The organism is Streptomyces sp. NPDC057939, assembly GCF_042887545.1.
Taxonomy (GTDB): Bacteria; Actinomycetota; Actinomycetes; order Streptomycetales; family Streptomycetaceae; genus Streptomyces.
Genome location: NZ_JBHVPG010000058.1, coordinates 1 through 53,815, shown reverse-complemented (window position 1 = coordinate 53,815; position 53,815 = coordinate 1). Strand labels below are relative to the sequence as shown.

54 protein-coding genes are annotated in these 53,815 nt (G+C 72.4%); 21 read left to right on the top strand and 33 right to left on the bottom strand.

The window, feature by feature from the left end:
- Positions 1-863: 863 nt before the first annotated feature.
- Positions 864-1,790 (bottom strand): Ppx/GppA family phosphatase, encoded by a 927-nt coding sequence (locus tag ACFVS6_RS36920; RefSeq protein ID WP_389710919.1) that lies wholly within the window; start codon positions 1,788-1,790, stop codon positions 864-866.
- A 62-nt stretch (positions 1,791-1,852) separates the two neighbouring features.
- Here ACFVS6_RS36920 and ACFVS6_RS36915 point away from each other — a divergent pair, with 62 nt between their 5' ends.
- Entirely contained in the window at positions 1,853-2,653 is an 801-nt protein-coding gene (locus ACFVS6_RS36915; RefSeq protein WP_281209179.1) for a hypothetical protein, read from the top strand.
- Positions 2,654-2,746: 93 nt separating this feature from the next.
- On the opposite strand, the gene ACFVS6_RS36910 is transcribed toward ACFVS6_RS36915, so the two are convergent.
- Entirely contained in the window at positions 2,747-4,732 is a 1,986-nt protein-coding gene (locus ACFVS6_RS36910) for a hypothetical protein (protein WP_389710918.1), read from the bottom strand.
- Positions 4,733-4,892: 160 nt separating this feature from the next.
- Between ACFVS6_RS36910 and radA the strand changes: the two genes are divergently transcribed.
- Positions 4,893-6,308, top strand: coding sequence for a DNA repair protein RadA (gene radA, locus ACFVS6_RS36905; protein WP_389710917.1), 1,416 nt, complete (start codon positions 4,893-4,895; stop codon positions 6,306-6,308).
- Between the two features lie 251 nt (positions 6,309-6,559).
- Positions 6,560-7,684, top strand: coding sequence for a DNA integrity scanning diadenylate cyclase DisA (gene disA, locus ACFVS6_RS36900; protein ID WP_389710916.1), 1,125 nt, complete (start codon positions 6,560-6,562; stop codon positions 7,682-7,684).
- Positions 7,685-7,860: 176 nt separating this feature from the next.
- Here the strand turns inward: disA and ACFVS6_RS36895 are convergent, their stop codons facing one another.
- A complete protein-coding gene (locus ACFVS6_RS36895) occupies positions 7,861-8,622 on the bottom strand; it encodes a hypothetical protein (protein ID WP_389710915.1) in 762 nt (253 codons plus the stop codon).
- 223 nt (positions 8,623-8,845) lie between these two features.
- Here ACFVS6_RS36895 and ACFVS6_RS36890 point away from each other — a divergent pair, with 223 nt between their 5' ends.
- The 7 genes from ACFVS6_RS36890 (at position 8,846) to ACFVS6_RS36860 (ending at position 15,227) form a co-directional block, all read left to right on the top strand.
- Complete coding sequence (locus tag ACFVS6_RS36890; RefSeq protein WP_389710914.1) at positions 8,846-9,451, top strand: phosphatase PAP2 family protein; 606 nt, start codon at positions 8,846-8,848, stop codon at positions 9,449-9,451.
- A gap of 29 nt (positions 9,452-9,480) precedes the next feature.
- Complete coding sequence (locus tag ACFVS6_RS36885) at positions 9,481-10,386, top strand: A/G-specific adenine glycosylase (RefSeq protein WP_389710913.1); 906 nt, start codon at positions 9,481-9,483, stop codon at positions 10,384-10,386.
- 216 nt (positions 10,387-10,602) lie between these two features.
- Entirely contained in the window at positions 10,603-11,163 is a 561-nt protein-coding gene (locus tag ACFVS6_RS36880) for a SigE family RNA polymerase sigma factor (protein WP_281209186.1), read from the top strand.
- Positions 11,164-11,228: 65 nt separating this feature from the next.
- Positions 11,229-11,882 (top strand): hypothetical protein, encoded by a 654-nt coding sequence (locus ACFVS6_RS36875; RefSeq protein ID WP_389710912.1) that lies wholly within the window; start codon positions 11,229-11,231, stop codon positions 11,880-11,882.
- Between the two features lie 13 nt (positions 11,883-11,895).
- Positions 11,896-12,609 (top strand): two-component system response regulator CseB, encoded by a 714-nt coding sequence (gene cseB, locus ACFVS6_RS36870; RefSeq protein WP_389710911.1) that lies wholly within the window; start codon positions 11,896-11,898, stop codon positions 12,607-12,609.
- Positions 12,606-13,922 (top strand): two-component system sensor histidine kinase CseC, encoded by a 1,317-nt coding sequence (gene cseC, locus ACFVS6_RS36865; protein ID WP_389710910.1) that lies wholly within the window; start codon positions 12,606-12,608, stop codon positions 13,920-13,922. The genes cseB and cseC overlap by 4 nt, the downstream gene beginning before the upstream one ends.
- Before the next feature lie 108 nt (positions 13,923-14,030).
- Positions 14,031-15,227, top strand: a complete 1,197-nt coding sequence (locus ACFVS6_RS36860) for a LamG-like jellyroll fold domain-containing protein (RefSeq protein WP_389710909.1) — start codon at positions 14,031-14,033, stop codon at positions 15,225-15,227.
- A gap of 66 nt (positions 15,228-15,293) precedes the next feature.
- On the opposite strand, the gene ACFVS6_RS36855 is transcribed toward ACFVS6_RS36860, so the two are convergent.
- Both ACFVS6_RS36855 and ACFVS6_RS36850 read right to left on the bottom strand, forming a co-directional pair.
- Positions 15,294-15,917 (bottom strand): M23 family metallopeptidase, encoded by a 624-nt coding sequence (locus tag ACFVS6_RS36855; RefSeq protein ID WP_389710908.1) that lies wholly within the window; start codon positions 15,915-15,917, stop codon positions 15,294-15,296.
- A 747-nt stretch (positions 15,918-16,664) separates the two neighbouring features.
- A complete protein-coding gene (locus tag ACFVS6_RS36850) occupies positions 16,665-19,190 on the bottom strand; it encodes an ATP-dependent Clp protease ATP-binding subunit (protein ID WP_388904553.1) in 2,526 nt (841 codons plus the stop codon).
- A gap of 450 nt (positions 19,191-19,640) precedes the next feature.
- On the opposite strand from ACFVS6_RS36850, the gene ACFVS6_RS36845 reads away from it, so the two are divergent.
- Positions 19,641-20,228 carry an SCO3374 family protein gene (locus ACFVS6_RS36845; protein WP_389710907.1) on the top strand — a complete coding sequence of 196 codons (588 nt, stop codon included), beginning with the start codon at positions 19,641-19,643 and terminating at the stop codon, positions 20,226-20,228.
- On the opposite strand, the gene ACFVS6_RS36840 is transcribed toward ACFVS6_RS36845, so the two are convergent.
- The 12 genes from ACFVS6_RS36840 to ACFVS6_RS36785 form a co-directional block, all read right to left on the bottom strand.
- A complete protein-coding gene (locus tag ACFVS6_RS36840) occupies positions 20,210-20,545 on the bottom strand; it encodes an Lsr2 family protein (RefSeq protein ID WP_281211103.1) in 336 nt (111 codons plus the stop codon). The two genes, ACFVS6_RS36845 and ACFVS6_RS36840, sit on opposite strands and share 19 nt — an antisense overlap.
- Positions 20,546-20,710: 165 nt before the next feature.
- Positions 20,711-21,241: an amino-acid N-acetyltransferase gene (locus tag ACFVS6_RS36835; RefSeq protein WP_389710906.1), complete on the bottom strand. Its 531-nt coding sequence runs from the start codon at positions 21,239-21,241 to the stop codon at positions 20,711-20,713.
- 9 nt (positions 21,242-21,250) lie between these two features.
- Positions 21,251-21,703 (bottom strand): BlaI/MecI/CopY family transcriptional regulator, encoded by a 453-nt coding sequence (locus ACFVS6_RS36830; protein ID WP_389710905.1) that lies wholly within the window; start codon positions 21,701-21,703, stop codon positions 21,251-21,253.
- Between the two features lie 124 nt (positions 21,704-21,827).
- Complete coding sequence (locus tag ACFVS6_RS36825) at positions 21,828-21,995, bottom strand: hypothetical protein (RefSeq protein WP_362882126.1); 168 nt, start codon at positions 21,993-21,995, stop codon at positions 21,828-21,830.
- A 142-nt stretch (positions 21,996-22,137) separates the two neighbouring features.
- Positions 22,138-22,773 (bottom strand): hypothetical protein, encoded by a 636-nt coding sequence (locus ACFVS6_RS36820; protein ID WP_389710904.1) that lies wholly within the window; start codon positions 22,771-22,773, stop codon positions 22,138-22,140.
- 197 nt (positions 22,774-22,970) lie between these two features.
- Positions 22,971-23,165, bottom strand: coding sequence for a DUF397 domain-containing protein (locus tag ACFVS6_RS36815; protein ID WP_281211138.1), 195 nt, complete (start codon positions 23,163-23,165; stop codon positions 22,971-22,973).
- A 172-nt stretch (positions 23,166-23,337) separates the two neighbouring features.
- Positions 23,338-24,090 (bottom strand): GntR family transcriptional regulator, encoded by a 753-nt coding sequence (locus ACFVS6_RS36810; protein ID WP_389710903.1) that lies wholly within the window; start codon positions 24,088-24,090, stop codon positions 23,338-23,340.
- 187 nt (positions 24,091-24,277) lie between these two features.
- The gene (locus tag ACFVS6_RS36805) at positions 24,278-25,087 is read right to left on the bottom strand and encodes a type III pantothenate kinase (protein ID WP_389710902.1); all 810 of its coding nucleotides are present in this window, start codon (positions 25,085-25,087) and stop codon (positions 24,278-24,280) included.
- 3 nt (positions 25,088-25,090) lie between these two features.
- On the bottom strand, positions 25,091-26,059 hold the full coding sequence (gene nadC / locus ACFVS6_RS36800; RefSeq protein ID WP_388904562.1) for a carboxylating nicotinate-nucleotide diphosphorylase: 969 nt from the start codon (positions 26,057-26,059) through the stop codon (positions 25,091-25,093).
- 1 nt (position 26,060) lies between these two features.
- Positions 26,061-27,812 carry an L-aspartate oxidase gene (locus tag ACFVS6_RS36795; RefSeq protein ID WP_389710901.1) on the bottom strand — a complete coding sequence of 584 codons (1,752 nt, stop codon included), beginning with the start codon at positions 27,810-27,812 and terminating at the stop codon, positions 26,061-26,063.
- Positions 27,809-28,804, bottom strand: a complete 996-nt coding sequence (gene panC, locus ACFVS6_RS36790; RefSeq protein WP_389710900.1) for a pantoate--beta-alanine ligase — start codon at positions 28,802-28,804, stop codon at positions 27,809-27,811. Before panC ends, ACFVS6_RS36795 begins: the two co-directional genes overlap by 4 nt.
- A complete protein-coding gene (locus tag ACFVS6_RS36785; protein WP_389710899.1) occupies positions 28,801-29,751 on the bottom strand; it encodes a Rossmann-like and DUF2520 domain-containing protein in 951 nt (316 codons plus the stop codon). The genes panC and ACFVS6_RS36785 overlap by 4 nt, the downstream gene beginning before the upstream one ends.
- Positions 29,752-29,859: 108 nt before the next feature.
- Between ACFVS6_RS36785 and ACFVS6_RS36780 the strand changes: the two genes are divergently transcribed.
- The gene (locus ACFVS6_RS36780; RefSeq protein ID WP_389710898.1) at positions 29,860-30,987 is read left to right on the top strand and encodes a threonine aldolase family protein; all 1,128 of its coding nucleotides are present in this window, start codon (positions 29,860-29,862) and stop codon (positions 30,985-30,987) included.
- 34 nt (positions 30,988-31,021) lie between these two features.
- Here ACFVS6_RS36780 and ACFVS6_RS36775 read toward each other — a convergent pair whose 3' ends face one another.
- On the bottom strand, positions 31,022-31,234 hold the full coding sequence (locus tag ACFVS6_RS36775) for a hypothetical protein (RefSeq protein WP_389710897.1): 213 nt from the start codon (positions 31,232-31,234) through the stop codon (positions 31,022-31,024).
- A 166-nt stretch (positions 31,235-31,400) separates the two neighbouring features.
- On the opposite strand from ACFVS6_RS36775, the gene ACFVS6_RS36770 reads away from it, so the two are divergent.
- Entirely contained in the window at positions 31,401-32,522 is a 1,122-nt protein-coding gene (locus tag ACFVS6_RS36770) for a DUF5937 family protein (RefSeq protein ID WP_389710896.1), read from the top strand.
- A 168-nt stretch (positions 32,523-32,690) separates the two neighbouring features.
- Complete coding sequence (locus ACFVS6_RS36765; protein ID WP_389710895.1) at positions 32,691-34,247, top strand: M28 family metallopeptidase; 1,557 nt, start codon at positions 32,691-32,693, stop codon at positions 34,245-34,247.
- A gap of 38 nt (positions 34,248-34,285) precedes the next feature.
- Here ACFVS6_RS36765 and ACFVS6_RS36760 read toward each other — a convergent pair whose 3' ends face one another.
- Entirely contained in the window at positions 34,286-35,395 is a 1,110-nt protein-coding gene (locus ACFVS6_RS36760; RefSeq protein WP_389710894.1) for an SAM-dependent methyltransferase, read from the bottom strand.
- 107 nt (positions 35,396-35,502) lie between these two features.
- Here ACFVS6_RS36760 and ACFVS6_RS36755 point away from each other — a divergent pair, with 107 nt between their 5' ends.
- Positions 35,503-36,705 carry a sensor histidine kinase gene (locus ACFVS6_RS36755; protein WP_389710893.1) on the top strand — a complete coding sequence of 401 codons (1,203 nt, stop codon included), beginning with the start codon at positions 35,503-35,505 and terminating at the stop codon, positions 36,703-36,705.
- Between the two features lie 12 nt (positions 36,706-36,717).
- A complete protein-coding gene (locus ACFVS6_RS36750; protein ID WP_319196060.1) occupies positions 36,718-37,386 on the top strand; it encodes a response regulator transcription factor in 669 nt (222 codons plus the stop codon).
- Positions 37,387-37,403: 17 nt separating this feature from the next.
- Here ACFVS6_RS36750 and ACFVS6_RS36745 read toward each other — a convergent pair whose 3' ends face one another.
- The 10 genes from ACFVS6_RS36745 to ACFVS6_RS36700 all read right to left on the bottom strand — a co-directional run bounded on the left by ACFVS6_RS36745 (position 37,404) and on the right by ACFVS6_RS36700 (position 44,806).
- Positions 37,404-37,541 (bottom strand): DUF6177 family protein, encoded by a 138-nt coding sequence (locus ACFVS6_RS36745; protein ID WP_389710920.1) that lies wholly within the window; start codon positions 37,539-37,541, stop codon positions 37,404-37,406.
- A gap of 26 nt (positions 37,542-37,567) precedes the next feature.
- A complete protein-coding gene (locus tag ACFVS6_RS36740) occupies positions 37,568-38,332 on the bottom strand; it encodes a hypothetical protein (protein WP_389710892.1) in 765 nt (254 codons plus the stop codon).
- Positions 38,333-38,534: 202 nt separating this feature from the next.
- Positions 38,535-39,614 (bottom strand): hypothetical protein, encoded by a 1,080-nt coding sequence (locus ACFVS6_RS36735; protein ID WP_389710891.1) that lies wholly within the window; start codon positions 39,612-39,614, stop codon positions 38,535-38,537.
- On the bottom strand, positions 39,572-40,102 hold the full coding sequence (locus ACFVS6_RS36730; protein WP_389710890.1) for a pentapeptide repeat-containing protein: 531 nt from the start codon (positions 40,100-40,102) through the stop codon (positions 39,572-39,574). The genes ACFVS6_RS36735 and ACFVS6_RS36730 overlap by 43 nt, the downstream gene beginning before the upstream one ends.
- A gap of 82 nt (positions 40,103-40,184) precedes the next feature.
- Positions 40,185-41,756 (bottom strand): hypothetical protein, encoded by a 1,572-nt coding sequence (locus tag ACFVS6_RS36725; RefSeq protein ID WP_389710889.1) that lies wholly within the window; start codon positions 41,754-41,756, stop codon positions 40,185-40,187.
- Positions 41,753-42,133, bottom strand: coding sequence for a DUF6507 family protein (locus ACFVS6_RS36720; RefSeq protein ID WP_389710888.1), 381 nt, complete (start codon positions 42,131-42,133; stop codon positions 41,753-41,755). Before ACFVS6_RS36720 ends, ACFVS6_RS36725 begins: the two co-directional genes overlap by 4 nt.
- Positions 42,134-42,190: 57 nt before the next feature.
- Complete coding sequence (locus ACFVS6_RS36715) at positions 42,191-42,502, bottom strand: pore-forming ESAT-6 family protein (protein ID WP_389710887.1); 312 nt, start codon at positions 42,500-42,502, stop codon at positions 42,191-42,193.
- A gap of 19 nt (positions 42,503-42,521) precedes the next feature.
- Positions 42,522-42,830: a hypothetical protein gene (locus tag ACFVS6_RS36710; protein ID WP_389710886.1), complete on the bottom strand. Its 309-nt coding sequence runs from the start codon at positions 42,828-42,830 to the stop codon at positions 42,522-42,524.
- 144 nt (positions 42,831-42,974) lie between these two features.
- Positions 42,975-44,318 carry a PH domain-containing protein gene (locus tag ACFVS6_RS36705; protein ID WP_389710885.1) on the bottom strand — a complete coding sequence of 448 codons (1,344 nt, stop codon included), beginning with the start codon at positions 44,316-44,318 and terminating at the stop codon, positions 42,975-42,977.
- Positions 44,315-44,806: a PH domain-containing protein gene (locus tag ACFVS6_RS36700; RefSeq protein ID WP_389710884.1), complete on the bottom strand. Its 492-nt coding sequence runs from the start codon at positions 44,804-44,806 to the stop codon at positions 44,315-44,317. The genes ACFVS6_RS36705 and ACFVS6_RS36700 overlap by 4 nt, the downstream gene beginning before the upstream one ends.
- A gap of 31 nt (positions 44,807-44,837) precedes the next feature.
- On the opposite strand from ACFVS6_RS36700, the gene ACFVS6_RS36695 reads away from it, so the two are divergent.
- The 4 genes from ACFVS6_RS36695 to ACFVS6_RS36680 all read left to right on the top strand — a co-directional run bounded on the left by ACFVS6_RS36695 (position 44,838) and on the right by ACFVS6_RS36680 (position 48,925).
- Positions 44,838-45,980 (top strand): NADH-quinone oxidoreductase subunit D, encoded by a 1,143-nt coding sequence (locus ACFVS6_RS36695; protein ID WP_389710883.1) that lies wholly within the window; start codon positions 44,838-44,840, stop codon positions 45,978-45,980.
- 83 nt (positions 45,981-46,063) lie between these two features.
- Positions 46,064-46,915, top strand: a complete 852-nt coding sequence (locus tag ACFVS6_RS36690) for an arylamine N-acetyltransferase (RefSeq protein WP_389710882.1) — start codon at positions 46,064-46,066, stop codon at positions 46,913-46,915.
- Between the two features lie 228 nt (positions 46,916-47,143).
- On the top strand, positions 47,144-47,359 hold the full coding sequence (locus tag ACFVS6_RS36685; RefSeq protein ID WP_281210269.1) for a hypothetical protein: 216 nt from the start codon (positions 47,144-47,146) through the stop codon (positions 47,357-47,359).
- A 297-nt stretch (positions 47,360-47,656) separates the two neighbouring features.
- Positions 47,657-48,925: an alpha/beta hydrolase family protein gene (locus ACFVS6_RS36680; protein ID WP_389710881.1), complete on the top strand. Its 1,269-nt coding sequence runs from the start codon at positions 47,657-47,659 to the stop codon at positions 48,923-48,925.
- A 34-nt stretch (positions 48,926-48,959) separates the two neighbouring features.
- Here the strand turns inward: ACFVS6_RS36680 and ACFVS6_RS36675 are convergent, their stop codons facing one another.
- The 4 genes from ACFVS6_RS36675 to ACFVS6_RS36660 all read right to left on the bottom strand — a co-directional run bounded on the left by ACFVS6_RS36675 (position 48,960) and on the right by ACFVS6_RS36660 (position 52,597).
- On the bottom strand, positions 48,960-50,024 hold the full coding sequence (locus ACFVS6_RS36675; protein WP_389710880.1) for a hypothetical protein: 1,065 nt from the start codon (positions 50,022-50,024) through the stop codon (positions 48,960-48,962).
- Between the two features lie 98 nt (positions 50,025-50,122).
- The gene (locus ACFVS6_RS36670) at positions 50,123-51,112 is read right to left on the bottom strand and encodes an ABC transporter substrate-binding protein (protein WP_389710879.1); all 990 of its coding nucleotides are present in this window, start codon (positions 51,110-51,112) and stop codon (positions 50,123-50,125) included.
- Between the two features lie 71 nt (positions 51,113-51,183).
- Positions 51,184-51,855 (bottom strand): ABC transporter permease, encoded by a 672-nt coding sequence (locus ACFVS6_RS36665; protein WP_389710878.1) that lies wholly within the window; start codon positions 51,853-51,855, stop codon positions 51,184-51,186.
- A 4-nt stretch (positions 51,856-51,859) separates the two neighbouring features.
- Positions 51,860-52,597, bottom strand: coding sequence for an ABC transporter permease (locus tag ACFVS6_RS36660; RefSeq protein ID WP_389710877.1), 738 nt, complete (start codon positions 52,595-52,597; stop codon positions 51,860-51,862).
- Between the two features lie 167 nt (positions 52,598-52,764).
- On the opposite strand from ACFVS6_RS36660, the gene ACFVS6_RS36655 reads away from it, so the two are divergent.
- Positions 52,765-53,730, top strand: coding sequence for an ABC transporter ATP-binding protein (locus tag ACFVS6_RS36655; RefSeq protein WP_389710876.1), 966 nt, complete (start codon positions 52,765-52,767; stop codon positions 53,728-53,730).
- Positions 53,731-53,815 lie beyond the last annotated feature (85 nt).

Here is a 53,815-nt window from a genome sequence, read left to right as displayed (position 1 = left end):
CGAAGGAACGGCATGGGGGACGAAGAGGCAGGAGCGGGTCTCTCGGTGACGAGGCGAGGGGCCGGGGATCGGCCCACCGGGCATACGGGGAGGTCAGAGGGTCTGCGGCCGGGCCACGGGCCCGGTCACGGGCCGCTACCCGCCCGTCAGGACGACGAAGTCGGCCCGAGGCGCAGGGAGAGCGGTGAGGACACGCAGGATCGCCATGTTCCGTCACTCGGTTCGGCGACCGCAGCCCGCCCGGGGCTGGACATGAGCACGGCCGGTCGTCGGTCGCCGAGACGACCCCGGCCACGAACCGGGGCCGGTGCGTGGCTTAAGTCCGGCCACGGGCGGCTCGCAGACGCCCAACCGAGCGAACACCCCACGGACCCGGCGCGTACGGGCCGTCTGACATGCCCTGAGGTCGATTCCCTCGTCCTGACGGGCGGGTAGAGGCCCTCGGGCCGTCCGTCAGGTGCGGAGGAGGTGCTGTGACGTGCCCGCATGCCCAACCTGGCAGCGCCCGGCCCCTCGCCTCGTCACTGAGAGACCCGCCCCTCCTCGTCTCTGACCCGTGACCGTTCTTTTGGGGGGTTCCCGTCGGTCTTCGGCTTTCCGTGGCGGGTCGGTCGGTCAAGGGTGGCCGTAGGCCATCGCGAAGCGACGCGACCGCAGGGAGCGCCCTTGAGGGACCGGCCCGACACGGGGAGACGATGAGACCGGCGGGAAACCACCAAACCAGCTCCGATCCGGATCAAGGACACCCCGCCCACCCCCCGACCCCGCCCAACCTCACGCACCCGAAGAACAAAGCCCGCCCCACCAGCCCCCGCCCCACCTCACCCCACCGCCCGCCCTCACCCCCCTCACCCCCCACCCCCCTACGGCAGGTGGTCCAGCCTGCGGAGGATGACGCCCTCGCGGAGGGCCCAGGGGCAGATTTCCAGTTCCTCCACGCCGAAGAGGTCCATGGTGGCTTCCGCCACGAGGGCGCCGGCCAGGAGCTGGGAGGCGCGGCCCTCGGAGACGCCGGGGAGGGCCGAGCGTTCGAGGGTGGTCATCGCCGCGAGCCTCGGGACCCATTCCACCAGCGACTTCCGGGTCAGGTCGCGCTGGATGTAGAGGCCGTCGGCCTCACGGGCCGCGCCCGCGATCCGGGCCAGTTGCTTGAAGGTCTTCGACGTGGCCACGACGTGGTCCGGCAGGCCGGAGCGGCTGAACTCCCCGACCGTGCGGGCGATCTGGGCCCGGACGTGTCTGCGCAGGGCCTTGACGTCCGCCGGGTCCGGCGGGTCGCCGGGGAGCCAGGCTGAGGTGAGGCGGCCGGCGCCGAGGGGGAGGGAGACGGCCTTGTCGGGGTCCTCGTCGATGCCGAAGGCGATCTCCAACGAGCCGCCGCCGATGTCGAGCACCAGGAGCTTGCCGGCGGACCAGCCGAACCACCGCCGGACCGCCAGGAACGTCAGGCGGGCCTCGTCCTCGCCGCTGAGCACGGGCAGCTCGATGCCGGTCTCGGCCTTGACGCGGGCGAGGACCTCGTCGGCGTTGGTGGCCTCGCGCACCGCGCTGGTGGCGAAGGGCAGCAGGTCCTCGCAGCCCTTGTCCTCGGCGGCCTGCACGGCCTCGCCGATCACCGCGACGAGCCGGTCGATGCCCTCGGGGCCGACCGCACCGTGCTCGTCGAGGAGTTCCGCCAGCCGCAGTTGCACCTTGTGCGAGTGCGCGGGCAGGGGGCGCGCGCCGGGGTGTGCGTCCACCACCAGCAGATGAATCGTGTTCGAACCCACGTCAAGGACACCGAGTCTCATACGAGAAACGCTACTGGGCGGAACGCGTGGGGGTGGAGTAAGGGGCGCTTAGGCTTGGGTTTGTGCCAAATACGAAGAAGGCCAACAAGACCCGGTCCAAGAAGGACAAGGGCAAGGAGCCCGACGAGAAGGGCCTGGACTTCCCCCGGGCCTGGGTGGAATTCCCCGATCCGGCGGACGACGAACAGGTCTTCCGCTGTGATCTCACCTGGCTGACCTCCCGCTGGACGTGCATCTTCGGCAGCGGCTGTCAGGGCATCCAGCCGGGCCGCGCCTCCGACGGCTGCTGCACGCTCGGAGCGCACTTCTCGGACGAGGACGACGAGAAGCGCGTCGCGGAGCACGTCGCGCGGCTCACGCCCGAGGTGTGGCAGTTCCACGACGTCGGCAGCGAGAGCGGGTGGACGCAGTTCGACGACGACGGTGAGAAGCAGACGCGCCGCTGGGACGGGGCCTGCATCTTCCTGAACCGGCCCGGTTTCCCGGCGGGCGCGGGCTGCTCCCTGCACATCCTGGCGCTCAAGGGCGGCCAGGAGCCGCTGGAGACGAAGCCGGACGTGTGCTGGCAGCTGCCCATCCGGCGCACGTACGACTGGATCGACCGGCCCGACGACACCCGGATCCTCCAGGTGTCGATCGGCGAGTACGACCGGCGCGGCTGGGGTCCGGGCGGCCACGACCTGCACTGGTGGTGCACGTCGGCGACGTCGGCGCACGGCGCGGGCGACCCGGTGTACGTGTCGTACCGGCCGGAGCTGACGGAGCTGATGGGCAAGGAGGGGTACGACGCCCTCGTCGCCCTCTGCGAGGCGCGGCTGGCGTCCCTGCTGCCGATGGCCCCGCACCCGGCGGACCCGGCCTGACCCGACCTGGACCGCGCCGACCCGGCTTGGCCCCCGCACCGAACCGGCACGGCCCCCGCTCCGCCCCGCACCGACCCGGTACGCCCCCCGCCCCTACCCCCCGGCCGGTGCCGGGGCCGGGGGGTAGGGGGAAACCGTTCCTCCTGAGGAGGGTTCCGGCGTCGGGGTCGGGGTGCCGGGGTCCGGCGGGGTCGGGGTCGGCGTGGGGGTCGGCGTGGGCGTGGGCGTGGGGGTCGGCTCCGGGGTGGGTGTCGGGGTCGGCGTGGGCGTCGGCGGGGTTTCCGGGACGGGGGCGGGGCGGCCCCGGCCCTGGATGGAGACGACCGCCCCCGCCGGGTCCACTCCGACCCGGGCGCTCCAGGCGCCGACGGGCTGGGCGGCGGCGTCCACCGTGATCCGTAGGGTGACCGATTCTCCGGGCCGCATCGTGCCGGCGGTCTGGCTCGCCCGGAGCCACGGGGCGTCGGACCAGAGCCGCCAGTCGACGGGGCTGCCGCCCGAGGCGGTGAGGGTGAGCAGGGTGACGGATCCCCGGGTCGTGGCGGCTGCGGTGAGTCGGCCGGGGCTGCCCGGACCGGCCGCTTCCGGGGTCGGGGGCTGGCCGACGCTGATCACCTCGACGGAGACGTCGGGGCCCGCGGCACCCGGGGCGAAACCGGGCTCGCCGGTGGTGTGGGCGGTGTTGCCGGTGTTCTCGTAGGCGGTGAGCGCGCGGCCGTCGGCGTACGGCAAGGGGATGTCGGACTCGCTGGCGGAGATCCGGGTGCCCTCTCCCCCGACGGGCTCGCCGGTGCTGGGAGCTCCCCGGTAGGCGGCCCACAGCGCGATGACCGGCGCGGCGACGACGGTCGCGACGACGGTGGTGGTCACGGCCCGGGCCCGCAGCCGGTCGCGGCGGGCGGCGCGGTCCTTGGGGTCCATGGGGAAGCCGGTCCGGTCGAAGCGCGGGCCGGGACGGCCGCCGCGGCGGCGCCCGGAGCGCAGCATGGCCGCGTGGACGGCGGTGCGGGGGGCCGGGACGAGGGGGAGCGCGGCGTTGACGCCGCCGGTGCCGGGCCAGGGCGCGCCCGCGCCGACGCGTTCGGCGGCGCGCCGGCAGCGGGGGCAGTCGTCGACGTGGCGGACGAGTTCGGCGCGCAGGGAGCTGGACAGCAGGACGTTGCCGTCGCCCCCGTCGCCGTCGTCGCCGGTGAGTCGGGAGACGACCGGGCAGTTCCCGGTCTCGACGACGGCGAGGGCGGCTCGGGTGCGTTCCACCTCGCAGGCGGCCCCGGACAGCAGCTCCCGCGCGGCCGCGGGTCCGGTGCCGAGGACGGAGGCCAGTTCGGGGACGCCGAGGCGGTGGCGGACGGCGAGTTCGAGGGCCTCGCGCTGCTCGGGGGTGGTGCCGGCGGCTTCGGGCCAGGCGAGTCGGGCCAGCTCCGTACGGCGGTAGGCGCTGACGTCGAGTGGGCGGTGGGCCCCCGGCGCGTTGTCGGGGTCGCCGTGCTCCGGCGCACGCCGGGCGGAGTGCGCGCCCTGGCGGGCCCGGCGTCGCTCCGCCAGCCGGCGCAGGCAGGCCCAGCGTGCGAGGGCGTACAGCCAGGCGCGGCGTTCCCCTTCGTCGGGGCAACGGCCGGGGTGTCGTTCGGCGACGGCGAGGACGTCCCCGAGCACGTCGGTGGCGGCGTCGTGGTCGCACAGGACCGACAGGCAGTACGTGAACAGGCCGTCCAGGTAGGGCTCGTGCCGGAAGGGCGGCGGAGGGGGCGGCGCGGTCGGCCGCTCGTCGGGGGTGTCCGACCCACCGGCCGGGCGGTCGGTGGCCGCGTCAACCGGCGTGTCGGCCGGGACTCCGGATCCCCGCGTGCTCCGCCCCCCATGCGCCTCATGCGCCCCTCGTGCTCCGGGTGCCCCGTACTCCTCGTACGCCCCGTCCGTCACGTCGGCCGCACCCTTCCTCTCGGGCCACTCGGGCCCCTCGGCAGCCCCGTCGGCAGGGGCGGACGTGCCCCCCGTCGGACCCGCGGCGGGCATGCGCCCGTGCGCCCGGTGTGCGCCGGTGCGCGCTGCGGGGTGTCGTTGGTTGCTGCTGTTCACCTGGCGACCGTAGGCGGCGCGCCGGTGACGGCCCGGAAGCCTTCAGCAGTTTTAGTCCTTACGGGTGAACAGATCGCCACCGCGCTGACAGTCCTCCTGACGACCCCCCTGACGACCGCTCCGCCCGGAGTTGTCGGTGGGGGCCGCTACCGTGGGGCGCATGGCTGCCCGCACCGCTCGTTCATCCGCCAAGGACCGGCCGTCCTACCGCTGCACCGAGTGCGGCTACACGACCGCGAAGTGGCTCGGGCGCTGCCCGGAGTGCCAGGCCTGGGGGACGGTCGAGGAGATGGGCGGCGCCCCCGCCGTGCGGACCACCGCGGCCGGGCGCGTGTCGTCGCCCGCGCTGCCGATCGGCCAGGTCGACGGCCGGACGGCGACGGCCCGCAGCACCGGGGTGGACGAGCTGGACCGCGTCCTGGGCGGTGGGTTGGTCCCGGGGGCCGTCGTCCTGCTGGCCGGGGAGCCGGGCGTCGGCAAGTCGACGCTGCTGCTCGACGTCGCGGCGAAGGCGGCCAACGGCGACCACCGCACCCTGTACGTCACCGGTGAGGAGTCGGCGAGCCAGGTGCGGCTGCGGGCCGACCGGATCAACGCCCTCAGCGACCACCTCTACCTCGCCGCCGAAACCGACCTGTCCGCGGTATTGGGCCACCTCGACGCCGTGAAGCCCTCGCTGCTGGTCCTGGACTCCGTACAGACCATCGCCTCCCCCGAGATCGACGGCGCGCCCGGCGGCATGGCGCAGGTGCGCGAGGTGGCCGGGGCGCTGATCAGGGCCTCCAAGGAGCGGGGCATGTCCACGCTCCTCGTCGGCCACGTCACCAAGGACGGGGCCATCGCGGGCCCCCGTCTGCTGGAGCACCTGGTGGACGTGGTGTTGAGCTTCGAGGGCGACCGGCACGCGCGGCTGCGCCTGGTGCGCGGCGTGAAGAACCGGTACGGGGCCACCGACGAGGTCGGTTGCTTCGAACTTCACGACGAGGGCATCACCGGGCTCGCCGACCCGAGCGGCCTCTTCCTCACCCGGCGTGCCGAGGCGGTGCCCGGGACCTGTCTGACGGTGACCCTGGAGGGCAAGCGTCCGCTGGTCGCCGAGGTGCAGGCGCTGACCGTCGACTCGCAGATCCCCTCGCCCCGCCGGACGACGTCCGGGCTGGAGACCTCGCGCGTGTCGATGATGCTGGCGGTCCTGGAGCAGCGCGGCCGGATCACCGCCCTGGGCAAGCGGGACATCTACAGCGCGACCGTGGGCGGGGTGAAGCTGACGGAGCCGGCCGCGGACCTGGCGATCGCGTTGGCACTGGCCTCGGCCGCCAGTGACGTGCCGCTGCCGAAGAACCTGGTGGCGATCGGGGAGGTGGGCCTCGCCGGTGAGGTGCGGCGGGTGACGGGCGTGCAGCGCCGGCTCGCGGAGGCGCACCGGCTGGGCTTCACGCACGCGCTGGTCCCGGCGGATCCGGGCAAGATCCCGGCGGGGATGAAGGTGACCGAGGTCGCGGACATGGGCGAGGCGCTGCGGGCGCTGCCGCGCGGCCGGTCCCGTACGCCGGCCAAGGAGCGCGGGGAGCAGTAGGCGCGGCGGGATCGGCGGTCACCGCACGGAGCGGCGGCTCCGGAACACCGGCCAGGAGCGGAATCAGAGGGTCCGCCAACCGGTCGGGCAGCAGGTCAGGGGCCTGCCGTCGACATCCGCAGGACGGGTACGGGCCAAGGCTCGGCGGGCGCACAGCCCGCGCCGGTAGACTTTGTGCTGGTCCGCCCGGCCGTACGCACGCCCTCGTGCCCGTGGCGCGGGGCGGTACGACCCGCGACCGGAGGAGTGCAGTGGCAGCCAAGGACGGGGCAGCAGCATCCGGCAAGTCGGGCGCCGGCTCCAGGCAGGACGCCATGATGCGCGCCTCGCTGAGCGCGGTCGCCCCTGGTCAGCCCCTACGTGACGGCCTGGAGCGAATCGTCCGCGGCAACACGGGCGGGCTCATCGTCCTCGGCATGGACAAGTCCGTCGAGGCGATGTGCACAGGCGGTTTCGTGCTGGACGTGGAGTTCACCGCGACGCGGCTGCGCGAGCTCTGCAAGCTCGACGGCGCGCTCATCCTCGACAAGGACATCACCAAGATCCTGCGGGCCGGCGTGCAGCTGGTGCCGGACGCGTCGATCCACACGGAGGAGACGGGCACCCGGCACCGCACCGCGGACCGCGTGTCCAAGCAGTGCGGCTTCCCCGTGGTGTCGGTGTCGCAGTCCATGCGCCTGATCGCGCTCTACGTGGACGGCGAGCGGCGCGTACTGGAGGAGTCCGGGGCGATCCTGTCGCGGGCCAACCAGGCCCTGGCCACGCTGGAACGGTACAAGCTGCGCCTCGACGAGGTCGCGGGGACGCTCTCCGCGCTGGAGATCGAGGACCTGGTGACGGTCCGCGACGTGACCGCGGTCGCCCAGCGGCTGGAAATGGTCCGCCGGATCGCGACCGAGATCGCCGAGTACGTGGTCGAACTGGGCACGGACGGGCGACTGCTGTCGCTCCAGCTGGACGAACTGACGGTCGGCATCGAGCAGGAGCGGGAGCTGGTGATCCGCGACTACGTCCCGGAGCCCACGGCGAAGCGTTCCCGCACGGTGGAGGAGGCGCTCCCGGCACTGGACGCGCTGACGCACCCGGAGTTGCTGGAGCTGGCGATCGTGGCGCGGGCCCTCGGCTACACGGGCTCCCCCGAGACCCTGGACTCGGCGGTCTCGCCGCGCGGGTACCGGCTGCTGGCGAAGGTGCCGCGGCTGCCCGGGGCGATCATCGAGCGGCTGGTGGAGCACTTCGGCGGGCTGCAGAAGCTGCTCGCGGCGAGCGTCGACGACCTGCAGACCGTGGACGGCGTCGGCGAGGCCCGCGCCCGGAGCGTCCGCGAGGGCCTGTCGCGCCTCGCGGAGTCCTCGATCCTCGAACGCTACGTCTGACGTTCCGCGGACTCCCGGCGGGACACCTGCCGCGGACTCCGCGCCGGACGCCCGTCGCGGACCGCTTCCTCGGACTCCGTGCCGGCCGCTGCCGCGGGCGCCTTCCCCGGGCGCCGTTTCCGGCGCCCGAGGGGCTTTCCTGCACCCGAGGGGCCGTTCCGGTGCCCGAGGGCCCGTCAGTCCTGCTTCAGGACGAACGACGCCTGCGCCACCGACATGCCCGGGGCCTTGACCTCGACCATGTAGGTGCCGGGGGTCGCGGTGCCCGCCGGCGGCGTCTGGCACTGGTCCGCCGCACTGAACTTGCGGTCCCATTCCAGGGACTGCTTCGTCTCGCCCTGCGCCGACACCCGGAAGAACGCGTCGGCGGCGCCCGCCGGGCAGTCGCCGGAGGACCAGACGGCCTTGGCGCCGTTCGACTGGATGATCGTCAGGACCGCCTGCTTCGGGCCGAGTCCGACCTTGCAGGTGCTGCCGGAGGTGTTGCGGACGACCAGTTCGAGACGGGGCTTCTCGTTCGTCTCGTACTCGTTCTTGACGCTCTTGACCTCCCACCGCAGCGAACCCGCCGGGCAGGTGGGCAGCGGGGAGTCCGCCGGCACCTGCGCCCCGCCGCCACCGGCACCGCCCGAGCCCGCCGACCCCCCGGCGCCGGCCGAACCGGCCCCGCCGCCCGCGGCGTTGCCGCCGCCGGGCTCGCCGTTCTTGCCCGAACCGCCGGCGCCGCCGCCGGAGCCGGAGCCCGCGCCGGAGCCCGACTCGGTCCGCCCGCCCGGGGCCTGACTGATCGCCGAGCCGGACGGGGACGGTCCCGCCGTGATCGTGTCCCGCGGACCGGAGCCGTCGCCGCCCTTGCCGTTCGTACTCGACTTGCCCGCGCCGGAACTGACGGTCCATACGGCGAGGAGGGCGAGGAGCGCCACAACGGACGCCAACACGGCCCTCCGTCGCCAGTAGATGGAAGAGGGGAGCGGCCCGACCGGATTGCGCATAGATCCCACGCACCGAACCTTACGAGAACTCGCGCCGCGATCAGTGCCCCCCATGCCGCACAACCGGCAGGTTTTGCCGATCATCAGCCTGCGGGAGCAGAGCGGAACGCAAAGTTCCGGCCAAGGGTCCGATGCGGCGACGATCCGGCCTTGAGTACGGTCTGTGACCATGGACAGTTCCGACCTCTATCGCGACATCACCGACTTCGCCCGTGACACGCCCTCCTGGGTGCAGTCGGCGTTCGAGGCCGAGACCAAATACGGGCTCCTGCTCTTCGGTGTGCTCTTCATAGCCGTCTGGTGGCGTTCCCGCGGGAACGACGACCGGGCCGTGGCGCTCGCCGTCCTGGCACCGCTGGTCACCGCCCTCACGTACGTCGCCTCCGAGACGGTGAAGTCGACCGTCGACGAGGAACGGCCCTGCCGCGCCGTCGCCGGCGCGGCGGCCTCACTGATCGCCTGCCCCGAGTACGGGGACTGGTCGTTCCCGAGCAACCACTCCGCCATCGCGGGCGGCGCGGCCGTCGGCCTCGCCATGGCCGCGCGCCGGCTGGCCGTGTGGACCCTGCCGCTGGCCGTGCTGATGGCCTTCTCCCGGGTCTTCGTCGGGGTGCACTACCCGCACGACGTGGCGATGGGTCTGCTGCTCGGCTTCTCGCTCGCCGCGCTCCTGATGGTCGCGCTGGCCGGTGTGATGAGTCGGATCGTGGCCGCCGTACGGGCGAGCGGAGCGCCCGTGGCCGTCTGGTTCACCGGTCCGGGCCCGGCGCGCTGAGCCCGAAACGTGCCAGGATGCCGTCTGCCATGACTGCATCCACCACTCCTTCCCCCGACGTCTCCCACGCGCTGCACTCCCCCGTCATCGCGTGGTTCGACGAGCATGCCCGCGACCTCCCCTGGCGCCGCCCCGAAGCCGGCCCCTGGGGGGTCATGGTCAGCGAGTTCATGCTCCAGCAGACCCCCGTCAGCCGGGTCCTGCCGGTGTACGAGCAGTGGCTCGCCCGGTGGCCCCGGCCGGCCGCCCTGGCCGCCGAGGCCCCTGGCGAGGCCGTCCGCGCCTGGGGGCGGCTCGGCTACCCCCGCCGGGCCCTGCGCCTGCACGGGGCGGCCGTCGCGATAACGGAACGGCACGGCGGCGACGTACCGCGCGAGCACGCGCAACTGCTGGCGCTGCCCGGGATCGGCGAGTACACGGCCGCCGCCGTGGCCTCCTTCGCGTACGGCCAGCGGCACGCGGTGCTGGACACCAACGTGCGCCGGGTGTTCGCGCGCACCACGACCGGGGTCGAGTACCCGCCGAACGCCACCACCGCCGCGGAACGCCGCCTGGCCCGCGCCCTGCTGCCCGAGGACGAGGGGACGGCGGCCCGCTGGGCGGCCGCCTCCATGGAGCTGGGCGCCCTGGTGTGCACCGCCAAGAGCCCGGACTGCGTCCGCTGCCCGGTGGCGGGACTGTGCGCCTGGCGGCTCGCCGGGAAGCCCGCGCACGACGGTCCGCCGCGACGCGGGCAGACGTACGCCGGGACGGACCGACAGGTGCGCGGCAAACTGCTGGCGGTGCTGCGCGAGGCCGTCGGCGCGGTTCCGCAGGCGGTCCTCGACACCGTGTGGGACGAACCGGTGCAGCGGGCCCGGGCGCTGGACGGTCTGGTCTCCGACGGTCTGGTGGAGCCGCTCGCGCAGGGCATGTACCGGTTGCCGCAGAGCTGAATCCGCAGCGGTCGCGAACTCCTCGAACCCGGCTCGTAGCTGACTCAACTATTCCGCTTCGGGCCGGGAAACCGCAGCTCAACGGCACTGTTACACAACCTACGGCTGTCCGTGCGTCCACCGAAGGCTCACCCGCACAGTGCCGTGACAACCCGTCCGTACCTTCGGATCCGTAAGACGGCGGAGACGGTTGGACGGCAGCGGAGGCGGTCAGAGATGGCACACGGCGAGGTGCTCGGATTCGAGGAGTACGTACGGACCCGGCAGGACGCGCTGCTGCGAAGTGCCCGCCGCCTGGTCCCGGACCCCACGGACGCCCAGGACCTCCTCCAGACGGCCCTCGTGCGCACCTACGGCCGCTGGGACGGCATCGCCGACAAGTCCCTGGCCGACGCCTACCTCCGCCGCGTCATGATCAACACCCGGACCGAGTGGTGGCGGGCCCGCAAGCTCGACGAGGTCCCCACCGAGCAGCTCCCCGACGCGTCCGTCGAGGACGGCTCCGACCAGCGCGCCGACCGCGCCCTGCTGATGGACATCCTCAAGGTGCTCGCGCCCAAGCAGCGCAGTGTCGTCGTCCTGCGACACTGGGAGCAGATGAGCACCGAGGAGACGGCCGCGGCGCTCGGTATGTCGACGGGAACCGTGAAGAGCACCCTGCACCGCGCACTGGCCCGGCTCCGGCAGGAGCTGGAGAGCCGGGACCTCGACATGCGCGCGCTCGAACGCGGCGACCACACCAGCCGGTACGAGGGGCGGGAGCGGTGCGCGGCCTGAACGGCCAAGACCTGAGTGACAGAGGCTCCCCCCCGGCCCGTGCCGGGAGGGGGCCGCTCGTACTGGTGTCGGCGGGGACGATCGTCCTCGTCGGCACCGTGCTGTTCGCGGTCGGTTGCTCCACGGGCGGCAGCGGGCTGCGCGACGGCGGCCCCGCCCACACCGACCAGGTGGCCAGGACGGCCAAGCCGTCGCAGGACGCGGACACCGCGCCCGTGCCGCCCGGCAACGCGCCCGCGTCGGCCTCCGGCAGCCCCATCAAGAAGGTCGACGCGGTGGCCCTGCTGAAGGCGGACCCCAAGGTCAGCCCGGCCGTCAAACGGGACCTCAAGCCCTGCACGGGCAAGGAGTACCCGATCGACGTGAGCTACGGGAAGGTCACCGGCGGTGGCTCCGTGGACGTCGTCGTCAACGTCCTGTCGTGCGCGGACGCGCTCGGGCTCGGCTCGTACGTGTACCGGGCCGACGGCGGGAAGTACGAGAATGTGTTCACGGACGAACAGTCCCCGGTCTACGCGGAGATCGACCGGGGCGACCTGATGCTCATCAAGCAGGTCTACGGCAAGGGCGACGCCCTTGCCTATCCCTCCGGCGAGGACGTGATCACGTACCGCTGGAGCGGGGAGAAGTTCACCGAGCAGGACCGTGTGCACACGGAGTACAGCAACGTGGTCGACGGCGGGGGTCAGCCCGCCCCGGCCCTGACGCAGAAGAACTGAAGTGAGGCTGGGCATGGCCGAGACCCATGTGCTGTTCGTGGAGGACGACGACGTCATCCGCGAGGCCACGACCCTGGCGCTGGAGCGCGACGGGTTCGTGGTCACCGCCATGCCCGACGGGCTGTCCGGACTGGAGTCCTTCCGGGCCGACCGGCCCGACATCGCCCTGCTGGACGTGATGGTCCCCGGGATGGACGGCGTCAGCCTGTGCCGCCGCATCCGTGACGAGTCCACCGTCCCCGTGATCATGCTGTCGGCGCGCGCCGACTCCATCGACGTGGTCCTCGGCCTGGAGGCGGGCGCCGACGACTACGTCACCAAGCCCTTCGACGGCTCCGTCCTCGTCGCCCGCATCCGCGCCGTGCTGCGCCGCTTCGGCCACGCCGGCGGACCGCAGAACGGCGGCCAGGGCGGCGCCGGCGAGGGACCGGACGGGGAACGCGGCGTGCTGTCCTTCGGCGACCTGGAGGTCGACACCGAGGGCATGGAGGTCCGCCGGGCGGGCTCCCCCGTCGCCCTGACGCCGACCGAGATGCGGCTGCTGCTGGAGTTCTCGTCCGCGCCCGGCACCGTGCTCTCCCGCGACCGGCTGCTGGAGCGCGTCTGGGACTACGACTGGGGCGGCGACACCCGCGTCGTGGACGTCCACGTCCAACGACTGCGCACCAAGATCGGTCAGGACCGGATCGAGACGGTCCGGGGCTTCGGATACAAGCTGAAGGCATGAGGCGCTTCACCCTCCGCACGGGGATCCGCTGGAAGATCACACTCGCCATCGCCGCCGTGGGCGCCCTCACCGCGGTCGCGCTGAGCCTGGTCGTGCACAGTGCTGCCCGCGTGTCGATGATGGAGAGCGCCCGCGACGCAGAACTGGAGCGCGTCCAGTACATCGCCACGCGCAACGCCGACATGGGCCGCAAGCCCATCTGGGGGGCCAAGCTCAACGACCCCGACCTTCCGCCGCAGTTGCGGGAGAAGGCCCGGTCGGGCCGGCGCGGCACCTACGTGCAGGAGCACCCGCACAAGGCGCCGGAGGTGTGGGCCGCCGTCCCCCTCGGGAACGGTCAGGTGCTCTCCCTGCACCACCCCTTCCGGGAGAGCGCCAACATGGTGCGCGACCTGGACCAGGCCCTGCTGGTCGGCTCCCTCTCCGTCGTCATCGGCGGCTCGGCGCTCGGCGTGCTCATCGGCGGCCAGATCTCGCGCCGCCTGCGCAAGGCGGCGGCCGCCGCGCAGCGCGTGGCGCACGGGGACCCCGAGGTCCGGGTGCGGGACGCCGTCGGAGGCGTCGTACGGGACGAGACGGACGACCTCGCGCGGGCCGTGGACGCCATGGCGGACGCCCTCCAGCAGCGGCTGGAGGCCGAACGGCGGGTCACCGCCGACATCGCGCACGAGCTGCGGACCCCGGTGACGGGCCTGCTCACGGCGGCGGAGCTGCTGCCCCCGGGACGGCCGACGGAACTCGTGCGGGACCGCGCGCAGGCCCTTCGGGCGCTGGTGGAGGACGTGTTGGAGGTGGCCCGGCTGGACAGCGCGTCCGAGCGGGCCGAGCTCCAGGACGTGGCACTGGGCGAGTTCGTCAGCCGGCGGGTGACGTCGCTGATGCCGGAGGCGGGCGTACGGATCGTCGCGGACGAGATCGTCAGCACGGACCCCCGCCGACTGGAGCGGATCCTCGGCAACCTGCTGGCCAACGCCGCGCGGTACGGGCAGCCCCCGATCCAGGTCGACATCGAGGGCCGCGTCGTGCGCGTCCGGGACCACGGGCCGGGCTTCCCCGAGGCGTTGCTCAGGGAGGGCCCCAGCCGTTTCAGGACCGGGTCGACGGACCGGGCGGGCGTCGGACACGGTCTGGGCCTGACCATCGCCGAGGGCCAGGCCCGGGTGTTGGGCGCCCGGCTGACGTTCCGCAACGTCGCGGCGCCGGGCGGCGCCGAGGGCGAGGGCGCCTCGGCGGGCGCGGTGGCGGTGCTGTGGCTGCCGGAACACGCGCCGACGGCGACGGGGAGCTTCCCGATCATCCAGCTTCCGGGGTGAGTCGGGGCACCGGGGCGTGCGCGGGGCGGGGCGGGCCCGGGCGGATCGCGACCGTATCGGAACCATCGGCCGTTCGTTCGGTCACGGCGATGTTTTAGCATCCGTGCCATGACTGACGGTACGGATCGCCCGCACAACCCCCAGCCCGACCCCGCCGCCGGGAGCGGCGGCGGTTACGGATTCCCGCAGGGGATACCCGGCGGGTACGGCGGCCGGCCGGACTCGGGGCAGCCGGGTTCCGGCCTGCCGGGGCCCGCGCAGCCCAATCCGTACCAACAGGAGCCCCCGCAGGGGCAGCCGCAGCCCGGCCGGCCGCTGGGGGTGTTCCCGCCGGCGGAACCGTTCGCGCAGGCCGAGCCGTTCGCACCCGCACCGGCTCCGGAGACCTTCGCCTCGTCCTCGCAGCCGGACTGGCAGGCGATGGCCGACCGCAGCGAGGCGCAGCAGCGCAAGCGCCGCCTGTTGACCATCGGGATCGGGGCCCTGGCCGTCGTGCTGGTGGCCTCGGGGACGGCGTTCTTCCTGCTCAAGGGGGACGGGGAACCCGTGGACAAGCCGACGACGGCGGCCTCCGGCTCGCCGAGCCCCTCGGAGCAGCCGTCGGAGGCCCCCGAGTCGAAGGCGCCGGAGGACGACTCCCCCACCGTGGCCGGTGAGCCGAACCTGCTGCGCGACCGCAACGGTCGGATGGGCATCGCCCTGGGCCCCGGTGCCTCGCTGGGTGAACTCTCCAAGCGGACCGAGGTCAGGTTCAAGGGCACGGACGACTCGTACGCCCAGGGCGCCGAGGCGGCCGTGGACGTCACGAAGAGCTTCACCGTCTCGACGCGCGCCTACAACGTGGCCGAGACGGGCTCCCGGATGGCGGTGAGCCAGGGCGACGGGGTCTCGTACTCGTTCGAGTTGGGCTTCGAGGTCGTGAACGGCAAGAAGGCCTGGGTGTTCCGGGTTCAGACCGGGGACAAGGGCCAGGCGGCCACGGCGCAGCAGGTCGTGGCGGACAACGTCGAGACCGTGCGGACCTGGGCCCTGTTGACGGGTACGTACGACGCGGAGAAGAAGACGATCGCGCTCTGGGTGGACGACAGGATGGTCGGCCAGGCGCAGGTCTCCGGCATCTGGGCGGGTCCCGGGCCGCTGCAGTTGGGCCGGGCGCGCCACCACGGGATCTGGAGTGCGGCGTGGGACGGGCCGCTGGACCACATCCGGGTCTTCGGCCAGGCCTTGGGCCAGGAACAGATCACGGGGCTGAAGAACAACAAGCTCGACAAGAAGACCAGGCCGACGCATTCGTGGCTGATCTGATCCCCTGCCGGGATACGCCCCCCGGGGCTCCTACGGCCCCTGGGGTGGGCGCGGCGTCGGCGTTCGTCAGAGGGTGACGCCGGCGTTGCGCAGGAAGGCGACCGGGTTGATGGCCGAGCCGTAGTTCGGGGTGGTGCGGATCTCGAAGTGCAGGTGCGGGCCGCTGGAGTTGCCGGTGTTGCCGGACAGCGCGATCCGCTGGTCGGCGGCGACCTTCTGGCCGATCCGGACCTGGATCTTCGACAGGTGGGCGTACTGGGAGTACTTGTTGTTCGCGTGCTTGATCACGACGGCGTTGCCGTAGGCGGGGCCGTCGCCGCCACCGTTCGGGCCGGCCTTGACGACGGTGCCGGCGGCAGCGGCGGCCACCGGGGTGCCGACGGGAACGGCGAAGTCCTGGCCGGAGTGCTTGTGCGACCACATGCTGCCGCCCTTGCCGTAGGTCGCGGAGAGCGTGTAGCGCTTGACCGGCTTCTTCCAGGTGGTGTTCTTGCCACCGGCGGCCTTGGCGGCGGCCTTGGCCTGCGCCTGCGCCTGGACGGCGACCAGTTCGGCGGTACCGGATACGGCGGCCGGCGCCGCGTCGGCGAGGGCCACGTTCGCTCCGGCACCGAGAGCCAGTGCCGCACCGAGTCCGGTGGCGACGACGGCGATACGGGTACGACGGGTGCTGACGCGGTTCGCGGACATGTGCAGACCTCCGGGGCCGGGGACGAGGAAGTGGATCGGGCAAGAAAGGACCCGGCTCTGCGGCGGTGAAGCCGTCGGTGCCGGGCTTGCTCAACCTTGGTAACCCGGGCCCCCGGACTTCCCCAAACCTCCCCGTTACTACCCGGACTCGTAGCTAACCGGAGGGCGATCTTCCTGTTGACGCCCCCCAGGCTGGGCCTGTAGGTGGACAAAAGGGACGTCAAAATCTACGAGAGGTCCTAGTAGGTCCGATTTGTTCTGTGCGGCTTGTCACCGGGCCCCGACCCCCATTGAGACCCCGGTCACCACGACCAACACCCCACGCCCCACGGCGTATCCACACCCCCGCCCTCACCTGCCCACCCCCACCCCGAACACTCCCCCGGGCCGGGAGCCGACCCCGGGCCCCTGAAGACACGGCCACGGACCGAGCCCGGCGGGCCGGGAGCACTGCCCCTTCTCCCACCCGAGCGGCGCTGAACGGCCCGGGCAAGGCTCGGCACGGCTGGCACGGCTCGGCACGGCTCGGCACGGCAACCCGTACCCCACCCGCCCCGGGGGCCGGTCCCGGGAACAGGGAAGCGGACAGGGACCGCCGCCACCGGAACCCGAGGGGGCGGCCCCCCGGGCATGGAGGCGGGCCCCGGGCCCGGGCGTCGGCTCCCCGCCCCCGGGCAGCGGAAAGGGGCGGCCCCGGGACTCGAAGTCCCGGGGCCGCCCCTTCGTCCTGCTACCAGCGGCTAGCGCCTACGCACCCTTGGAGAGGTCCGGGCCCGAGCCCGTGGCCTCGATCGGGGGGAGGTCGGGCAGCGCCGACTTCTCCTCGCCGCGGAAGGTGAACTTGGCTTCCTCGCCCTCACCCTCCACGCCGACGACCACGATGTGACCGGGACGCAGCTCGCCGAAGAGGATCTTCTCCGACAGCAGGTCCTCGATCTCGCGCTGGATGGTCCGACGCAGCGGGCGCGCACCCATGATCGGGTCGTAGCCGCGCTTGGCCAGGAGCATCTTCGCGTCACCGCTGAGCTCGATGCCCATGTCGCGGTCCTTGAGGCGCTCGTCCACCTTGGCGATCATCAGGTCGACGATCTGGATGATGTCTTCCTGCGTGAGCTGGTGGAAGACGACCGTGTCGTCGACGCGGTTGAGGAACTCGGGCCGGAAGTGCTGCTTGAGCTCTTCGTTGACCTTCGCCTTCATCCGGTCGTAACCGGTCTTGACGTCGCCCTGGGCGGCGAAGCCCAGGTTGAAGCCCTTGGAGATGTCCCGCGTACCCAGGTTGGTCGTCATGATGATGACCGTGTTCTTGAAGTCCACGACCCGGCCCTGGGAGTCGGTCAGGCGACCGTCCTCCAGGATCTGGAGAAGGGAATTGAAGATATCCGGGTGCGCCTTCTCGACCTCGTCGAAGAGGACGACGGAGAACGGCTTCCGGCGGACCTTCTCGGTCAGCTGGCCGCCCTCCTCGTAGCCCACGTAGCCGGGGGGCGAACCGAAGAGACGCGAAACCGTGTGCTTCTCGCTGAACTCCGACATGTCGAGGGAGATCAGCGCGTCCTCGTCACCGAAGAGGAATTCGGCGAGCGTCTTGGAGAGCTCGGTCTTACCGACACCGGACGGGCCGGCGAAGATGAACGAGCCACCGGGACGCTTCGGGTCCTTCAGACCCGCACGGGTGCGGCGGATGGCCTGGGAGAGCGCCTTGATGGCGTCCTTCTGGCCGATGACGCGACGGTGGAGCTCGTCCTCCATGCGCAGGAGGCGGGAAGACTCCTCCTCCGTGAGCTTGAAGACGGGAATGCCGGTCGCGGTCGCGAGGACTTCGGCGATGAGCTCGCCGTCGACCTCGGCGACGACGTCCATGTCGCCGGCCTTCCATTCCTTCTCGCGCTTGGCCTTCGCGGCGAGCAGCTGCTTCTCCGAATCACGGAGCGAAGCCGCCTTCTCGAAGTCCTGGGAGTCGATGGCCGACTCCTTGTCGCGGCGCACGCCCGCGATCTTCTCGTCGAACTCGCGGAGGTCCGGCGGCGCGGTCATCCGACGGATGCGCATCCGGGAGCCGGCCTCGTCGATCAGGTCGATCGCCTTGTCCGGCAGGAAGCGGTCCGAGATGTACCGGTCCGCCAGCGTCGCCGCCTGGACGAGGGCCTCGTCCGTGATGGAGACGCGGTGGTGGGCCTCGTAGCGGTCGCGCAGACCCTTGAGGATCTCGATCGTGTGGGGGAGGGAAGGCTCCGCCACCTGGATCGGCTGGAAGCGGCGCTCGAGGGCCGCGTCCTTCTCAAGGTGCTTGCGGTACTCGTCCAGCGTGGTGGCGCCGATGGTCTGGAGCTCACCACGGGCCAGCATGGGCTTCAGGATGCTCGCGGCGTCGATCGCGCCCTCGGCGGCACCCGCACCCACGAGGGTGTGGAGCTCGTCGATGAACAGGATGATGTCGCCGCGGGTGCGGATCTCCTTGAGGACCTTCTTCAGGCGCTCCTCGAAGTCACCGCGGTAGCGGGAACCCGCCACCAGCGCACCCAGGTCCAGGGTGTAGAGGTGCTTGTCCTTGAGGGTCTCGGGCACCTCGCCCTTGACGATCGCCTGGGCCAGGCCCTCGACGACGGCGGTCTTGCCGACGCCGGGCTCGCCGATGAGGACCGGGTTGTTCTTGGTCCGGCGGGACAGCACCTGCATGACCCGCTCGATCTCCTTCTCGCGCCCGATGACCGGGTCGAGCTTGGATTCGCGAGCGGCCTGCGTGAGGTTGCGGCCGAACTGGTCGAGGACGAGCGAGGTCGAGGGGGTTCCCTCGGCCGGGCCGCCTGCCGTGGCCGACTCCTTGCCGCCTCCGGTGTAGCCGGAAAGCAGCTGGATGACCTGCTGCCGGACCCTGTTGAGATCGGCGCCCAGCTTCACGAGGACCTGGGCGGCGACGCCCTCGCCCTCGCGGATCAGGCCGAGCAGGATGTGCTCGGTGCCGATGTAGTTGTGGCCGAGCTGGAGGGCCTCGCGGAGCGAAAGCTCCAGGACCTTCTTCGCCCGCGGGGTGAAGGGGATGTGGCCGGACGGGGCCTGCTGCCCCTGACCGATGATCTCCTCAACCTGCTGGCGAACAGCCTCGAGCGAAATCCCGAGGCTCTCCAGGGCCTTAGCGGCGACACCCTCACCCTCGTGGATCAAGCCCAGGAGGATGTGCTCGGTGCCGATGTAGTTGTGGTTGAGCATCCGGGCTTCTTCCTGAGCCAGGACGACAACCCGCCGCGCGCGGTCGGTGAACCTCTCGAACATCGTTTATCGCTCCTCAGAGCGGTCGGGCAGTTCGGGGTCGGTCCCCGCCCTGTCCTACCGCATGCTAGTCCCGTGAGGCGGGACAGCTCATTCCAACTGCCGACATCCGTCCACGGCTCACCCCCACATCGGTGAGGAAAACCGGCTGTAAGAGCCGACTACTGCTCCAACCCGATCCTGCGAGACGATGTTCCCGCAGGCCAGGCAGATACCCGTCACACGTGTACGCCGATGGCGAACGGAAGCCGCCCAAATCAGCGTGTCGCCCCGATCCACTAGGAATGTCTTACCCGTAAGGACTGACACTCCATGCCGATGGGCGCGGTTCCCTCCGCTACGGGCGAACACGCTTGTGTCCCGAATGTGGGACTCCACTCTGCGGACGTTTACGTTCCGCATTGTTTCCGGCGCGCTGCGTAACCCCGGAGCGTTCCGCGGAGTTGCTCGGGCATGGCCGTCAGCCCGATCAGCTCCGTCGTCGTGCCGCCACCCCGCGTCCCGACCGAGCGGGACGTGTGCGCCCCGTGGTCCCACTGGTACGAGCGCGTCCTCGGCTGGAAGCTCGCCGCCGGGTCTCCCGCACAGCTCGTCACCGGTCTCCGGTTCGACGTGCTGGAGCTACCGGCGGACGCCGGGGCCGAGGTGCTGCGCAGGCCCGTGCCCACCGGTCCGGTGGCGCTGATGGGGCGCAGGATGCGCTTCCTGGTCGCTCCGGGCTCCGCCGAGGAGCTGGAGGGGCTGCTCGACTGGCTGGAGTGGGGCGGGGTGCCCCTCGACCTCACCGCCGTCGGTTCCGGGGGCAGGATCACCGCTCCCGTACCGCCCGGGTGGGCGCAAAGCCCTCGGGGGGCCGCCGTCTGGCTGCGGCCCCCCGAGCTGGGGTGCGAGGCATCGCTGCCGTCCCTGCCCGCTCCCGGGCAGGGCGCCGGTTCCGGACGGAGCGCCGGTCCCGGCCTCGTACTACTGGTGGCCGCGGCGGCGACGGAATGCCACCGCGCCCGCCTGTGGCGGCGTACGCCTCAGCCCCTGGCTTCGTAGGCCTCTCGGATCTCGGCCGGTACGCGGCCGCGATCGTTCACGCTGAGACCCTGGGCCTTGGCCCACGCGCGGATCTCGGCGGTGTCCGGGCTGCCGGAGGAAGCCGCGGCGCGGCCCTTCGTGCGGCCGGCGGACGCGCGCCCGCCGGTGCGGCGGCCGCTCTTGGCGTACGGGTCGAGCAGCCCGCGGAGCTTTTCAGCGTTGGCGGTGGTGAGGTCGATCTCGTAGGTCTTGCCATCCAGAGCGAACGTCACGGTCTCGTCCGCCTCGCCACCGTCGAGGTCGTCGACAAGAAGGACCTGAACCTTCTGTGCCACCGGATTTCCTTTCATCGAAAATGCAGTACGCGGAAAGGAAACCGCTTTTGCCTGGAAAACACAAACCCCCGGTGAGAGGTTCAGGACCTCAACAAGGCGGGAAACGTGCGCGATTCGGACATAGGCCACAGGGCGTCCGGGCCCGGAAAATGCCGCTGTGATCGTTCACAGGTGCAGAAGCATCCGACTGTTGCCCAAGGTGTTCGGCTTCACTCGTTCGAGACCGAGGAACTCGGCGACACCCTCGTCATAGGAACGCAGGAGCTCCATGTAGACATCGGTCTCGACCGGGGTCTCGCCGATCTCGACGAAGCCGTGCTTCGCGAAGAAGTCCACTTCGAAGGTCAGGCAGAATACCCGGCTCACCCCGAGCAGACGGGCCGTCTCCAACAACTTGGCGAGCACCAGATGCCCGACGCCGCCGCCCTTCAACTCGCGGTCGACGGCGAGTGTGCGTACTTCCGCGAGGTCTTCCCACATGACGTGGAGAGCCCCGCACCCCACGACCTGCCCGTCACCGTCGCGTTCCGCGACCCAGAACTCCTGGATGTCCTCGTAAAGGACCACGGGGGCTTTGTCGAGGAGGATCCGCTGCTGCACGTACTGGTCGAGCAGGCGGCGCAGCGCCGGAACATCACGGGTGCGCGCTCGGCGGATGGTCACTGTTTTCACGTCTGCGGCGGAAAGCTCTCCCATACCCGGACGCTATCGCCCCGGCTCGGGTTCCTGTGCGTCGGACTCCCCTTCCGGTTCGGCGGGGGCGGGTGCCGGCTCGGGATCCGCGGGAGTCCCGGCATCGTCGTGCTGAACCACGCGCATGGCATCGCGTAGGGCTTCGCGCTGTTCCTGCGACATCATGCCGAAGAAGGCGACAAGAGCGGCGGCCGGGCTGTCACTGGTGGACCAGGCTTCGTTCATCAGTGCGGCCGAGTAGGCGGCGCGGGTGGAGACCGCCGTATATCTATAGGCGCGGCCTTCGGCTTCCCGGCGGACCCAGCCCTTCTGATGGAGATTGTCCATAACCGTCATGACCGTGGTGTACGCGATGGACCGTTCCTGCTGGAGGTCTTCCAGGACTTCCCGAACGGTGACCGGGCGGTTCCACTGCCACACCCGCGTCATGACTGCGTCTTCGAGTTCTCCCAAGGGGCGAGGCACAACAGCACGATAGTGCGGAATCGACCGAATTGCCCGACCATTCGTCGGGCAACGCGCGGCCAAACCCGTCGGGCGGCCCTCGCCGGGGCGCCCGACGCGGTCGGTCGGGCCGCGGGCGGCCCCGTTACTTCTGCGGCTGCTGGGCGGCCTCGGCGCGGGCGATCACGGCGTCGACGGCGGCGTCTTCCTTGTTCTTGTTGGCACCGCCCTGGCTCTTCACGATCGTCACGACGAGAGCGATGAAGAACGCGGCCATCACGACGGGGGGCACGAGAGCGGATACGTAGTCCATGCCCCCAGCGTAGCCAGTGCCGGGTGCGCAAGGACCTGCCGGGTCGCGGTGTCCGGCACGGCATCCGGCACGGGCGTCGCGGGGCGGATCCGTGACGCCCGTGCCGGACACCGCGAGGCGGACGGCACCTCGACGACAGGCCCTACCCGACGGCGCGGCCGGCAGCCGGGGGCGGGGTGGGCTTGCGGCGCGGCGGGAAGACCTCGCCGGGCGTCGGGACGGGTCGTGCGGGCTGCGCGGGGCGCGGCTCCTCGGGCTTGCGGTCCGGGGTCGGCTTCGGGCCGGGCTGCCCGGGGGGCGGCGAGCCGGCGGAGCGGGGCTCCTCGCGGCCGCCGGCCAGGGCCAGCAGCCGGGTGCGGGGTGCGGGCGCGGCGGCCGACAGGCGGCGGCGCACGGAGCGCTCCGCGACGGTCCGGGCCCGTGCCAGGACCGCGGCGGCGACGGGGTTGCCGCGCAGGGCGCGCAGGGCCGCGAGGTCGTCCGGGACCGGCTCGTACCCGGCGGCCAGGGCGTCCTGGAGCAGCTCCAGGTAGCCGGGGAGGCTGCCGGGGAGGGCGTCCCGGTAGCGGGCCAGATCGGCCAGCAGGAAGGCTCTGAGCCGGCCCGCCTCCGCTACCGCGTCGTCCACCGACGCCGCGAGGCGCAGGCAGTCCTGGACCTCGGCGGCCGTCAGGGGGGCCGAGGAGGGCTGGAGGGCGTGGGCGAGGAGGCGCCTGAGCACGAGCAGCTCGGCGGCGCCGAACGCCATGCCGCCGCGGGATCCGTAGGGCGTGGGCATGCGCCGAAGATACGCGCTAATCGGACAAAATCCCCCCATGGTGGGGAATTTCGGCGCGGCGGGAACCGTGGCCGGACCCTGGCGGGGGCCGCGGCGAGGGCCGCGGCGAGGCTTCGTCGGCGCGCCGGGTTCCGGGCCCGGTCGGCCCTCGAACCGTCCGCCGCCCGCTCCCGGTGCGGGCGGTTTCCGGTCGGCCGTCAGCCGGTCGTCTTCACGGACCGCAGGAAATCGGCCCAGGCGGCGTGGGTGGTGGCCATCACGAGGTGCGCCGGGTCGGCCCGGTCCGCGACCCGTACGAGCCGTCCCGGGGCGGCCGCGACGTAGACGCAGGCGTCCCCGTCGCCGCAGTAGGACGACTTCTGCCAGGCAGGCCGGGCGGCGTTCTCGGTCATGGTGTCTCCTCCGCCGTGGACTAGGTTCGTGTGGTTCTCGACCGGCACGCTATCGCCGGTGGAGTCGCACTCCGGCCATTTCCGTCAAAATCACAGCGCAAAAATTACCAACGCCGTACGCGAGGTCCGCGCCCCGGGTATCCGGGCGGAATGCGGGGGTCGATCCGGGCCGTCATTCCACGGGGAAGGCGTACGCGATCTCGTAGCGGGAGTCCGGGACGACCAGGTCGGCGGTTTCGACGGGGCGGCCCTCGCTGTCGAAGTAGGTGCGCTCGATCTCGGTGATCAACGCGCCGAGGCTGACGCCGAGCAGGTTGGCCCGGTCCTGGTTCGCCCGGGACGGGCGCGGGACCTCCACCACGGAGGTGACGGTGATGCCGATGGACCGCATCCGCGCGACGACGCCCGCACCGCGCAGGTCGCCCACCTCGGGCAGTACGACGGGGGTTCCGGAGGTGATCGCCAACGGCTCCCAGGACTCGGAGAGTTCGGCGGGGCTGCCGTCGGCCATGAACTCGTAGCGGGTCATCACGCACGGGTCGCCCGGCGCGATGGCCAGCCGGGCCGCGATGCGTTCGGGGGCCGGTACCCGCGGGACGGTCCTGGAGTCCCAGGAGGCTGCGATGCCGTGCGCTGCCGCCTCGGTCCGGAAGGCGTTGCCGGCGCCGGGGACCCGTCGGCGGGTGCGGAGCATCCGCATCCGCCGGCGCGGGGTGCGGACGTACGTGCCGGAGCCTGCGCGGCCCTCCAGGAAGCCCTCGATGATCAGCTGTTCCATCGCCCGTTGGGTGACGTTCTGCCCGACGAGGTACTCGCGGGCGAACCGGGCGCGGGAGGGGAGCCGGTCGCCGACCTCCCACTCGCCCGCCTCGATCCGGGACCGGAGCGAGTCGACCACCTGCAAGTACGGTGATTCACGGGGCATTTGGTCACCTCGGGAGCCTGTGCGTCCGACGACGCCGCCCAAGCTAACCCATCAGGTCGAAGCTGACGGATCGACCTGACCGGGGGTGAGGTCGCCGCGGAGGGCCGGCGCGCACGACGGCCCCCGCCCGGGCTGCGGGCGGGGGCCGGTGGGCGGACGCACCACCGTCGGCGTCGAGCGTCGGGCGTCAGGCGAACTTGGGCGCGTTGCGCTCGTACACCAGCCGCAGGCCGATCAGCGTCAGCCACGGCTCGTGGTCGTCGATCGCCGAGGACTCGCCGAGGACGATCGGGGCGAGCCCGCCCGTCGCGATGACGCGCACGTCGTCCGGGTCGCCGCCCGGGCCCGCGAGCTCCTTCGCCATGCGGGCGACGATGCCGTCGACCTGGCCCGCGAACCCGTAGACCACGCCGGCCTGCATGGCCTCGACCGTGGACTTGCCGATGACGTTCCGCGGCCGGGCCAGCTCGATCTTGCGCAGTTGCGCCCCGCGCACGCCGAGCGCCTCCATCGAGATCTCGATGCCCGGGGAGATCACCCCGCCCACGTACTCGCCCTTCGCGGACACCGCGTCGAAGGTGGTGGCCGTACCGAAGTCGACGACGATCGCCGGGCCCCCGTACAGCTCGGCGGCGGCGACCGCGTTCACGATGCGGTCCGCGCCGACCTCCTTCGGGTTGTCCATCAGGATCGGCACGCCCGTCTTCGTGCCGGGCTCCACCAACACCGCCGGGACGTCACCGTAGTAGCGGCGGGTGACCTCGCGCAGCTCGTGCAGGACGGAGGGCACCGTCGCGCAGATCGCGATGCCGTGGATGCCGTCGCCCAGCTCCGTGCCGAGCATCGGGTGCATCCCCATCAGGCCCTGCATCAGGACGGCCAGCTCGTCGGCCGTCCGGCGCGGGTCGGTCGAGATGCGCCAGTGCTCGACGATCTCGTCACCGTCGAACAGGCCCAGGACCGTGTGGGTGTTGCCCACGTCGATGGTGAGGAGCACCGCTTACACCGCCTCGCGCAGGTCGAGCCCGATGTCCAGGATCGGCGAGGAGTGCGTCAGGCCGCCGACCGCCAGGTAGTCCACGCCGGTCTCCGCGTAGCCGCGGGCCGTCTCCAGGGTGAGCCGGCCCGAGGACTCCAGGGTGGCGCGGCCGGCGACGAAGGCGACGGCCTCCTTGGTCTGCTCGACGGTGAAGTTGTCCAGCAGGATCAGGTCGGCGCCCGCGTCCACGACCTCGCGGACCTGGTCCATCGTGTCGGCCTCGACCTCGACCGGCACCTCCGGGAAGGCCTCGCGGACGGCCTTGAAGGCCTGCGCGATGCCGCCCGCGGCGATCACGTGGTTGTCCTTGACGAGCGCCGCGTCCGACAGCGACATGCGGTGGTTGACGCCGCCGCCGCAGCGGACCGCGTACTTCTCCAGGGAGCGCAGGCCGGGCGTGGTCTTGCGGGTGTCGCGGACCTTGGCGTCGGTGCCCTCCAGGACGTCCGCCCAGCGGCGGGTGGCCGTCGCGATGCCCGACAGCCGGCACAGGATGTTCAGTGCGCTGCGCTCGGCGGTCAACAGGTCCCGGGTGCGGGCGCGGACGGACAGCAGGACGTCGCCCTTCGCGACCCGGTCGCCGTCCTCGGCGTGCCGCTCGACCTCGAAGGACTCGGTGCAGACGACGGAGAACACGGCCTCGGCGATGCGCAGTCCCGCCACCACGCCGTCCTCGCGGGCCACGAAGTCGGCGATGGCCTCGGCCTCCTCGGGGACGGTGGCGACGGTGGTGACGTCGACGCCGCCGTCCAGGTCCTCGGACAGCGCCATGTGCGCGATGTCCTCGACCTCGATCGGGTCCAGGCCCGCGTCCTCCAGCAGCTGCGCCAGCGCCGGGTCCAGGCCGGACTCCTCGCCCTCGCCGCAGCCGCAGTCGTCGCCGCAGCCGCCTTCGTTCTGGTCGATCAGGGGAAGTTCGGGGGTGCTCACGTCACTGCTCCATGCTCGGGGGGTTGAGGGGGACGTCCACGGACGGGAAGTCCGCGGAGTCGGTGGGGGTGACGACCAGGGCGCGCTTCTCCGTCGCCGACAGTCGCACCACGAGGTGGCGGCGCCAGTCGGCGTCGTCCCGGTCGGGGTGGTCCTCGCGCCAGTGGCAGCCGCGGGTCTCCGCGCGCCGCTGGGCGGCGGCGACCAGGACGCGGGCCACGCACAGCAGGTTGGTCGCCTCCCAGGTCTCCACCCCCGGTACGGCCGTCTTGCCGTGGCTCTCCAGCTCGCCGAGCGCCCTCGTGTACAGGGTCTCCAGGGCCTCGGCGGCCTCGGCCAGCGAGGAGGCGGAGCGGAGCACGCCCGCGCCCTCCGTCATGATCCGCTGGACCTCGTGGCGGGCCTCGGCCGGCTGGAGGGGGCCGGTGGCGGGTGCCGGGGTCTCCGGGCGGCTGCCGGAGGGCGTGCGGGCGACGATGTCGTCGGCGATCCGCTCGGCGAAGACCAGGCCCTCCAGGAGGGAGTTCGAGGCCAGCCGGTTCGCGCCGTGCACGCCCGTGCAGGCCACCTCGCCGCACGCGTACAGGCCGGGGACCGTGGTGCGGCCCTGGAGGTCCGTACGGACGCCGCCGGAGGCGTAGTGCGCGGCCGGCGCGACCGGGATCGGCTCCGTCACCGGGTCGATGCCGTGGGACCGGCAGGCCGCCAGGATCGTCGGGAAGCGCTGCTCCCACATCTCCGCGCCGAAGTGCCGGGCGTCGAGGTACATGTGCTGGGCGCCCTGCTCCTGCATGCGGCGCATGATGCCCTTGGCGACGATGTCGCGCGGGGCCAGCTCGGCCAGCTCGTGCTGCCCGGTCATGAAGCGGACCCCGTCGGCGTCGACGAGGTGGGCGCCCTCGCCGCGGACCGCCTCCGACACCAGGGGCTGCTGGCCTTCGGCGTCCGCGCCGAGGAACAGCACGGTCGGGTGGAACTGCACGAATTCGAGGTCGGAGACCTCGGCTCCCGCGCGCAGGGCGAGGGCGACGCCGTCGCCCGTGGAGACCGAGGGGTTGGTCGTCGCGGAGAAGACCTGGCCCATGCCGCCGGTCGCGAGGATCACGGCCGGGGCGTGGACGGCGCCGACGCCGTCGTGCTGGCCCTCGCCCATCACGTGCAGGGTGACGCCGGCCGTACGGCCGGCGGCGTCCTGGAGGAGGTCCAGGACGAGCGCGTTCTCCACCGTCTCGATGCCGGCCGCGTGGACCGCCTCGACCAGGGCCCGGGAGATCTCGGCGCCGGTGGCGTCGCCGCCCGCGTGCGCGATCCGGCGCCGGTGGTGGCCGCCCTCGCGGGTCAGCTCTATCTCGCCGGTCTCCGCGGAGGTGTCGAAGACGGCGCCGGTCGCGATGAGCCGGCGCACCGCGTCCGGTCCCTCGGTGACGAGGAGCCGGACGGCCGCCTCGTCGCACAGGCCCGCGCCCGCGACGAGCGTGTCGTCCAGGTGCTGCTCGGGGGTGTCGCCGTCGCCGAGCGCCGCGGCGATGCCGCCCTGCGCCCAGCGGGTGGAGCCGTCGTCGAGCCGTGCCTTGGTGACCACGACCGTACGGCGGCCCGCGGCGGCGCAGCGCAGCGCCGCGGTCAGTCCCGCGACGCCGGATCCGACGACCACGACGTCCGCTTCGACGGCCCAGCCGGGCGCCGGGGCGTGCAGCCGTATGCCGGTTCCCTTGCCGCTGTCGGGCGCGGTGCCTCTGCCTGTGGTGCTCACGCGTGTGCTCCGAATTCCAATGGGATGTTGTCGATCAGCCGGGTCGTGCCGACCTTCGCCGCGACGGCCAGTACGGCCCGTCCGGTGAAGCCGTGGCCGACGTCGGCGAAGTCCCGGGGGTCGACCAGCGCCAGGTAGTCCAGCACCAGCGGCGGCTCGTGACGGCCCGCCTCCTCCAGGACGTGGCGGGCTGCGGCCCGTACGGCGTCCGGCAGCCCGGAACCCGCCGCCGACACGGCGTGCGCGTCGGCGGAGGCCCGGATCTCGCCGAGCCGGGCCAGGGCCGTCGCCCGCTCGTCGCTCGCGGGGGCGGCCTCGGCGCGGGCGCGCAGCGCGGCCTGGGCGGCGAGCCGGTCGCGGCCGGCGAACAGGGCCCGGGACAGGGCCAGGGCCGTGCGCCGCTCCTCGGCGGAGAGGTAGCGGTTGCGGGACGACAGCGCGAGGCCGTCGTCCTCGCGGACGGTCGGTACGCCGGCCACCTCGACGGGGAAGTTCAGGTCGGTCACCATGCGCCGGATCAGGGCCAGTTGCTGGGCGTCCTTCTGGCCGAAGAGGGCCAGGTCGGGGCGGGTGAGGTGGAGCAGCTTCGCGACGACGGTGAGCATGCCGTCGAAGTGGCCGGGGCGGGTGGCCCCTTCGAGGCGTTCGCCCATGGGCCCGGCCGCCACCCGTACCTGTGGGGCGCCGCCCGGGTAGACCTCGTCGACGGAGGGCGCGAAGACGGCGTCGGCGCCGGCCTCCCCGCAGATCGCGAGGTCGGCGTCGAGGGTGCGGGGGTAGCGGTCGAGGTCCTCGTTCGCGCCGAACTGGAGCGGGTTCACGAAGACGGTCACCACGACCTGGCCCCGCGGTCCCGCTTCCTCGCGGGCGGTGCGGATCAAGGTGGCGTGGCCCTCGTGGAGGGCGCCCATGGTCATCACGACGGCGCGGCGGCCGTTCCGGGGGAGCTTTTCGAGCTCTTCGGCGGTGTTCAGCAGCAGTGGGCCGGTCATCGCTCGTCACCCTCCGGTTCGGCGGTGTCCTCGGCGCCGGTGTCCGCGAGGACGCCCAGCAGGTCCTCGGCGAGTTCGGGCTTGAGCAGGCCGTGCGCGAGGGCCCGGTCCGCGGTGGTGCGGGCCATCGCCAGGTATCCGGGGACGGTGGCCGGGGCGTGCTTGCGCAGTTCCGACACGTGCGCGGCGACGGTACCGGCGTCACCGCGGGCGACGGGCCCGGTGAGGGCGGCGTCGCCGGAGCGCAGCGCGTTGTCGAGGGCCGCGCCGAGCAGCGGGCCGAGCATCCGGTCGGGGTGTTCGACGCCCGCCCTGGCCAGCAGCTCCATCGACTGCGCGACGAGGGTGACCAGGTGGTTCGCGCCGAGGGCGAGAGCGGCGTGGTAGAGCGGACGGTCGCCCTCCGCGATCCACTCGGGTTCCCCGCCCATCTCGATGACCAGGGCCTCCGCGGCGAGCCGCAGCTCGTCGGGGGCGGTCACGCCGAAGGAGCAGCCCGCCAGGCGTTGCACGTCGACCTCGGTGCCGGTGAACGTCATCGCGGGGTGCAGGGCCAGCGGGAGGGCGCCCGCCCGGCGGGCCGGGTCCAGCACGGAGGTTCCGTACCGGCCGGAGGTGTGCACGAGGAGCTGGCCGGGCCGGACGGCCCCGGTCTCGGCGAGTCCCTCGACGAGGCCCGGCAGGGTGTCGTCGGGGACGGTCAGCAGGACCAGGTCGGCCCGCTCCAGCACCTGGGCGGGTGGCACGACCGGTACGTCGGGCAGCATCCGTTCCGCGCGGCGCACGGAGGCGTCCGAGACGGCGGACACGGCGACGGGCCGGTGTCCGGCCTGCTGGAGGGCCCGGGCCAGGGCGGGGCCGACGCGACCGGCGCCGACAACGCCGACGGCGAGCCGGGCGGGGCGGTCGGACGGATCCCGGGGCTCCGTCTGATGGGGTGCGTTCACGCGGGGAATGCCTTCCGTTCCAGTCCGCGGGGGGTACCGGACGATACGCCGCCATGCTAGCCCCTGGGGGGCGGGGCCGATCGGCGGCGATCGGCGATGATCAGGGGCATGACTGACGACGCGGAACGCGGGAAGCGGCTGGTGGCGGCCTGGCGCGGGGCCGATCGGGTCCTCTCGCACAGCCTGCTGGAACCCACGGTCGGCGAGCTGCTCGCGGGGCTCGCCGAGGCCCCCTACGACATGGACGCACCGGCCGACCTGTACGGCGACGGCGTCGTCGGCGACCTGGAGCGCCGGGTCGCCGAACTGCTGGGCACCGAGGACGCCGCGTTCTTCCCGTCCGGGACGATGGCCCAGCAGGTCGCGCTGCGGTGCTGGGCGGGGCGCACCGGGAGCCCGGTCGTGGCGCTGCACCCCATGAGCCATCCGGAGCGTTGGGAGGGCGGCGCCCTGTCCGTCGTTTCCGGGTTGCGCACGGTCCACCCGGTGGCGGAGGCCCGTCAGCCGACCGCCGCCGAGGTCCGGGACCACCCGGAGTCCTTCGGGACCCTGATGCTGGAGCTGCCGCTGCGCGACGCGGGGTTCCTGCTGCCCACGTGGGAGGAGCTGACGGAGCTGGTCGAGGCGGCCCGGGAGCGGGACGCGGTCGTCCACCTGGACGGGGCCCGGCTGTGGGAGACCACCGTCCACTTCGGCCGCCCGTTGTCGGAGATCGCGGGGCTCGCCGACTCCGTGTACGTCTCCTTCTACAAGTCCCTGGGCGGCCTGAGCGGCGCCGCCCTGGCCGGCTCGCGGTCGTTCGTCGAGGAGACCCGGGTGTGGCGCCACCGGTACGGGGGCCAGATCTTCCGCCAGTTCCCGCAGGCCCTGTCCGCGCTGGCCGGCCTGGCCGGGGAGCTGCCCCGCCTGCCCTCCTACGTCGCGGCGGCCCGGACGGTCGCCGAGGCGCTGCGGGAGGGCTTCGAGGAGGCCGGGCTGCCCTGGTTCCGGGTCCATCCGCAGGTGCCGCACACCCACCAGTTCCAGGTGTGGCTGCCCCATGAGGCGGACCGCCTCACGGAGGCGGGCCTGCGCCTCGCGGAGGAGACGGGCACGGTCCTGTTCCGTCGGTGGTCGCCCGACGGGCCCCCGGGCCTCGCGATGACGGAGCTGGAGGTGACCGCCCCGGGCCTGGCCTGGACCCCGCACGACGTCCGGGACGCGGTGCGGGGTTTCCTGGCGCGGCTGGAGGCGTAGGCCGTCCCCTCCGGATCCTGCCGGGGCGGTCCCCTCAGCAGGCCCTGCGGCGCAGCGGGAGCAGGCGGCGCAGCCTGGTGCGCCAGCGGTGGGTCGCGGGGCGGCCGGCGAGGACGGAGCGGAACTGGGCCTCGGTGTGCAGGGCGCGCAGCGCGGCGACGTCGTCGCGGCCCGGGGGCGGAGGCATCGGCGTGCGGTGTTGGGAGGCCCGGTAGGTGTCGATGAGGTACTGCTCGATGGCGGTCATGCATCCACCCTCACCCCGTCGGCCGCAGCCCGCCCCTCAATTGACGTTCCGCGTCAATCGATGCCCCCGACCTGCGACGGAGCCCTCGTGCGGGTCGCCCGGACGGCGGCGTCGCGCAGCGCACCCCGGGCCGCGGCGGCCGGGTGGGCCGGGCAAGAATGGGGCGATGAGCGTCACCATCGACATCGCCGGACTCCCCGCGGAGCGGATCGGCTTCGCGCCGTCCCCGCTCGCCGAGCTCTGCATGGCCCTGCACGCGCTCTCGCAGCCCGCACACCACCCGGGGCTGAACTCCTGGACGGCCGCCACGACCGCTTCCCTCGACTCGTGCCTGGCGGACCGGCTGCTGGACGCCGACTTCATGTGGCGCAGTTCGTTCTCCGACATCTTCATGGCCTTCGCGGGCGTGCCCGGTGCGGGCCTGCCGGCGGCGACGCTGGCCGAGGAGCTCGACGTCCTCGACCGGATGGACGACGAGCGGTTCGTGATGGCCGCCCTGGAGCACTGCTGGCTGGCCCTCTACAACGAGGGCGGCGGCCCCTCCCCCCTGCACGATCCGGCGGCCCGGGCGAAGGCCCTGGACACGGCGGCGGCGCGCGGGCCCCGGCAGTTGGCGTTCTCGCTGCGGCTGCTGGACGACACGGCGTCCGTACGGGTCTGGTTGCGCAGGCTGTTGGAGGACTGCGACGAGGCGTTCTTCGCGGAGACCTGGCGGCGGGTCGGGCCCCGGCAGAGCGCGGACGCCCGGCACAAGGCGGAGGTGCTGCGCCGCAAGGGCCTGCCGGCGGCACTGCGGGAGGTGTCGCCGGCGCTGAGCGTCGACCGGGAGCAGCGGACGATATCCGTCGACAAGATGGTGCACGGGCAGGCCACCGCCACGGATCCGCGGCTCGGGGCCGGGCTGGTCTTCGTACCGACCGATTTCGGGTGGCCGCACCTGCTGGTGCTGCACGCGCCGGGCTGGCGTCCGGTGGTGCACTACCCGCTGGAATCGCCGGAACTGGCGTCCGCGTCGGGTTCGGTGGAGCTGCTCCAGCGGCGGATGGAGGCGCTGGCCCATCCGATGCGGATGCGGTTGTGCCGCAGTTTGGCGCGGGCCCCGTACACGACGAGCGAGTTGGCGACGGTGTACGGGATATCGGCGCCGGAGGTGTCCCGGCACCTGACGGTCCTGAAGAAGGCCGGATTGTTGCGTACGTGGCGCCAAGGCCGCTATGTCCAGCATCAGTTGGATCTGTCCGTGGTCGCGCGGATAGGCTCCGATTTCATCGAGGGCATTCTTCGCTGACCTTTTTCCGGACGCCGGCCTGATTTGTTCGGCGGAGACTCACCGATATACGGATTTCACAAACCGGAAGCAGTGAAAACTCTGGCGAGAGACGCTCGTTGGTGCCTAACGTGCGTCCACCACTCCCCCACGCACCGTGCGATGCGCACCTGCTGTGAAAGGACTTTCATGCCCTCTCGCCGTATAGCCGCAGCCACCGCCGCACTGGCGGCCGCGGCCCTCGTCTCCCCGCTCCTGCTCGCCGGACCCGCCGGGGCCACCGGCAGCCCGCAGAGCGATGCCGCCCGGGGTGACGCGCTGGCCAAGAAGCTGGTCCAGGAGGCGACCGGGAAAGGCGCCAACAGCCACCTGAAGGTCTTCCAGTCGCTCGCCGACTACAACAACGGCAATCGGGTCGCGGGTTCCAAGGGACACGTGCAGTCGGCGCAGTACATCGAGGCCGTGCTGAAGGCCGCCGGTTACAAGGTCACGAAGAACGAATTCAACTTCGTCTACGTCGAGGCCATCGCCGAGAAGCTCGCGGTGAACGGCGACAACGGGCGCGATATCCCGATCCACTTGATGACGTACACGGCGAGCGGCCCGGAGGAGGGCGTGACCGCGCAGGTCTCGGTCGTCCCGGTGGACGCCGACGGCACGAACGGTTGCGAGCCCGGCGACTTCGCGGCGGGTGCCTTCACGGGGAAGATCGCCCTCGTCCAGCGCGGCGGCTGCACCTTCGCGGTGAAGCAGGCGAACGCGGCGGCGGCGGGCGCGGTCGGCACGATCATCTACAACAACACCGACGGCGCCCTGAACGGCACCCTCGGCGACGCGAACGCGGGCAAGGTCCCCACCGGCGGCATCACGAAGGCGGACGGCGAGAAGCTGGCCGCCGAGGCGGCGGCCGGCCCGGTCGAGGTGACCCTCGACATCCGCGAGCTGCGCGAGAACCGCAAGACGTACAACGTGATCGCCGAGACGAAGGGCGGCGACGAGAACAACACCGTCTTCCTCGGCGCGCACCTGGACTCGGTCGCGGCCGGTCCCGGCATCAACGACAACGGCTCCGGCTCGGCCGGCATCCTCCAGGTCGCGCAGCGCCTGGCGAGCCAGCAGACGAAGATCAAGAACAAGGTCAAGTTCGGCTGGTGGTCGGCGGAGGAGTACGGCCTGCTCGGTTCCGAGGCGTACGTCGCCTCCCTGACCGAGGAGCAGAAGAAGCAGATCAAGCTGTACCTGAACTTCGACATGATCGGCTCGCCGAACGCCGCCTACTTCGTCTACGACGGCGACGACTCGGACGCGACGGGCGCGGGCCCCGGCCCGGAGGGTTCGGCGCAGCTGGAGAAGGGGATCACCGACTTCCTCGACTCCAAGAACATCCCGCACGAGGGCACCGACTTCTCGGGCCGTTCGGACTACGGCCCGTTCATCGAGGTCGGCATCCCGTCGGGCGGTACGTTCACCGGCGCCGAGGGCATCAAGTCGCCGGAGCAGGCCGCGAAGTTCGGCGGTCAGGCCGGTGTCGCCTACGACGTGAACTACCACGGCAAGGGTGACGACATCACGAACATCGACCAGAAGGCGCTCGACATCAACGTCGACGTCATCGCGAACGCGGTCGGCCACTACGCCCACGACCTGGCCCCGCTGTCGCAGCCGGTCGTCTCGCAGCCGACCACCCCGGGCACGGGCAGCGGCGGCGGCCTGCACGACGGCCACGGTCACGAGGTCACCAAGTAACGACGAGGTCGCCGAGCGACCGGGGGCCGGGATTCCCGTCAGGGGGTCCCGGCCCCTCCCGCGTCCCCGGTCCCTGCGGCTGCCGCTCCCCCGTGCCCGGTCCCTGCCCCTCCCCCGGTCCCTGCCCCTTCCCCGGTCCCGGCGGCGAGCCCGCCGCCGCCCGGCCAGGCCCGGACGCCGACCGGCTGGACCAGCCAGCCGAAGTCGCCGAGGCCCCCGCGCGCGGTGAGCTCCGCCGCCTCGCCCGCCGCCGACAGGGCGCGGACGTACCCCGCCGGGTCGGTGGAGGCCAGGGCCAGCGGGGGCCGGCCGCCCGAGACGCCGAGGGCGGTCAGGGCCTCGCGCTGGGTGAGCAGGGTCGCGCCCGGCCCCGCGCAGGCGTCGAGCGCGACGTGCGCGGTGACGTCGCAGCTCCCGTCCGGGACGGGGGCCACCTCCCGGCCCGCCCGGAAGCCGGTCAGGGTGCCGTACGGGGGCCGGGCCTCCCGGGTGTGGCAGTAGTCGACGGCCACCGCCAGGCCCCGGTCCAGGGTGGCGACGGCCGCCGCCCAGGCCTCGTCCCGGGGTCGGCCGATCTCGGCCCGCCCCGTCCGCAGGCCGTCCGGCCACCACCGCTCCAGCCAGGCCCGGTCGGCCGCGTCCGGGGGACCGCCGGGACTCTCCGTACCGTCGGCGGCCACCAGGACGTACCGGCCGTCCTCGACGACGTCCAGCGGCACGTTGTCCAGCCATTCGTTCGCGAAGAGCAGCCCGGTCGTCCCCCGGGGCGGCTCGGCCACCCACCGGATCCGCGGGTCCGGCCCGCCGGGGGCCTCCGCGTCGGGCGCCTGCGCGCGTTCGACGGCGTACGGGCGCACCCGTGCGGCCGTACCGGCCGGCAGGGCCGCGAGGACGCCGGTCAGCAGCTCGCCACGGCCCGCCCCCACGTCCACCAGGTCGAGCCGCGCGGGGTGGCCGAGCTCGGCGTCCACGGCGCCCAGCAGCCCGGCCACGGCCCGCGCGTACAGCGGGGAGGCGTGCACGGAGGTGCGGAAGTGCCCGGCGGGGCCGGGGCCCGGGCGTACGTAGAACCCGCCGGGGCCGTACAGCGCGGCCTCGGCCGCCGGCCGCCAGCGGACCGGCCCGCGGGTGTCGTCCTGAGCGCTCATCACACGAAGGTTAGGCTCACCCTCCACCTTGCGGAGTACGCCCCCGTCACAGGGATCGCTCCTGTGGTTGACTTCAGCACCTATCTCCGTTCCCTACTCTGGGTGACGTGCAGCGCCTCTACGATTTCATCCGCAGACACCCGACGGGCGTCGACAGCTTCTGGGCTGTCCTCTTCTTCGGGATCTCGATGATCGCCGTGGTCGGGAACCCCCAGGCGAGCACGGCGCTGCGGCTGGCCACCGTGCCCGTCGTGGTCGCGCTGACGGCCGCCCTGGCCCTGCGCCGCAGGTGGACGCAGGGCATGTTCTGGACGACGGTCGGCGCGGGCGTCTGGCAGCTGGCCTTCGGCATCGAGGCGCAGATCTTCGACGTCGCCATGCTGGTCGTGCTGTTCACCGTCGCCGCCGGGGACGTCCCGCGCTGGGTGTCCCGCGCCGCCCTGGGCGTCGGGCTGCTGGCGTCACCCGTGTACTTCCTGCGCTTCGGCGTGGACAAGGGCCTGAGCTTCACCCAGAGCGTCACCTTCGCGCTGATGGTGATCGTCCCGTTCGCCCTGGCCTGGGTCACGGGCGACTCGCTGCGCACCCGCCGGGCCTATTACGCCCAGCTCGTGGAGCGCAACCAGCGGCTGGAGAAGGAGCGCGAGGCGCAGGCGAAGGTGGCGGTGGCCGCCGAGCGGGCCCGCATCGCCCGCGAGCTGCACGACGTCGTCGCGCACAACGTGTCGGTGATGGTGGTCCAGGCCGACGGCGCCGCGTACGTCATGGACGTGGCCCCGGAACAGGCCAAGGAAGCCCTCCAGACGATCTCCGGGACCGGGCGTCAGGCCCTCGCCGAGATGCGCCGCCTGCTGGGCGTGCTGCGCACCGGCGAGCCGCAGGACTCCGAGGACTACGTGCCCCAGCCGGACGTCGAGCAGATCGAGGTCCTGGTCGAGCAGGTGCGGGCGTCCGGCCTCACGGTGGACTTCGTCGTCGAGGGGACACCGCGCAAGCTGCCGAGCGGCGTCGAGCTGACCGCGTACCGGATCGTGCAGGAGGCGCTGACGAACACGCGCAAGCACGGTGGCCCCGAGGCGGGGGCGAGCGTGCGGCTGGTCTACTTCGACGACGGGCTGGGCCTCCTCGTCGAGGACGACGGCCGGGGCGCGACACACGAGTTGTACGAGGACGGCGGCGCGGACGGCGCCGGACACGGTCTGATCGGCATGCGGGAGCGCATCGGTATGGTCGGGGGAACCCTGGACGCGGGACCGCGGCCCGGCGGTGGCTTCCGCATCAGTGCTTTGCTCCCGCTCAAGAAGAGGTAGAGGTATTCACCGATGTCCATCCGAGTGATGCTGGTCGACGACCAGGTGCTGCTGCGCACCGGCTTCCGGATGGTGCTCGCCGCCCAGCCGGACATGGAGGTCGTCGCCGAGGCGGGGGACGGCCTGGAGGCGCTGGAGGTGCTGCGGGCCACGAAGGTCGACGTGGTGCTGATGGACGTCCGCATGCCGAGGCTCGACGGGGTCGAGGCGACGCGACGGATCTGCGAGCCGGAGGAACACCCGAAGGTCATCATCCTGACCACCTTCGACCTGGACGAGTACGCCTTCTCCGGGCTGAAGGCGGGGGCGAGCGGGTTCATGCTGAAGGACGTCCCGCCCGCGGAGCTGCTGGCCGCGATCCGCTCCGTGCACAGCGGGGACGCGGTCGTGGCCCCGTCGACGACCCGTCGGCTGCTGGACCGCTTCGCCCCGATGCTGCCGACGACGACGAACGAGCCGAAGAACAAGGACGTCGAGCGGCTGACCGAGCGCGAGCGCGAGGTCATGCTGCTGGTCGCCCAGGGCCTGTCGAACGGCGAGATCGCCGCCCGGCTGGTCCTCTCGGAGGCCACGGTCAAGACCCACGTGGGCCGCATCCTCACGAAGCTGAGCCTGCGCGACCGCGTACAGGTCGTGGTCCTGGCGTACGAGACGGGCCTGGTCCGCGCGGGCGGCCTGTAACCGGCCGGCTCCGGCCACTACCCGGCGGTGGGGACCGAGGTGCGCAGGTGGGCCAGCAGGATGCCCAGGGTGTCCCAGCCGGCCGGGTCGGTGCCGTCGCCGAGCGGGTAGTGCAACCCGGGCCGGCGGGCCGGACCGACCTGCGCGGGCTTCAGGGGCAGCGGGGGTCGCCGGGCGAAGGTCAGGCCGATCCCGGCGACTCCGCCGCCGCGTGCTCCTGCCCGATGAGCCGGGCGGCCTCCAGCTCATCGACCGTGACGAGCCCGGCGCCCCGCACCGCCTCGTCCGAGGCGGGAATCAGATCCGTCGGCTCCCAGCGGAGAGCGCGCCCGAGGGACTGGTCCGTCGGCCCGTCCCGCCGTACGCACCGCCGCAGCAGCGGCCTCCGGCCGTCCGCCGAGGTGTAGTACGTGACCCGTCCGTCCACGTCGAGCGCGTCGAGGACGATGTCGCTCAGGTCGGTCACGGGCGGGTTGCCCGCGCAGGCCTCCAGCGGGCCGGGGCGGATCAGCGCACCCGTCAGGTCGATGAAGCCGGCATCGTCCCGGGCGAACTCGCCGCCCCGCTCCCAGAACAGGAGCAACGGCTCGTAGAGGTCGGGAAGGCCGGCGAAGGCCTCCGGCTTCCGCCCCCGGAGTTCCGCCAGCCGCACCGCCCCCGAACAGGTGCTGCGCACCTCACCATCGGACGGACGGCGCAGCAATTCCGCGAGCTCCTCGGTCACGCCGGGGGAGAGCCGGAAGTCGGGATCCACGTACGGGGTGACATCGGAGAGCAGCCAACTGCCCCGGCCGCCGTGGGCCCGGGACCACACGGCCGCCCGCCGCAGGTATTCACGGAACAGCACGCGCCGCGACCCGACGTGGCCGAACGCGAAGTCCCACTCGCCCGCCCACTCCACCGCCCGCAGACGATCCAGCACGGCGCGAGCCGCTCGGTCGGTCACTCGAACCCCATTCCCTTCACGGCATCGGCGCTCCTACTCGGGCTCCACCAGTGTCGGCGCCTCGAACGCGCCCGCTTCGGCCGCCGAACTCGCCTCGGGCCGCCCACCGCGGCCAGGACCTCGTAGGCTGCCTCGCCGTCGCGGCCCCGCCCACCGGGCAACAGGCGTACGGGCCATCAGGGCATTGCCCCCGCCCCGTACGTCACGGCTTCGACGACGGATGCTCCTGCCGCGCCGGCTGTCCCAGCTTCCAGAACTCGTCCACGTCGGCCGCCCGGTCCGCCTCGGGCCGCCCGGCTACAGGATCGGCGGGAAGCCGTCCGAGTTCGACGAGCGCGGCAGCCGGGGACAGCCCCCGGTCGTAGGCCGCCTGCAGCCGGTCCAGCCAGACCAGCCCGGCCCGGTAGGCGTCCAGGTCCGCCGCGTCACGCGGCTCGAAGCTCGCGGCCGCCTCGGCATCCGAGGCCCACGGATACCCCAGCACCTGCTCGGACCCTGCGACCGGAACGTACCGAACGGCCCCGGACGCCTGCCGTCCGTAGCCGGCCGTGAACTTCGGGGTCTGATTGAAGATTCCGTTCCGGTAGGGGATCTCGAAGCTCCCCCACACGTCGGAGGCGGAGCCGTCGTCTTCGTAGTGGTTCTCGACCCCCGATTCGGTCGGAACCGCGAACCAGGTGGCGTCGTCGGGGTCGATCTCGACATCGAGTGCCTCCGCGATCCCTGCGAGGGCGGACGCCAGGCGCGGCCGGTTCGCGGCGAACACCGCCTCCTGCGCGCGACCCCGCAGATCGAACGGCATCCACGCGTCGCAGAAGGTGGTCAGCGCCAGGTGGAAGTAGCCCTCGGACACCTCCGCGCTGAGCGCGAAGAGGCCTTCGACCGCCTCGGCGCCGGTCCCGGTCTCCACGATGCCGTCGCACCGGGCGTACAGATCCACGCCCCCGATCTCACCGGGCGCGATGCCTTGCCGGATCCGCTCCACCAGCGCCTCGGCCGGCGGCGAGTCCTCCGCGGTATCCGCAGCCGCCTTGCCCAGAGGAAGATCCGCTCGGAACAGGATGCTCCGGCGGCCCATCTCGGGAACCTCCACGGTCACGCGCCCGCCGTGCGGCGTCGCGAGCCGGTGCCGGTCCAGGACTTCGAGCGTCAGGAGGAACCGGTGTACGGCCTCGCGGACCAGATCGGTGTCATGGCCGAATTCCCCCCACGACCACCGCGCGACGGGTGTGCCGGCGATCAGGGGAGCACCCTGACCTTCGCGCCCCGATGGTTGAGCCATGCCTCCAGTTCGCCGCCGGCCAACTGCCGCCGCTCATCCGCCTCCATGACGACCGCCGGCCCGAAGATCGCCCCCGAAAGGCCCCGGACCACCGTCCGGTCGTCGAGAACCACCTGAAGGAACGTGTGCGAAACCGAGGCGTCGGACAGGTCGGCACCCCGCAGGTCCACGTCGTCCAACGATGCGGAATCGAGTACGGCCCGAACGAAGGAAGCGCCCCGGGCATCCACGGAGTACACGTCCGCACTCCCCAGGTCCGCCCCGTCGAGCACCGCACCGCGCAACGACGCCCCGTCCAGCACGGCCTTCACCAAAGACGCCCCCGAGAGATCCGCACCATCGAGAACCGCACCCTCAAGATGTGCCCGATAAAGATCCGCACCAGCCAGTCGGGCCCCCCGGAAAATTGCCTCCGTCAGGAGTCCGTCCGCCAGGTCCGCCCGCGACAGATCGACGAGCGACAGGTCCAACCCCGCGGCATCAAGCACCGCGACATCATCATCGACCCAACCTCTCAGCACAGTTGTGGCCTCCTCGTCGGCAGGCCATGCTGCCACGGCACGGCGGGGATCACGGGTACCAGACAACTCGATCACTCCACCCATGTCGATCGACGATCGCCATCAGGTCGTCGATCGCCGCCTTACCGGGCGAATGAAGGTCACCAAGGTGTTCGTCCAGTGCCGCCCGCTCATCCACGGAGAGCTCACGCGAGGGAACATTCGTGCCCTCTCCGCTGTGGGACGGGACAGCGTCGCCCTGGTGTGGAACACCCGGCCCGTCGCCGTGGCCCGAGCCCGGAGACGGAGTGTCGTCGTGACCGCCCGTACCCGGCCCGTCGCCGTGGCCGGCGCCGCCCGTGGGGGTGGTGTCGCCGTGGCCGGCGCCGCCCGTCGGGGTGGTGTCCGTGTGGCCGCCCGTCGGGGTGGTGGGGTCGGTGTGGCTGTTGTGGGCCGTGTTGTCCGCGACGCCGCCCGGGGTGTGGCTCGTGACGCCGCCCGGGGTGTGGGCACCCACGCCGACCGGGACCTCCTGGCGTACCGGAACCTCGGCCAAGGGATGGTCGGGGCCCTTGGGGACCGAGGTGAGGTCCTGCTTCGGGACGCCCTTGTGGTCCAGGAGCTGGTGGGTGGTCCTGTCGTAGTACTGCGGGCGTCCCAGCGGATCGTCGAGGAGACGGACCGTGTCGTCCGGGTGCGGGAAGGTGACGCCCCCCGGGGCCTCGGCCTTGGGGAGGTCCTTCCACACCACGTCATCGACCTTCGGGAACGCCCCGTCCATCTTGCCGAAGTTCGCGAACAGATCGCCGACCTTCAACTTCGCCAACGAGCCGGCCTTACCGATGTACGTGATCGGGTCGATCAGCCGACCGGCCTTGCCCGCCGCGGAGATCACCTTCGCGACACTGCCCGTCTTCGCCACCGCACCCGCGCCGCCCGTGAACACCGTCGTCAGCACGTTGAACGTGACCGCACCCGCCGCACGAGCCGGGTTCTTGCCCCACTCGTCCCACGCGACCAACGCCTTGCCGTTCTCCTTCATCGCCGTCCGCGAATCCCTGAGCCAACCCGGCAGATCCTGCGCGTTGTTGAGGTCCTCCCCCTTGTACCCGTACATTTTCGCGCCATGACTACCGTCATCCGTCGTCAACGGCGGCGCACAGTACAACGCACGGATCTTGTTCGCACACGTCCGCTCCGCCGCCCAGAACGCCGACACCGCCGCGTTGACATCGTGGATCAGATCATTGTTCTCATCGATCCTGTCCCCGTCGTCCTTCCAGTGCTCATCCCCGGCGATCCTCCCCGTGAAGGTCGTCGCCTTCGCCTGGAGCTCCTTCAACCGCGCCACGATCGGCCGCGCCTCGGTGACGTACTCGCCCAACGCCTTCGCCGCCGACTCCAACCGATCGGCGAAGAAATCACTGTCCGTCTTCACCGGCTTCGTCGTCGCGAACAGCTGCGCCGCCTCCGGCGCCGTATAGAACGCCGACAAACCCTGGAACTCGGCATCCACGTTCGACCCGGCATCACGGAACGTCCCCGCCGCCGAATCCAACTTCGCCCGGTCCGACTCCAACGCCGCCAGGTCACCCGTGAACTGCGGGATCGTGCACGGATTGATCGGTACGTGATCCGTCACTTCTGACCCGCCCCCGACAGGTCGATCTTCGGCTCCTTCAGCGCCTCTCGCTGGGCGTTGGCCGCCTGCTCCAGGTTGCCCCGGACGTACGCCGTCGTCGCCGCGATGGCCCCGTTGACGGAAGCCGACGTACGGGCTCCGATGAACTTGAGGCGCTGGTCGTGGGCGTCCATGAGGCCGCCCAGCGCGGCGGCGATCACACCCATGCCGCCGCCCTCGCCGGCCGTGGACCCGCCGCCCGAAATGGTCCCCGCGTGCTTCGCCGCGTCCGGCAGCGCCGTCTGCAGCGACTTGCCGGCCGTCTGGAAGCCGCCTGCGGCCGTGACCGTCTTGTTCACGACCCCTTGTACGCCGGACGGTTTGATGTCCCAGTCCATGGCCTACCCCCGTTCTCCCGAATTCCCCACGTCAGCCGCAACCGTCCGAGCGAGCGGCTAGCCGATCCCGTCCACGGCCGCCTTGGCCTTCTGCAGCGTCGCCTGCGCCGTCGCGTCGTTCTGCTCCAGCGTGGTGCGCACGAGGCGGATGATGTTGCGCACCTCGTTCGCGGCCTTGTTCCAGCGGGCTTCCTTGCCGTGGTACTCGTCGGAGACACCGTCGGCCGTGAACTCGGCCATCGCCGCCTTCACCGCCGTCTCGCGGTCGCCGAGCACCCGCTCCAGCCGGCCGATGATCCCGGCCAGACCGCCCTGCACCTCCACGGAGGCGCCGGTGTCGTAGGAAGTGCGGTCCTGGTTCTGTCCCATGTGTCGAGTCCCCCGGGGCTCAGCGCGCGCCGAAGCGAGCGGCGTCGAAATTCGCGGTGCCCATGTTCTGGTGGGCGTTGTCCCCCTGCTCGGTGGCACCCGTGGTGAACGAGGTGTCCATGCCGGCCTGACCGCCGAGGATCGCGCGCAGCGAGGCGTTCAGCTCGGTCGTGATCGCGTCCGACCGCTGCTTGAACGAGTCGAAGGCGATCCGGCCGGTGCCGTTGAACTTGCCCTCCAGCGGGTCCGCCGCGGCCACCAGCAGCTTGATCAGCGTGCCCAGGTCGTCACTGGATCCCTGTCCACCGAAGGGACGTTGCGAACACAAACACGGTTTCATCCGGCCGGGCCCTCTGGCCGAAAATCATTCACGGCTGATTCACGCCCGCTCAACAGGCCGTGTGCGTACGGCTACGCGCACGGCGGGCGTCCTCCCGGCGAGCCGGTCGGACCCCACCCGAGCGACCCGGCATCACGTCATCCAGCGGTCCGGGCGGGCCGACGCGCGGGAGGTGCGGGAGCGGACGGCCTGGGCGTCGAGGAGTTCGGCGGCTTCCGCCGACGCGCGCAGGCGGGCGGTGACGGTTTCGTTCGCGCCGGTGTCCACGTGCAGGTCGGCGACCCCGCGGGCCCGCGACCAGGGGCCTTGTGAGCGGCGCACGCTCTGGACCTTCGCATGCGGAACGATCTCCGTACGCCGGCACAGGCGCCCGCGGCGGGCCGCGAAGAGCTCCGTCGAGACGCCCAGCCCGTACCCCTTCCACCACACCGGCACCACCCACCGCGAGCCCGTGCTCGGGGACGGGGTGAAGACGAGGGCCCCCAGGTCCGCGCCCGGCAGCACCCGGGCGATCACGGCGTGGGCGGCCTCGCGGGTGGCCACCGGGACCAGGAGCCCGTTCTTGGAGCCCGCCACGGCCAGCTCCACCCGGACCCAGCCGCGACGCCGCCACAGCAGCGGTTCGATGATCCGTACGGTCTGCACGCGCCCCGGCGGGACCGTCTCGTGGGCCCGGTCCAGCAGTCCGTGGTCGAGGCGGAGTCCGTCCGGGGATTCGGCGACGGTCCAGTCGTACTCCGTGAACAGGCGGCCGAGGCTGCCGGTCCAGACCGCGCCGACCATCGGGACCAGCGTGGCCACGGTCACCCAGAGGCTTTCGCTGAACCACCACACGAGCGCCGGGCCGACGAGCCCGCCGACGAGCGCCGCCCACACGCCGAGGCTGAGGAGCATGGACACCACCAGCTGTGCCAGGGGTACCCGGAGCAGTTCCCGTTCGGGGGCCTGGCCGACCGTGACGGCCTCGGCGGGGGCGAAGCCGGCGGCCCGGGCGAGCAGTTCGGCGCGCAGGGCGACGGCGTCGGCCTCGCCGAGGAACGCCAGCTCGTCCTTCGCGTCGGTGCCGATCACGTCGATCCGCAGCTTCGCGACCCCGGTGACACGGGCCGGCAGCGGGCGCGTGACGTCGATCGCCTGGATCCGGTCGAGGCGGATGTGGGCGGTGCGGCGGAAGAAGAGGCCGGTGCGGATGCGCAGCTCGGTGTCGGTGACGGAGTAGTGGGTGAACCACCAGCTGAGGAACCCGTACACGCCGAAGACGAGGACCAGGCCGACGAGGGACAGCACGCGCAGCCCCTGGGACAGCTCGGTCACCCACTCCCGGGCCTGTTCGCCCTGCTGGACGATGACGCCGACGGTCGCGGCGATCGGGACCCAGGCGCGGCGCAGCGGGGTGAGGACGTGCAGCCGCCGCTCGACGACCCGGCTGCCGCCGGTCCCCTCCGCCGGGTCCGGCCGGTCCGCCGGCACGCTCACAGGCCCGCCGACCTTGCCTCGCCGAGCTCCGTCAGCCGGTCCCGCAGCCGCTCGGCCTCGGCCGGCACCAGCCCCGGGATCTTGGCGTCCGTCGCCGCGGCGGCCGTGTGCAGTTGGACGGAGGACAGGCCGAAGCGCCGCTCCAGCGGCCCCGAGGTCACCTCGACGAGCTGCATCCGCCCGTACGGGACCACGGTCTGCTCCCGCCACAGCACGCCCCGGCTGATCAACAGGTCGTCCGCCCGCTCGGCGTACCGCCAGGACCGCCAGTTCCGCCCGAGCATCACCCACCCCCAGGCCAGGACCCCGAGCCAGAGCGCCCCGAGGAAGGCCCACCCGGGTCCGGCGAACAGGCCCAGCAGGACGCCCGTCACCACCGTGAGGAGCAGCGTCCAGATCACCAGCAGCAGCCGCCGCATGGAGAGGAGCCCGCCCGGCAGCCCCACCCATTCGGGCGGGGCCGTCTCACCCTGCGTCCCGGTTTCCATGCCCCCAGCGTAGGGCTGAGACAATGCGGCCATGACGGAGACCACGGTCGGCATCGGCGGAGCGGCGGAGAGCACCGACATGGTGCTCAACATCGGACCGCAGCACCCTTCCACCCACGGTGTGCTGCGGCTGCGGCTCGTCCTGGACGGCGAGCGGATCGTCAGCGCCGAACCAGTGGTCGGCTACATGCACCGCGGCGCCGAGAAGCTCTTCGAGGCCCGCGACTACCGGCAGATCGTGATGCTCGCGAACCGCCACGACTGGCTGTCCGCGTTCTCCAACGAGCTGGGCGTGGTCATGGCCGTCGAGCGGATGCTCGGCATGGAGGTCCCCGAGCGCGCGGTGTGGATGCGCACGCTCCTCGCCGAGCTGAACCGGGTCCTGAACCACCTGATGTTCCTCGGGTCGTACCCCCTCGAACTGGGCGGCATCACCCCGATCTTCCACGCGTTCCGCGAGCGCGAGGAGCTCCAGGCCGTCATGGAGGAGATCTCCGGCGGCCGCATGCACTACATGTTCAACCGTGTGGGCGGCCTCAAGGAGGACCTCCCGGCGGGCTGGCTCGGCCGGGCCCGCGCGGCCATCGCCGACGTCCGGACCCGGATGGACGTCTACGACAAGCTCGTCCACGGCAACGAGATCTTCCGCGGCCGGACCCGGGGCGTCGGCCTCCTGTCCGCCGAGTCGGTGCACGCGTACGGGGTGTCCGGGCCGATCGCCCGCGCCTCCGGCGTCGACTTCGACCTGCGCCGTGACGAGCCGTACCTGGCGTACGGGCAGCTCCAGGACGTCCTGAAGGTGGTCACCCGTACCGAGGGCGACTGCCTGGCGCGCTTCGAGGTCCTGCTCGACCAGACGCACAACGCCCTCGACCTGGCGGTGGCCTGCCTGGACCGGATGGCCGACCTGCCGCCGGGACCGATCAACCAGCGTCTGCCCAAGGTGCTGAAGGCGCCCGAGGGGGCCACGTACGCGTGGACCGAGAACCCGCTCGGCATCAACGGCTACTACCTCGTCTCGAAGGGCGAGAAGACCCCGTACCGGCTGAAGCTGCGCAGCGCCTCCTTCAACAACATCCAGGCGCTGGCGGTGCTGCTGCCGGGGCAGTTGGTCGCGGACATGGTGTCGATCCTCGGCTCGCTGTTCTTCGTCGTCGGCGACATCGACAAGTGATCCGCGGGTGATCGACGGGTGATCGCCCGGTGATCGACGAATAAGGCGCGTGCGGAGGCGGACCCACGTCCTATCGTGCGGACATGACCTCTGGCATACGCGCCGGCTACCTGCGGCGACTCGGCATCAGCGATCCCGGTACCCCTTCCAGGGAAGGGCTGTTCGCGCTCCAGCGCGCCCATCTGGAACGCGTTCCGTACGAGAACCTCGACATCCAGCTCGGCCGGCCGCCCGGCATCGACCCCGAGCTGTCGGCCCGCCGCATCGCGGCCGGGCGGGGCGGCTACTGCTTCCACCTCAACGGCGCCTTCGCGCTGCTCCTGGAAACCCTCGGGTACGAGGTGACCCGCCACGTCGGGGGCGTCATGCAGCGGGCCGAGGCCCACCGCCGCGACGTCAGCGGCGACCACCTGGCGCTGACGGTACGGGTGGACGGGCAGGAGTACCTCGTCGAGACGGGACTCGGCGACGGGCCGTACGAGCCGCTGCCGCTGCGCGCCGGCGCGCACGTGCGGGGCGGCACCACCTACCGGCTGGAGGAGTCGGCGCCGGACGCCGAACCGGGCTGGACGTACCTCAACGAGGGCGCGTCCGCGCCGGTGATGAACTTCCTGCTTGCCCCGGCCTCGACGGCCGACTTCGAGGCGGAGCACGTCCGGCTCTCGACCTCGCAGGACTCCGGCTTCGTCCGGACCTGCGCGCTGCTGCGGCGCGACGAGCACGGCGTCGACGCGCTGCGCGGCCGGATCCTGACCCGCGTCGAGCCGGGCAAGCCGGTGTCGGAGCGGGAGCTGACCACGCCCGAGGAGTTCTTCGACGCGGTCGCCTCGGTCTTCGGTCGGGAACTCGACGACTTCACCCCGGCGGACCGATCGGCCCTGTGGGCCCGCGTAACCCGGGCCCACGAAACCTGGCTGGCCGGCCGCGAGAGCTGAGCCCCCGGGGCGGAGCCGGAGCCAGGGCACCATCCGGAGTCGGGGTCGGAGTCGGAGCCCTGGCCCGAGCCGGAGCCCCACCGACGGCCGGGGCGGGAACGGGAGCACAGGCGGGGGCCGAGTCGGGCGCGCGCCGGAGCCCCGCGCCGGAGCCGGTACCCGCGTGCCCCGGCCCGTACGGGCCCGGCCGTCGGTTCCGGTGTCGGTGCGGCAGGGCAGACTGGGGGCATGTCCCACTCCCCCCGGCGGGCCTGCCCCGCCTGCGGCCGCGACTGCGCCGTGACGGCCGGCCGGATCGCCCGCCACGACCCTCCCACCGGCCGGGATCGGGGCGGCATGGTGTCCTGCCCCGGTTCCCGTGCCCGTGTCGTGCTCGGCGCGTCGGCGCCGACGCTGGACGGTCTGGTCCTGGGCCCGCATCCGGGTCAGCTGCCCCTGTTCTGAGGGCGGCTCGACCCGCCCCCGGCCCCGGCGGACCCGGGGGTCCACCCTGCGGTCGGCCGGCCCCGGCAGGGCACGCGCTCACCCCCGGCAACCGGCCCGACAGGCCGGGCACACCCCCGACCGCCGACCCCAACAGGCCACGAACACCCCCGGCAACCGGCCCGGCAGGGCACGCGCTCACCCCCCGGTCGCCCTTCCGTCGGCGCCCGCGCGGCCCGATGCGGGGGTATTCCCCCTGCTTCGCATGGGGGGTGACGGGATGTCACCGGGATCCGTGTCGCGCCTAGCGTTCGGAGCATGACAACGACGACGCACACCGGCACCCGGACCGGCAAGCAGTGGCTCAGGCGCGGTGCCGCGGCCGTGGTCCTCGCGGCCGTGGTCGGCGGGCTCGCCGCCCCGGCCGCCCTCGCCGCCCCTACCGCCGTCACCGGCGCCCCGGCCGCCGCCGACCGGGCGGCCGCCCGCGGCACCCTGATCTCCGTCGTCCCGCTGGGCGGCCTCGACCGCGCACAGGTCGCCGCCGAGCTCACCGGCTTCGGGATGGACGCCGGCACCGTCCGGCACGGCGTCGAAGCCCACCGGCTCACCTACGCCACCGTCGACCCCCGGGGCCGTCCCACGACCGCCACCGGGCTCCTCGTCCTGCCGCGCGGCGGCCCGCACCGCCTCGACCTCGTGTCCGACACGCACGGAACCGTGCCCACCCGCGACCAGGCCCCGTCCGGCAGCACCGGGTACAACCGGCTCATCCCGTACCTGCACGCCTCCGCGGGCCGCGCCGTCGCCGCGCCGGACTACCTGGGTCTGGGCGGCGGCCCCGGCAGCCACCCGTACATGTACACCCGCTCGTCCGTCACCGCGTCCCTCGACATGCTGAAGGCGTCCCGTACCGCCGCCGACCGGTTGGGCCGTCCCCTGACCCGGGACGTGTACGCCACCGGCTTCTCCCAGGGCGGCCAGGTGGCGATGGCACTGGGCCGCGAACTCTCCCGGGGCCGCGACGGTTTCCGGCTGCGCGCCCTCGCCCCGATCGCAGGTCCGCACGACCTGCTCGGCGCCGAGATGCCCGGGATCTCGGACGGCCGCGTCGCCCCGGCCACGGCCGTCTTCTACCTCTCCTACTTCCTGACCGCGCAGAACCGGCTCCACCCGCTCTACGCGGACCCCGCCGAGGTCTTCCGGGCTCCCTACGCGCAGGTCGTGGAGGGCCTGTTCGACGGCAGTCGGCGTCCGGAGGAGATCGCCGCCGCGCTGCCCGCGACCCCGCAGGAGCTGCTCACCCCGGAGTGGGCCGAGAACGTCCGCAGCCCGCGCGGGGCGCTGCGCGAGGTCCTCGCCGCCAATGACGGCTTCTGCGACTGGAAGCCGGCCGCGCCCGTACGCCTCTACGCGGGTTCCGCGGACACCGACGTGCCGATCGCCAACGCCCGTTCCTGCGCCCGGGACCTGGCCGGCCACGGGGTCCGGGCGAGGCTCGTCGACCAGGGGGCCGACGCCGACCACACCGCGACGGCGCTCCGCTCGGCCCCGCAGACGGTCCGCTGGTTCGACTCGCTCCGGTGAGGGGGGTCGGGGCGTCCCCCGGGGACAGCAGCCCCTAGGAGATCGCCGTGCGCAGCAGGGCCACGTCGATGGGCTCGGTCTCGTCGTGGGCCGTCAGGTCGATGACCTGGCCCAGCGCCCGCTGTTCGGCGGTGACCGGCTTGAACTCCGGTCCGGCGTCGGTGCGTACGGACTCCGCCTTGTGCACGGCGAGGGCCTCGGCCCCGACCACGTCGGCCAGGTCCTCGTTCTGCACGGACTCGATGACCGCGCGGGCCTGCGCGGCGGTCTTGGTGCCGAAGAAGTCGAAGCCGCCCTCGACGCGCGAGGCGGAGCGGCGCGGGGCCGAGTACGGGGCCATCGTGGCGGCCGGCCTGCGCGCCGGGAGCGGGACCGATGCCGACGCCGGTGCCGGGGGGACGGCCGGGCGGGAGTGATCCGCGGCGACCGGCTCGGCGGCGACGAGCGCCTTGCCGCCGGACGGGCCGGTGCGGCCGGACGGGCCGGTGGGGTTCGACGGGCCCGACGGGCCCTGCTGGGCGCGGCGGACCAGGGCGGCCATCGCCGCGTGGGCGCGGGCGTACCCGACCGGGGTGGGCGCGCCGCTGCTGGTGCGCTCCTCGGACACGGCGGGCAGTTCCTTGGCCGCGGCCGCCGATGCGCCGGCGGCCTCGATCGCCAGCAGTCGGCGCTTCTCCAGGGCGCCGGCGCGCTCGGTCTCGGCGGTCGCGTACCGGCGCAGCAGGGCGGCGTGTTCGCCGCGCAGGCCCGCGAGTTCGACGCGCTTGGCGCGGAGCTTGGTGTCGAGCTTGGCGCGCAGGACGCGCGCCTCCTCCAGATCGGATTCGAGCTCGGCTATCCGCTCCTCGGTCCTCCACTCGTCCTTGACCCGTTCCCGGGCCAGTTCCGCGACCCGGCGGCCGGCAGCCCGGTCCCAGGAGCGCATGAGGACGGCGCCGCCCACACCGGCGACCGCGGTGAGGGCCACGAGCAGGCGTAGCGCGAGGGGTTCCGCGAGGAGCCAGGCCGCGCCGGCGCTGGCGACGGAAACCCCGGCGACGGCCGTCGGCGTGAGGAGTCGGTGCAGGGGCTCGGGATTGCGGTGGCGTCCACGGGGCATGGCCAGAAATTTACAGGGCGTGGGCGGTCGGTGGGATACCCGCCCGGCAAACTCTTACCGGGCGGCTGCCCCACAATTTCCCATCAACGAGGTAACTGTTACTTCTTGAGGAGTCCCTTGGACTCCAGGTAGGCCTTCGCGACGTCCGCCGGCTTCGCCCGTTCCGCGTCCACCTTCCGGTTCAGCTCGACGAGGTCGGCGGTGGTGAGCACCTTCGTGAGCTTGCCGAGGGCGTCCGCGACCTCGGGGGAGCCCGCGTCCTTGGCGTTGACGACCGGCAGGATGTTGTCCGCGTTCTGGAGCTTCTTGTCGTCCTCCAGCAGGACCAGGCCGAAGTTGTCGAGGGTGGCGTCGGTGGTGGTCGTCAGCACCAGCTGGTCGACGCCGTCCTTGACGGCCTGCTTGGCCTGCGGGGTGCCGACGCCCTTGGGGTCGATGCCCGCGACGGAGATTCCGTATGTCTTCTCCAACCCGGGTGCGCAGAACGGGCGGACGGCGCATTCGTCACCCGCGGCGATCTTCACCTTGATTCCGGACTTGCCGAGGTCGGAAAGGCTCTTCAGGTTGTTCTTCTGCGCGAATTCCTTGCTGACCGCGAAGGCGTTCTGATCGACCGCCTCACCGGCCGGCAGGGCCTTGAGGCCCAGCGGCGCGGCGAGCTTCTCCAGGGCGGCGACCGTGGCGGCCGCGTCGCTGGAGGCGACCGGCTTGTCCTTCGGTGCGTCCGGGCCGTTCACCTTGGCGTTGAGGAACTCCGCGAGGGTGGCCGCGTACTCCGGGACGACGTCGATCTCGCCCTTCTCCAGCGACGGCTCGTACAGCTCGCGGTTGTTGACCGTGGTGATCGAGGTGCCGTAGCCCGCGTCCTTGAGGAGCTGCGCGTACAGCTCGGCCAGCACGTTGGACTCGGTGAACCCGGCCGCGCCGATGACCAGCTTCCCCTTGGCCCCGCCGGCGGAGGAGGAGGCGGGGGCGGAGGATCCGCCGTCCTTGCTCTTCTCCAGGCTGTCGCCTCCGCACGCGGTGAGCGAAACGGTCAGGGCCACCGCGCCCAGGGTCGCGCCGAGGATGCGCGTGGACTTGATCATCAAAGCTCCTTCAGGGGAAACGTTCGGACGGACGGGGATCCGGTTCGTGCGGCTCACCGGCGCGCCCCGGGTCAGCGCGAGATCGCCGGACGGCGCAGCAGCAGCCGGTCCGCGGCGATCAGCGCGCCCTCCACCAGCAGGGCCAGCAGGGCGACCAGCACGGCCCCCGCGACGACCTGCGGCGTGTTGTACGTGTTGAAGCCGGCGGTGATGATCCGGCCGAGGCCGCCCTGCCCGACCATCGCGGCGATCGTGGCGGTGGCGATGACCTGGACGGCGCCCGAGCGCAGGCCCGTCATCACCAGGTCCCGGGCGAGCGGGAGTTCCACCCGCAGGAACAGCTGACGGCCGGACATCCCCATGCCGCGGGCGGCCTCGACCACCGACCGGTCCACCTCGCGCATGCCGACGTAGGCGTTGGTCAGCAGCGGCGGGATCGCGAAGAGGACCAGCGCGACGATGGTCGGCAGGTATCCGGCGCTGCGCAGCGGCGACACCATGAACAGGGCCAGCACCGCGAAGACCGGGATCGCGCGACCGACGTTGGAGACGTTCACCGCGAGGGCGCCGCCCCTGCCGATGTGGCCGAGCCACAGGCCGACGGGCAGGGCCACCGCGCAGGCGACGGCGAGCGCGATGCCGCTGACGTAGACGTGCTCGCCGAGCCGGTGCCAGACACCGTTCTCCCCGGCCCAGTTGGCGCCGTCGGCCAGCCAGTCCCAGGCCCCTGTCAGCACGCCCACGGCCTCAGGCCCCCTTCACGGACGCCGGCCGGGCGGACCGGCCGGTACGGGAGCCGCGGGAGGTGCGCGACGTACGGTCGCCGCGGGTCCACGGCGTCAGCAGCCGCTGCGCGCCGAGCAGCAGCAGGTCGGCGACCAGCGCGAGCAGCACGCACAGCACGGAGGCGGTGAGCACCTGGGCCTTGAAGGAGCTGTTGACGGCGGGCGCGATCAGGTTGCCGAGGCCGCCCTTGCCGACGATCGAGCCGACGGTGGTCAGCGCCACCGTCGAGACGGTCGCGATCCGCACCCCAGCGAGCAGGGCGGGCAGCGCCAGCGGCAGTTCGACCTGCCACAGCAGGCGCGCCGGGCCGTAGCCCATGCCGCGCGCGGCTTCCCGCACGTCCTCGGGGACGGCTTCCAGGCCGGCGATCACGTTGCGGACCAGGATGGTCAGCGAGTACAGCACGAGGCCGGTCACCACGAGCGTCGCCGAGAGCCCGAAGAGCGGCAGCAGCAGCGAGAACATGGCGAGGGAGGGAATCGTGTAGAGGAGGGTGGTCAGGCCGAGCACGGGCGCCGCCCAACGGCGGCCGCGGCGGGCCAGCAGCGCCAGCGGCACGGACACGACGAGGCCGATCAGGACCGAGACGGCGGTGATCCACACGTGTTCGACGGTGGCGTCGGTGAGTTCCTGCGAGCGGGAGGTGACGTACTCCCAACACAGCCAGTCGTTCGCCACGAGGCAGCTCTGTTCGGCCATCTCTCCCTCACCCCCCTCACCGAACGTATGTCCCACAAACCGGCCGACAACCCAGGAGCGACCATAACCCCCGGCGCCCACAATGGCCGGAAAGCTTCGCAGTCCCGCAACACTCTCCTGACAATCGCTTCGCCAAAACCCCGGCCCGGGTGCGCGAGGATGGTCGGGTGATCCGATTCGAGCACGTGACCAAGCGCTACCCCGACGGGACGACGGCCGTGGAGGACCTGTCCTTCGAGGTCGCGGAGGGCGAGCTGGTCACCCTCGTGGGCCCGTCCGGCTGCGGCAAGACGACCACGATGAAGATGGTGAACCGGCTGATCGAGCCGACTTCCGGCCGGATCCTGCTCGGCGGCGAGGACATCGCCGCGGCCGACCCGGTCGAGTTGCGCCGCCGCATCGGCTACGTCATCCAGCAGGTCGGCCTGTTCCCGCACAAGACGGTGCTGGAGAACACGGCGACGGTCCCGCAGCTCATCGGGACCCCCAAGGCCAAGGCCCGCGCCCGCGCCGCGGAGCTCCTCGAACTCGTCGGACTGGACCCCTCCATCCACGGCAGCCGCTACCCGCAGCAACTGTCGGGCGGGCAGCGCCAGCGGGTCGGCGTGGCCCGCGCCCTCGCCGCCGATCCGCCGGTGCTCCTGATGGACGAGCCGTTCGGCGCGGTGGACCCGGTGGTGCGCGAACGGCTGCAGAACGAGTTCCTGACGCTCCAACGGACCGTCCGCAAGACGATCCTGCTCGTCACCCACGACCTGGACGAGGCCATCCGGCTCGGCGACCGGATCGCCGTGTACGGCACCGGCACCATCGAGCAGTTCGCCCGCCCGGCCGAGGTCCTCGCCGCCCCCGCGACCCCGTACGTGGCCTCCTTCGTCGGCTCCGACCGGGGCCTTCGCCGGCTCGCCGTCACCCCCGTCGGGGAAGCCGTCCTGGCCCCCGCCGACGGCCCGGCCCCGGCCGCCTCCGTACCGCTCGGGGCTTCCCTGCGCGAGGCCCTCTCCGCCCTGCTCCAGGAGGACTCGGGCCGGCTCGGCGTCACCGATCCGGACTCCGGCGCGCTGGTCGGCGTACTCACCCCGGAGGCGATCCACCAGGCCCTGCGCGAGTCCCGGCCCCACGAAGCGCCGTGACGGACGGGAACGCGGCCCGGACATGACGCAGGGGCCCGGCGGTCCCCCCGCCGGGCCCCTGCGTCATTTCCGCGCCCCGGGGCTG

Bases quoted from the DNA above. Each gene is read 5' to 3' on its own strand.
- ACFVS6_RS36920 (WP_389710919.1), bottom strand. From the start codon at position 1,790: ATGAGACTCGGTGTCCTTGACGTGGGTTCGAACACGATTCATCTGCTG.
- radA (WP_389710917.1), top strand. From the start codon at position 4,893: ATGGCTGCCCGCACCGCTCGTTCATCCGCCAAGGACCGGCCGTCCTAC.
- ACFVS6_RS36890 (WP_389710914.1), top strand. From the start codon at position 8,846: ATGGACAGTTCCGACCTCTATCGCGACATCACCGACTTCGCCCGTGAC.
- ACFVS6_RS36885 (WP_389710913.1), top strand. From the start codon at position 9,481: ATGACTGCATCCACCACTCCTTCCCCCGACGTCTCCCACGCGCTGCAC.
- ACFVS6_RS36880 (WP_281209186.1), top strand. From the start codon at position 10,603: ATGGCACACGGCGAGGTGCTCGGATTCGAGGAGTACGTACGGACCCGG.
- cseB (WP_389710911.1), top strand. From the start codon at position 11,896: ATGGCCGAGACCCATGTGCTGTTCGTGGAGGACGACGACGTCATCCGC.
- cseC (WP_389710910.1), top strand. From the start codon at position 12,606: ATGAGGCGCTTCACCCTCCGCACGGGGATCCGCTGGAAGATCACACTC.
- ACFVS6_RS36860 (WP_389710909.1), top strand. From the start codon at position 14,031: ATGACTGACGGTACGGATCGCCCGCACAACCCCCAGCCCGACCCCGCC.
- ACFVS6_RS36855 (WP_389710908.1), bottom strand. From the start codon at position 15,917: ATGTCCGCGAACCGCGTCAGCACCCGTCGTACCCGTATCGCCGTCGTC.
- ACFVS6_RS36850 (WP_388904553.1), bottom strand. From the start codon at position 19,190: ATGTTCGAGAGGTTCACCGACCGCGCGCGGCGGGTTGTCGTCCTGGCT.
- ACFVS6_RS36845 (WP_389710907.1), top strand. From the start codon at position 19,641: ATGGCCGTCAGCCCGATCAGCTCCGTCGTCGTGCCGCCACCCCGCGTC.
- ACFVS6_RS36835 (WP_389710906.1), bottom strand. From the start codon at position 21,241: ATGGGAGAGCTTTCCGCCGCAGACGTGAAAACAGTGACCATCCGCCGA.
- ACFVS6_RS36825 (WP_362882126.1), bottom strand. From the start codon at position 21,995: ATGGACTACGTATCCGCTCTCGTGCCCCCCGTCGTGATGGCCGCGTTC.
- ACFVS6_RS36820 (WP_389710904.1), bottom strand. From the start codon at position 22,773: ATGCCCACGCCCTACGGATCCCGCGGCGGCATGGCGTTCGGCGCCGCC.
- ACFVS6_RS36815 (WP_281211138.1), bottom strand. From the start codon at position 23,165: ATGACCGAGAACGCCGCCCGGCCTGCCTGGCAGAAGTCGTCCTACTGC.
- ACFVS6_RS36810 (WP_389710903.1), bottom strand. From the start codon at position 24,090: ATGCCCCGTGAATCACCGTACTTGCAGGTGGTCGACTCGCTCCGGTCC.
- panC (WP_389710900.1), bottom strand. From the start codon at position 28,804: ATGACCGGCCCACTGCTGCTGAACACCGCCGAAGAGCTCGAAAAGCTC.
- ACFVS6_RS36780 (WP_389710898.1), top strand. From the start codon at position 29,860: ATGACTGACGACGCGGAACGCGGGAAGCGGCTGGTGGCGGCCTGGCGC.
- ACFVS6_RS36775 (WP_389710897.1), bottom strand. From the start codon at position 31,234: ATGACCGCCATCGAGCAGTACCTCATCGACACCTACCGGGCCTCCCAA.
- ACFVS6_RS36770 (WP_389710896.1), top strand. From the start codon at position 31,401: ATGAGCGTCACCATCGACATCGCCGGACTCCCCGCGGAGCGGATCGGC.
- ACFVS6_RS36765 (WP_389710895.1), top strand. From the start codon at position 32,691: ATGCCCTCTCGCCGTATAGCCGCAGCCACCGCCGCACTGGCGGCCGCG.
- ACFVS6_RS36760 (WP_389710894.1), bottom strand. From the start codon at position 35,395: ATGAGCGCTCAGGACGACACCCGCGGGCCGGTCCGCTGGCGGCCGGCG.
- ACFVS6_RS36750 (WP_319196060.1), top strand. From the start codon at position 36,718: ATGTCCATCCGAGTGATGCTGGTCGACGACCAGGTGCTGCTGCGCACC.
- ACFVS6_RS36735 (WP_389710891.1), bottom strand. From the start codon at position 39,614: ATGGCTCAACCATCGGGGCGCGAAGGTCAGGGTGCTCCCCTGATCGCC.
- ACFVS6_RS36720 (WP_389710888.1), bottom strand. From the start codon at position 42,133: ATGGACTGGGACATCAAACCGTCCGGCGTACAAGGGGTCGTGAACAAG.
- ACFVS6_RS36715 (WP_389710887.1), bottom strand. From the start codon at position 42,502: ATGGGACAGAACCAGGACCGCACTTCCTACGACACCGGCGCCTCCGTG.
- ACFVS6_RS36700 (WP_389710884.1), bottom strand. From the start codon at position 44,806: ATGGAAACCGGGACGCAGGGTGAGACGGCCCCGCCCGAATGGGTGGGG.
- ACFVS6_RS36695 (WP_389710883.1), top strand. From the start codon at position 44,838: ATGACGGAGACCACGGTCGGCATCGGCGGAGCGGCGGAGAGCACCGAC.
- ACFVS6_RS36690 (WP_389710882.1), top strand. From the start codon at position 46,064: ATGACCTCTGGCATACGCGCCGGCTACCTGCGGCGACTCGGCATCAGC.
- ACFVS6_RS36685 (WP_281210269.1), top strand. From the start codon at position 47,144: ATGTCCCACTCCCCCCGGCGGGCCTGCCCCGCCTGCGGCCGCGACTGC.
- ACFVS6_RS36680 (WP_389710881.1), top strand. From the start codon at position 47,657: ATGACAACGACGACGCACACCGGCACCCGGACCGGCAAGCAGTGGCTC.
- ACFVS6_RS36675 (WP_389710880.1), bottom strand. From the start codon at position 50,024: ATGCCCCGTGGACGCCACCGCAATCCCGAGCCCCTGCACCGACTCCTC.
- ACFVS6_RS36670 (WP_389710879.1), bottom strand. From the start codon at position 51,112: ATGATCAAGTCCACGCGCATCCTCGGCGCGACCCTGGGCGCGGTGGCC.
- ACFVS6_RS36660 (WP_389710877.1), bottom strand. From the start codon at position 52,597: ATGGCCGAACAGAGCTGCCTCGTGGCGAACGACTGGCTGTGTTGGGAG.